The following is a 56,048-nucleotide window of genomic DNA, read 5'->3' as shown; positions in this document are numbered from 1 at the left end:
GAACAAGGGCCGGCTCGATGCTGAAACGGCAGCCCGCGTTGCGGCTGACGCCACGCTGACCACCAACCTGGCAGCTGAAGTCACCCGTGCAACGGCGGCTGAAGCCACGCTTCAGACCAACATCAACACTGAAGCCGCCACCCGCGCCGCTGCGGACACCACGCTGACGACGAACCTCAACGCCGAAGTCGCCAACCGCATCACGGCTGTGTCGAACGAGGCAACTGCCCGCATCGCTGCGGACAATGCCGAAGCGTCGGCCCGCGCCGCTGCGGATACCAACCTGCAGAACCAAATCACCGAGCTGGGGACCAACCTCAACGCGCTGGTCAACCGCTTGGGCGCCCTTGAAAACTACGCTGCGGCATCGACCGCACTGGCAGTCGCCAGGGCGGATCGCCGTTCCTGCCGGACAAGAAGGTTTCGATGACGGCAAACGTCGCCACTTATGATCGCGCCTATGCCGGTTCATTCCAGCTCAACGCTCTCGTGTCCGAAAACGTCGCGCTGAACGCCGCCGTTGCCACGGGCTTCAACAAGGGCGGCAAGACGGCAGACCGCGTTGGTCTGACTTTCGGCTTCTAAGTCAAATACAGTTCCACCGAGGGCGGGGGCAGCTTCGGCTGTTCCCCGTCTCTCGTTTGAGCACTGATGGGTTGATGGTGTTCACACAGAGACGCAGAGGACGAAGGGGAGTAGCGTCGGCGGCAAAGCCGCTCTATCCAACCAACGGCTCCACTGTCGGCTGCGGTCGATGAGAATTCTAAGCCTTCGGCTGGGCGCCATCCCTCTGCGCCGCCACTTTCTTCTGTGCGCCTCTGCGTGGACCCTCTTCTCCCCTCACCCCAAACGCAAAAAGGGCGAGTGACCAAGCCACCCGCCCCTCCGCACTCCCAAGTAAACCGCGCCCTTACCCCAGCAGCACTTCCGCAATCTGCACCGCGTTGAGCGCCGCGCCCTTGCGCAGGTTGTCGTTCGACAGGAACAGCGCCAAACCGTGCTCAACGGTGGGATCGCGGCGCACGCGGCCGACGAAGACCGGGTCCTTGCCGGTCGCCTCAAGCGGATTGGGCACTTCGGTCACCACCACGCCCGGCGCGCTTTCCAGCAGTTCGAGCGCGCGTTCGGGGCTGATCGGGCGATCGAACTCAGCATTAATTGACAGCGAGTGGCCGGTGAACACCGGCACGCGCACGCAGGTGCCCGACACCGGCAGGCCCGGCAGATTAAGGATCTTGCGGCTTTCGTCGCGCAGCTTGATCTCTTCCTCGGTATAGCCGTCCTCGGCATAGACATAGTTCAGCGGCACGACATTGTGCGCCATCGGCACGGCCCACTTTTCCGCCGCCGGCAGCATCGCCGCGGTGTCGCCCTGAGCCAGAGCCGCCGCCTTGTCGCCCACATGGGCAACTTGCCGCGCCAGCACATCGATGCCTTCCAGCCCGCCGCCCGAAACCGCCTGATAGGTCGAGCAGATCAGCCGCGACAGGCCGGCCTCGTCGTGCAGCACCTTGAGCACCGGCATAGCCGCCATCGTCGTGCAATTGGGGTTGGCAATGATGCCCTTGGGCAGATCGACAAGCGCCTCGGGGTTCACTTCGGCAACGACCAGCGGCACGTCCGAGTCCGAACGCCAGGCCGACGAATTGTCGATAACGATGGCACCAGCCGCCGCCGCCTTGGGCGCGAGTTCCTTCGAAGCGGAACCACCGGCAGAGAACAGCACGACATCAAGGCCGGCGAAATCGGCGGTCGCGGCGTCTTCCACCGTCACCCCGTCCAGCACCTTGCCCGCCGAGCGCGCCGAGGCAAACAAGCGCAGCGAGGCGAGCGGGAAATTGCGTTCGGCAAGGATTTCGCGGATCATCGAGCCGACCAACCCGGTCGCGCCGACAATGCCGACGTTGAGCTTCTGGCCGGGAGCGAACTTGGATACCATCATCACTTCTCCATATCTGGGAGCAGCGCGAGGGTTGGTATATCCGTGATTGGAAGCCCCGCCTGCTCTTGCGGGGCGGGTTGCCGTGAAAGCCTTACTTGGCCAGCACCAGGGCAACCGTTCCCGCATTGGCGGTCGGTTTGCTGGTAATGGTAATGATCGGCTTCACGAACATGGTGGGGCACCTAGCCAGACGTCCACGCAATGTAAATGCCTTTTGTTGCACTGCGGCAGATAGATTGTTTCAAGGGAAACTTGTCGGCGAGCTGAAAGCTCAGTCGCCCCCGCGCAGGCGGGGGTGCATCAGGTCAGGCGACCGTGCGCTTCGGTAGGTGGATGGATCCCCGCCTTCGCGGGGATGACGGTAATTAATTCGATGCCGCCGCCCGCAATCTGACCAGCGCCTCATCCCGCCCGATCAGCGGCAGCAGCGCTCCCATGTCAGGTCCGTGTTCGCGCCCGGTCAGCGCAAGCCGGAGCGGCAGGAACAGGGCCTTGCCCTTGCGCGCCGTCGCTTCCTTGAGTACCCCGGTCAGCGCCTGCCACGGGCTGTCACCCCAGTCCTGCGCGGCGAGTGTATCGGCGGCGACGGCAAGGAACGCACGATCCTCGGCCTCGAGCGGAGGCACGGCAATCGGCCCCTTGACCACGGCCCACCAGTCCGCCGCCTCGGCCACGGTCGGCAGATTGGGCTGTACCGCCTGCCAGCCAGCTTCATCCATGTCTGCCGGTAACCGGGCGGCCACCTGCGCATAGGGCAGCCGGTGGACGACCTGCGCGTTGAGCCGCGCCAGTTCCGCCTCGTCGAATCGCGCCGGTGCGCGGCCGAAGGTGTTGAGCTGGAACGTGGCGGCGAGCTGATCGCGGTCAAGCACCGGCTCGACCGGCTGCGACGTGCCTAGCCGCGCCAGCATGGAAAGCACGGCCTCCGGCTCGATGCCCTCAGCGCGCAGGTCCTCCATGCCGAGCGATCCCAGCCGCTTGGATAGCTTGCCCTCGCTGCCCACCAGCAGCGCCTCGTGCGCAAAGGCCGGCGGGTCGATACCGAAAGCGGCGAACATCTGCACCTGCGTCGCGGTGTTGGACACGTGATCCTCGCCGCGCAGCACATCCGTCACGCCCATGGCGATATCGTCGATCACGCTGGGGAGCATATAGAGCCACGAACCATCGGCGCGGCGGATCACCGGGTCGGACATCTGGCCGGCGTCGAAGTGCTGCCGCCCGCGAATGCCGTCGATCCATTCGATCGGCTGGTTGCGGTTCAGCAGAAAGCGCCAATGCGGTGCCTCTCCCGCTGCCGCTCTGGCTGCATGGTCGGCTTTGGTCAGGTCCAGCGCCGCGCGGTCATAGATCGGCGGCAGGCCGCGCCCGAGCAGGACCTTGCGCTTGAGGTCAAGCTCCTGCGCGGTTTCATAGCAGCGATAGACCAAGCCCGAGGCGACCAGCTTGGCAAACTCGGCCTCGTAAAGTTCGAACCGCGCGGACTGGCGCTCTTCGCCATCGGGGACGATGCCCAGCCAGGCCAGATCGGCGCGGATCGCCTCGACGTACTCCTCGCGGCTACGCGCCGCATCGGTATCGTCGATCCGCAGCAGGAACCGCCCACCCGCTTGCCGCGCCAGCAGCCAGTTGTGCAGCGCAGTGCGCACATTGCCGACATGGAGGCGCCCGGTCGGGCTGGGGGCGAAGCGGGTGACTACGGCGGACATGGCGCGCCTATAGACGCTAGTTCAGGCAAGGCAAAACACCCATTCTCGATGCAACAGTCAGCGCCGAGGGCTTGCTCCAGCCAGCCGGATTTCGGACATATTATGGAATTCCATAGGTAAAATTGCTCGAAAGCCGCGCCATGTGCAATCCGTCTCACTACCAACACGTCCTGACCCTTCTGTACGGTAGATGTTGTCGAGCATGGCGGCCAATATCCGGGAGGCCAAACCAGCATTTTCGCGACGAGCAGATTTTCCATGTCATCGCTGCAGTCGTGATTGTAATGAGCACTGCCGCCAGCCTTTCTCCGCCAGCAATTGATCCGGAATGGAAGACACCGTCCGAAGCCTATGATCTCGCGCTCGCGGGGCTTAATACGGTGGGCAAGATCGTCGGCGCAGCACATCAGCGCGCGCGCCGCCCCGGCACGACGGAAGCGGTCTACCAGCTTGAACAAGTTGTGCGTTACCGCTTCTACCACGGCTATTCGCGCTATGGCTTTAATGAGAACTGGCTGGCCTGGCGGGCAGCGCACGGTCCATCCGGATCTTGACGCTATTGTCATGCCGGAAGAAATCGCCCGCCACGGCGCCGCCGCCTGTAGCCAGCAGGCCATCGTCGTCCAGGCGGCGATGACCCGGATAAGGGTAACCTATGCCTCGGTCGAAGTGACCGACTATTTCATGACAGCCCCGTGGATCAACGGTGAATGGCATATTGTCGATCCGTGCGGCCCCAACGAGCGCAACCGATCGCGCCTGTTCAAGCTGGAAGAACTGATGGCCCTCGCCGGTCGCCAGGCGATGTTCCCCGGTGCCCACGCCAGTGCCAAGTGGGATCACTTGCGCTTTGCCGTGCCCCGACTGGTCAAGATCGAGGAATTTTCCGCCAGCCGGGCGCGGCTGTTCCACCAGGTCATCGGATGGCTGAGCCACTGGCTGTGGCTGCCGCTGCTGTCGTTGCTGCTCGCCCGCATCGCTTCGCGCCGCCGCCCGTCGCTGTGGCGGAGGCTACCGCAGGGTGGGGGAACTGCGCCCGCACCGGCCATTTGACCCTGACGCCTTAGCCCAACCGCCTTAGCCTGGCAGTCGCCGGCGCGCCCGGGCAATATCGTCGCGCATGTCGGCCAGCACCTGCGCATCGCTGGGCGCGCCGTGGGCCGTGACCCATGGCTCGCATTCGGCAATCTCGAGCAGCATCAGGTCCAGTTCCGCCGGCATCCGTTCGGCCATGTCCTGCGCGCATGTTGGTACCGGCTTGCCCGCTGCAATGGCCTTGAGCGCTGCCCCGACATAGCGCCAGCGGGCGCGGGCGGCGGTCATCGCCTTGTGCAGGTGCTGGCGCAGCAACTGGACCGCCAGCGCCGCCTCGCCCTGTGCCACCAACCCCTCGATCGCCATGCGGTTGCGCGGGGCCAGCCAGTCAAGCTCGGCAAAACCCGGACGGGCGCGCAGCCAGTCCGCCAACCGCGCGCAGGCACCTTGCGCGAGGTAACGCTCGGTCAGTGGCAAGGAGATAGCATGGCCGAGGTCGACGAACAGGTCGCTGGCATCCTGCCGCGTGATCTCACCGGCGACAAAGGCCGCGCTGGCGACCGAACCGACAGCTTCGAAATCGCGGCGGAACAGCTTGAAGGTCAGCTTTGTCCGCTCGACCATTTCCCGCCCCAGCGCATCAAGGTGCGGCGGCGGCGGAGATCGATCAAGGCCGTAAATGCGGCGCTCGACCGGGGACAGGTCGTCAGGATCGTCCGGCATTCCCAGCCCCAATCAGGCCGAACGGAAGGCATGCGTGATCGGATAACGCCGGTCGCGCCCGAAATTGCGGCTGCCCAGCTTGACGCCCGGAGGCGCCTGCCGCCGCTTGTATTCGGCCAAGTGGAGCAGCCGCTCGATCCGCACCACGACATCGCGGTCAAACCCTTCGACCACTAGTTGATCCACTGACTTTTCGTGCTCCACCAGACCCAGCAGGATGCCATCGAGCAACTTGTAGGGCGGCAGCGAATCCTCATCCTTCTGGTCGGGCCGCAGTTCGGCAGACGGCGGCCGGATGATGATACCTTCGGGCATGACCGGGCCGTCCGGGCCAAGGCCGATGGCTGGTTTGTTCTTATTGCGCCACTGACTGATGGCGAAGACAGTCATCTTGTAGGCGTCCTTCAGCGGGTTGTAGCCGCCCGCCATGTCGCCATAGATCGTCGCATAGCCGACGCTCATTTCGCTCTTGTTGCCGGTGGTCAGCAGCATCGGCCCGAACTTGTTCGACAGCGCCATCAGCGTTACCCCGCGGATGCGTGACTGGACGTTCTCCTCGGTGATGTCGACGTCCTTGTCGGCAAAGGTGCCCTCCAGCATGGTGTCAAAGGCATCGACGGCAGTGACAATGGGAATCGTGTCATAACGGCAGCCGATCATCCGCGCGCATTCAGTGGCAAGGTCAAGGCTGAGCTGACTGGTGAACCGGCTCGGCAGCATCACGCACCACACGCGGTCGGGGCCGAGCGCATCGGCGGCGATGGCGGCGCAGATCGCGCTGTCGATCCCGCCCGACAGGCCGAGCACGACGCCGGGGAAGCGGTTGCGGTCCACGTAATCGCGCAGGGCCAGCACCATCGCGCAATATATGTCCGCCGGATGATCGGCGAGCGCGGCGATTTCGCCCCTATCGCAGGTCCAGCCGCCCTCGCCGCGCCGCCAGGTGGTGTGGACCTCCTGCTCGACCCAGTCGGCCATCTGGATCGCCAGGCTGCCATCGCCGTTTATCACGAAGCTCGCACCGTCAAACACCAATTCGTCCTGCCCGCCGATGCGATTGAGGTAAGCGATCGGCAGGCCGGTATCGACCGCACGGCGCTTGGCTACGCCATCAATGCGCAGCGCGTCCTTGTCGATCTCGTAAGGGCTGCCGTTCGGGCAAAGCAGGATCTCCGCACCGAAATCGGCGAGGTGATCGCAGACATCGGGGTGCCAGATGTCCTCGCAGATCGGCACGCCGATCAGCACGCCGCGGAACGGAATTGGTTCGGGCAGCGGACCGGGCTGGAACAGGCGCACTTCATCGAAAGTGCCGTAATTGGGCAATTCGTGCTTGAGCCGGATCGCCGCGACCTTGCCTTCGTCAAGCAGCGCCACCCCGTTGTGCAGCGCGCCATCGACCACGAAGACCGAGCCGACCAGCATCGCCGGCCCACCATCGGCCGTGGCCAAAGCCAGCCGCTCCAGTTCCGCCGCCGCGCGGGTGATCAGCGCCGGCTTGAGCACCAGATCCTCGGGCGGATAACCGATCAGGTGCAGTTCGGGAAAAAGGATCAGGTCCGCACCGGCGGCTGCAGCGCGTTTCCGCACCCCCAGCATCTGCGCGGCATTGCCGGCAAGATCGCCGACAGACTGGTTGAGCTGGGCGAACGTGATCTTGAGGGTATCGGCCATGGGGCAGTCCTAAACTCCAAGCCCCTGCGCTGCAATCTACAGATTTTCAGCACGGGGCAAGCGGCGGCCTTGCGGGGGCAAGGCGGCGCACTATGGTCCGCCCGCGATGAACGAGCACGCCGACAAAATTCCTGCACCGACCGCTGCGCCCCCGGCGCGCCCAGCCAATGCCGTGGGCTTCCTGCGGCTCGTTCTCGCCTCGCTGGTGATTGTCAGCCACGTGCCGCAGATCATCGACGGCAATCCGTCACGCGATCCGCTCTATTGGCTGACCGGTACGATGGGGCTTGGCGGCGCGGCGGTGAGCGGGTTTTTCGTGATCAGCGGTTACTTGATCGCCGCGAGTTTCCAGAACCAGCCAACGATCCGCGCCTATCTCGCACGGCGGATTGCGCGAATATACCCCGCGTTCCTGATCGCCAGCCTGTTCTGCGTGGTGGTTGCCGCGCCCATCGGGGGCGTTTCATGGGCAGCGATTGCGGCAGCCGTGCCAGACCTGCTGGAGCGTGCGTTCTGGCTCAACGGGCCCGAGATTCGCGGTGCTTACGCCGGGACCCATTATGCCAGCATCAATGGATCAATGTGGACCATTGCGCACGAGTTCCGCTGCTATCTGCTGGTCATCGTGCTGGGGGTGATCGGTGCCTTTCGCTGGCGGGCAAGCGTGCCGCTGCTAGCGGTGCTGCTGTTTGCAGGCAATGCGATTCTGGCCGGCCACATCGCCTGGCCCGAGGCGCGGGCGTGGATCGTCTGGGCTGTGCCGGTTGCCGGGCCGGCGAATGCGCTGCGGCTGACTGCGGTGTTCCTCGTGGGCACCACTTTTTACCTCTACCGTGACCGGATCGCCTTCAAGCCATGGATCGCGCTGCTCGCTTTTGCCGTGCTGGTGCCCCAGCTGTGCCAGCCGGCTCTGGCCGATCCCGCCTTTGCCTTGCTGGGCGGCTATGTCCTGTTGACGATCGCCTTGTGCGTCCAGCATGGGCCGCTGACCCGGATCAACGCGAAGACCGACATTTCCTACGGCGTCTACCTCTATGCCTGGCCCGTGTCGAAGATACTGCTGGCAATCTGGCCGGCGATGCCTCTGGCGCTGTGCATCGCGCTCGATTTTGCCATCGCCTGCGCGCTAGGCTGGGTGAGCTGGCACCTGATCGAGAAGCGCGCGATGACTGTGTTTTCCCGCAAGCGCGCACCTGCCCCAACTGCCTGAGCGCCGCCTGAGCGCAGGCCGGCCAGCACCCCGCCCCGGTTTTCATTGCCAAAGCGCAGGTAATGGTCCATAGCGCGCGGGCTAACGTCGCCTGCGACGGAATATATCGGTCCTACGGCTCTTTGTTCCCTATCTCGCCTCTACGCTGCCCGCGGCACTCTGCCGGGGGTAAAAACTGGTTCGAGAAAGGAACTACCTATGCCTATCGGCACCGTAAAATTCTTCAATACTGAAAAAGGCTATGGCTTCATCGCTCCCGATGGCGGCGCTCCGGACAACTTCGTCCACATCAGCGCAGTCGAGCGTTCGGGCATGTCGACCCTGAACAAGGACCAGCGCGTCAAGTACGAGCTGGACACCGATCAGCGCGGCAAGACCTCTGCCGTGAATATCGAAGCAGCATAAGCTGATGGCCAAAGAGGAGCTACTGACCCTCGAAGGCCAGATCGATGAAATCTACCCCGATGGTCGTTTCGGCGTCATGCTTGAAAACAACCATCGGATCATCGCTTACACGGCCGGGAAGATGCGGAAATTCCGCATCCGCTCGGTCGTGGGCGATCGGGTTCGTGTCGAACTGACCCCTTACGACCTTGAAAAGGGCCGCATCGTGTTCCGTGACAAGGGTCCGGGCGGCGGCGGTATTCCGGGCGGACCAGCCGCACGCAAGCGTCGCTAGGCGCTGTGGTGCAACAGACCGTCTCGTTCTATCTCGAACAGGCCGCGCAGTGCGGCCGCGACGCCGTATCGGCCGCCTTGCCGCACCAGCGCGAGCGTGCCTTGCGATCGCAGGCTGCCTGGCAGAAGCTGGCTGACCAGCGCGGAGCCACGCAGGCCGAGCGCCTGCGCATTGAAAATGAAAAGGCCGAACGGGCCTGAAATCCCGGCATCGGTCCAGAAAAGGACTGCCAGACCATGAAGAAGGAAACTTCACACCCGTTCCTCATCGCCAAGGACGGCGAAGGCCACTATCGCCTGACCGTGCGTGAGACCCGCTACAATTCGCAGGGCTATCCGCTGATCAATTCGACGATGCAGACCGAACTGTTCCGCACCGCCAACGAAGCCCGCAGCTTTGCCCGCGCAAACTTCCGCGCCGAAGCCGGCCAGTTCACCACGAAGTAATTCTGACCAGGTAACTCTGGCGCTGGCGGCCCGGCCGCCGGTACGATGCACATCAAAAAGGCCCGCCGGATTGCTCCGGCGGGCCTTTTTGATGTTCCGGATCTGGTCCGGGGGCACGGGCCGGATTGCTCCGGCCAGTGAAGTGTCAGCGAGACTAGCGGGTCCCGGCTTTCGCCGGGACCCGCTGCTTATTATTCGCCAGCGGCTTCATCACCCTTGATCAGGTAATCGCCGGCATCCGCGTCGGTGCCGTGGGTTTCACCCTCGACTGCTGCAAGCGGATCGTCGCCGATTGCGGCTTCGGGGCCCTGGGCCAGCTCGGCGGCATGCTCTTCGGCTGCGGTATGCGGCGCGATGAGCGATTCCTGGAGCTTGCGGTACTGGGCACGAAGCGCTGCATCGCGGCTGCTGGCGGCAACGCGAAGCCGGTTCATGCCCGCACCCGTGCCGGCCGGGATCAGGCGGCCAACGATCACGTTTTCCTTCAGACCGATCAGCGAGTCCTTCTTTCCTTCAACCGCGGCCTGCGTGAGCACGCGGGTGGTTTCCTGGAACGAAGCGGCCGAGATGAACGAACGCGTCTGGAGCGAAGCCTTGGTGATCCCGAGCAGGATCGGCTTGCCCACGGCCGGCGTAAGACCCGGCGCCAGCTTGGCGTTGTATTCGTTCATTTCCTCGTAATCGAGCTGTTCGCCGGCGAGTAGGGTGGTGTCGCCGCCGTTGGTGATCTCAACCTTCTGCAGCATCTGGCGAACGATCACCTCGATGTGCTTGTCGTTGATCTTCACGCCCTGCAAGCGATAGACTTCCTGGATTTCCGCGCAGAGATATTCGGCCAGCGCTTCGACGCCGAGCACTTCGAGAATATCGTGCGGGTTGGGCGAGCCTGAAATCAGGTTGTCGCCCTTCTTGACCCAGTCGCCTTCCTGAACGTCGATGACCTTCGACTTCGGGATCAGGTATTCTACCGGTTCGCCTTCCTCAGGGATGATCGCAATCTTGCGCTTCGCCTTGTAGTCGCGGACGAATTCGATCCGGCCCGAGGTCTTGGCAATAACCGCATTGTCCTTGGGAATGCGGGCTTCGAACAGTTCGGCAACACGCGGCAGACCGCCGGTGATGTCGCGCGTCTTCGAAGCTTCGCGGCTGGCACGTGCAAGCACGTCACCGGCTTCAACCTTCTGGCCGTCCTCGACCGAAAGGGTCGTACCGGGAGCGAGCAGATAGCGGGCCGCTTCGCCCGACTGGTCGTCAAGCAGAGTCATGCGCGGACGCAGGTCATCCTTCTTGGACCGGCTGGTCGAACGGTTTTCGGTGACGATGCGGCTGCTCATGCCGGTCGCTTCGTCGCTCCGCTCTTCCATGGTGCGGCCTTCGATGAGGTCCTGGTACTTCACGATACCCGGCTTTTCCGTGATCACCGGCAGGGTGAACGGATCCCACTCGGCCAGACGATCGCCTTCCTTCACCTTGCCGCCATCCTTGTGCAGCAGGTGCGTACCGTAAGGCACGCGGTGGATCGCGCGTTCACGGCCATCGTTGTCGATGACAATGATCTCGCCGTTACGGGCAAGGCTGAGCAGGCGGCCACGCGAATCGACGATCGTCGGGATGTCACGGTACTGGACCGTGCCGTCGCTGATCGCTTCGAGGTGCGAGGTTTCGTTGACCTGCGCCGCGCCGCCGATGTGGAAGGTTCGCATGGTCAGCTGGGTGCCGGGTTCACCGATCGATTGGGCAGCGATAACGCCGACCGCTTCACCGATGTTCACCGGAGTACCACGGGCAAGGTCACGGCCATAGCAGGTCGCGCAGACGCCCTGTTCGGCCTCGCAGATCAGCGGGCTGCGGATCTTCACCGCCTGCACACCGGTCGCTTCGACCGCAGCTGTCGCCGATTCGTCCAGCAGCGTACCGCCGGGCATGATCACCGTACCGTCCTTTTCGACGATGTCTTCGGCCAGGGTACGGCCAAGGATACGCTCGCCAAGCGAGGCAATAACCGAGCCGCCCTGAACGATCGCGCGCATTTCAAGCGCCCGTTCGGTACCGCAATCGTCGATGACGACAACGCAGTCCTGCGACACGTCGACGAGACGGCGGGTCAGATAACCCGAGTTTGCGGTCTTCAACGCGGTATCCGCAAGGCCCTTACGAGCGCCGTGGGTCGAGTTGAAGTATTCAAGAACGGTCAGGCCTTCCTTGAAGTTCGAAATGATCGGCGTCTCGATGATTTCGCCCGACGGCTTGGCCATGAGGCCGCGCATACCGGCGAGCTGCTTCATCTGGGTTGGCGAACCACGCGCGCCCGAGTGGCTCATCATGTAGATCGAATTGATCGGCTTCTGGCGGCCCGTTTCCGGATCGATCGGCGAAGCGCGAATTTCGTCCATCATGGCGTTGGCCACCTGGTCGCCGCAACGGCTCCAGGCGTCGATCACCTTGTTGTACTTTTCCTGCTGGGTGATCAGGCCGTCCTGGTACTGCTGCTCGTAGTCGGCAACCAGTTCCTTGGTGCTGGCGATCAGTTCATCCTTGCTGTCAGGGATGATCATGTCGTCCTTGCCGAACGAGATGCCCGCCTTGAACGCGTGGCGGAAGCCCAGCGTCATGATGGCGTCGGCGAACAGCACCGTGTCCTTCTGGCCGGTGTGGCGATAGACCTGATCGATGACGTCGCCGATGTCCTTCTTGGTCAGCACCTTGTTGACCACGTCGAAGGGAACGGTGTGCGACTTCGGCAGGCATTCGCCGATGAGCATACGGCCCGGGGTGGTTTCATAGCGCACCATGCGCTCCACCTTGTCCTCGCCGGTCTGCGGCACGCGGGCGATGATCTTGGAGTGCAGCGTCACCGCCTTCACTTCCAGCGCCTGGTGCACTTCGGCCATGTCCGACAGCATCATGCCCTGGCCCGGCTCACCTTCGCGGTCGAGCGAGAGGTAGTACAGGCCGAGAACCATGTCCTGCGAAGGAACGATGATCGGCTTGCCGTTGGCGGGCGAGAGGATGTTGTTGGTCGACATCATCAGCACGCGCGCTTCAAGCTGGGCTTCCAGCGAGAGCGGCACGTGGACGGCCATCTGGTCACCGTCGAAGTCGGCGTTGAAGGCCGAGCAGACGAGCGGGTGCAGCTGGATTGCCTTGCCTTCGATCAGCACGGGCTCGAACGCCTGAATACCAAGACGGTGCAGCGTAGGCGCGCGGTTGAGCATCACCGGGTGTTCGCGGATCACTTCGTCAAGGATGTCCCAGACTTCCTTGCGTTCCTTTTCGACCCACTTCTTCGCCTGCTTCAGGGTCATCGACAGACCCTTGGCATCGAGACGTGCGTAGATGAACGGCTTGAACAGTTCGAGCGCCATCTTCTTGGGCAGGCCGCACTGGTGCAGCTTGAGTTCGGGCCCGGTCACGATGACCGAACGGCCCGAATAGTCGACGCGCTTGCCGAGCAGGTTCTGACGGAAGCGGCCCTGCTTGCCCTTGAGCATGTCGGACAGCGACTTCAGCGGGCGCTTGTTGGCACCGGTGATGACGCGGCCGCGACGGCCGTTGTCGAACAGGGCGTCAACGGCTTCCTGCAGCATGCGCTTTTCGTTGCGAACGATGATGTCCGGCGCGCGCAGCTCGATCAGGCGCTTCAGGCGGTTGTTGCGGTTGATCACGCGGCGATAGAGATCGTTGAGATCCGACGTCGCGAAGCGGCCACCGTCAAGCGGCACCAGCGGGCGCAGTTCGGGCGGAATGACCGGGATCACGTCAAGGATCATCCATTCGGGGCGGTTGCCCGAATCGATGAAGCTTTCGACGACCTTGAGCCGCTTGATGATCTTCTTGGGCTTCAGTTCGCTCTTGGTGACGGCGAGCTCGTCAAGCAGGTCCTGACGTTCCTGCACGAGGTCGAGGTCCATGAGCATGAACTTGACCGCTTCGGCGCCGATGCCGGCCGAGAAGGCATCTTCGCCGTACTCGTCCTGGTATTCGTACAGCTCGTCTTCGGTGATCAGCTGGAACTTCTCGAGCGGGGTCAGGCCTGGCTCGGTAACGATGTAGCTTTCGAAGTAGAGTACACGCTCAAGCTGCTTGAGCTGCATGTCGAGCAGCAGGCCGATGCGCGAAGGCAGCGACTTGAGGAACCAGATGTGCGCGACCGGCGCGGCCAGTTCGATGTGGCCCATGCGTTCGCGGCGGACCTTGGTCACGGTGACTTCGACACCGCACTTTTCGCAGACGACGCCCTTGTACTTCATGCGCTTGTACTTGCCGCACAGGCACTCGTAGTCCTTCACCGGGCCGAAGATGCGGGCGCAGAACAGGCCGTCGCGTTCGGGCTTGAAGGTACGATAGTTGATCGTTTCCGGCTTCTTGATTTCGCCGAACGACCACGAGCGGATACGCTCGGGGCTGGCGATGCCGATCTGGATCTGGTCGAAGGTTTCGGGCTTCGCCATCTGGTTCGTGAACTTGGTAAGATCGTTCATGGTTCTTTTCCCTTACGGGTGAAATTCTATGGGCGGTGCAAGGTTGGGGGCGGCGCGGTGGCCGCCCGTGTGCCTTATTCCGCTGCCTCCGCGAGCCCGTCGTCGTCTTCGCTTTCAGCCAGCGAGGACAGGTCCACGTTGAGACCCAGCGAGCGCATTTCCTTGACGAGAACGTTGAAGCTCTCGGGAATGCCCGCCTCGAAGGTATCGTCACCCTTGACGATGGCCTCATAGACCTTGGTGCGTCCGACAACGTCGTCCGACTTAACTGTGAGCATTTCCTGCAAGGTATAGGCGGCGCCATAGGCCTGGAGTGCCCAGACCTCCATTTCGCCGAAGCGCTGACCACCGAACTGCGCCTTGCCGCCCAGCGGCTGCTGGGTGACGAGCGAGTAGGGCCCGATCGAACGTGCGTGGATCTTGTCGTCAACAAGGTGGTGGAGCTTCAGCATGTAGATGTAGCCCACGGTCACCTTGCGGTCGAACGAGTCACCGGTGCGTCCGTCATACAGCGTGACCTGACCGGACGTATCGAGCCCTGCCATTTCCAGCATGGCGGAGACGTCGGCTTCGCGGGCACCGTCGAATACCGGGGTGCCCATCGGCACGCCGTTCTTCAGCAGCTGCGCCATGTCGACGATTTCGTCGACCGAACGTGCGTCGATCTGTTCGTGATAGGTCTCGCCGTAGATTTCCTTGAGCTTGTCGACCAGCGCGGTCGGCGGAGCCATGGCTTCCGGATCCGGGTTGGCATGGCGCCATGCGGCAAGCGCTTCGGTAACCTGCTGACCAAGACCGCGCGCGGCCCAGCCCAGATGGGTTTCGAAGATCTGTCCGACGTTCATGCGGCTCGGCACGCCCAGCGGGTTGAGCACGATGTCGACCGGGGTACCGTCTTCAAGGAAGGGCATGTCTTCCTGCGGCAGGATCCGCGAGATGACACCCTTGTTGCCGTGACGGCCGGCCATCTTGTCACCCGGCTGCAGCTTGCGCTTCACCGCGACGAAGACCTTGACCATCTTGAGCACGCCCGGGGCGAGTTCATCACCGCGTTCGAGCTTTTCCTTGCGGTCCTCGAACTTCTCCTGGATCGCCTTGACCGTCTCGTCGTACTGGGCCTTCACGGCTTCGAGCTGGCCCTGCACGCGGTCGTCAGCGACCGCGAACTTCCACCATTCGTGACGTTCCACTTCGGCGAGGTTTTCCTCGTCGATGGTGTCGCCCTTCTTGAAGCCCTTGGGCGCCGATGCGGCAACCTGGCCGATCAGCATGTCGCGCAGGCGGTTGTAGGTGGCACGGTTGAGAATGCCGCGTTCGTCCTCGCGGTCCTTGGCGAGGCGTTCAATTTCCTCGTTCTGGATCGCGCGGGTACGGTCATCGATCTCGATGCCGTGACGGTTGAACACGCGCACGTCGATGATCGTGCCCGAAACGCCCGGCGGCAGACGCAGCGAGGTGTCGCGCACGTCGCTGGCCTTTTCACCGAAGATGGCGCGCAGAAGCTTTTCTTCCGGCGTCATCGGGCTTTCGCCCTTCGGCGTGATCTTGCCGACGAGGATGTCACCCGGGTGCACTTCGGCGCCGATGTAGACGATGCCCGCTTCGTCGAGGTTGCGCAGGGCTTCCTCGCCGACGTTGGGAATGTCGCGGGTGATGTCTTCAGGCCCAAGCTTGGTGTCGCGGGCCATGACTTCGAAGTCATCGATGTGGATCGAGGTGAACACGTCGTCCTTGACGATGCGCTCGCTGATCAGGATCGAGTCTTCGTAGTTGTAGCCATTCCACGGCATGAAGGCGACGAGGCTGTTGCGGCCCAGTGCGAGTTCGCCCAGCTCGGTCGAGGGACCGTCAGCCAGAATGTCGCCGGCGTCGACCACATCGCCCACCTTCACAAGCGGGCGCTGGTTGATGCAGGTCGACTGGTTGGACCGTTCGAACTTCTGGAGGCGGTAGATGTCGACGCCGGACTGGCCGGGTTCGATATCGCCCGAGGCGCGGATGACGATACGCGTGGCGTCGACCTGATCGACGATGCCGCCGCGGAGCGCTGCGATGGCAGCGCCCGAATCGCGGGCCACGGTTTCTTCCATGCCGGTGCCGACAAACGGGGCTTCGGCCTGAACCAGCGGCACCGCCTGGCGCTGCATGTTCGAACCCATGAGCGCGCGGTTGGCGTCATCGTTTTCCAGGAACGGAATGAGCGAGGCGGCGACCGAAACCAGCTGCTTGGGGCTGACGTCCATCAGCGTCACATGCTCGCGCGGCGCCATGACGAATTCGCCGGCTTCACGGGCCGAGATCAGCTCGTCAACGAAGGAGCCGTCGGCGTTGAGTTCGGCCGAGGCCTGCGCGACGGTGTTCTTCTGCTCTTCCATCGCCGAAAGGTAGACGACTTCCGAGGTCACCTTGCCGTCGATGACCTTGCGGTACGGGGTTTCGATGAAGCCGTACTTGTTGACGCGGGCGAAGGTCGACAGCGAGTTGATCAGACCGATGTTCGGGCCTTCCGGCGTTTCAATCGGGCAGATGCGGCCATAGTGCGTCGGGTGAACGTCGCGGACTTCGAAGCCGGCGCGCTCACGGGTGAGACCACCCGGTCCGAGCGCCGAGACACGGCGCTTGTGGGTGACTTCCGACAGCGGGTTGGTCTGATCCATGAACTGCGAGAGCTGGCTGGAACCGAAGAACTCGCGCACGGCGGCCACGGCCGGCTTGGCGTTGATCAGGTCGTTCGGCATGACAGTCGACACGTCGACCGAGCTCATGCGTTCCTTGACAGCGCGTTCCATGCGCAGCAGGCCGACGCGGTACTGGTTTTCCAGCAGCTCGCCCACCGAACGGACACGGCGGTTGCCGAGGTTGTCGATATCGTCGACTTCGCCCTTGCCGTCCTTCAGGTTCACCAGTTCCTTGACCACGGCGAGGATGTCCTCGGTGCGCAGGGTGGTGACGGTGTCTTCGGCATCAAGCTGCAGACGCATGTTAAGCTTGACGCGGCCCACGGCCGAAAGGTCATAGCGCTCGCCGTCGAAGAACAGGCCTTCGAACAGGGCTTCGGCGGTTTCGCGCGTCGGCGGCTCACCGGGGCGCATGACGCGGTAGATGTCGGCCAGCGCGTGGTCACGGTCGGGCGACTTGTCGGCCAGCAGCGTGTTGCGGATCCACGGGCCGGTCGAAACATGGTCGATGTCGAGCAGTTCGAGGCGGTCAATGCCTGCATTGTCGAGCGCGTCGAGGTTCTCGGGCGAGACTTCCTCGCCGGCTTCGATCCAGATGCGGCCAGTCTTTTCGTCGATCAGGTCATGCGCGGCATAGCGGCCGAACACTTCCTCGGTCGGGATGAGCAGGGTGGCGAGGCCATCCTTTTCCGCCTTGTTGGCAGCGCGCGGGCTGATCTTGGTGCCGGCGGGGAAGATCACTTCGCCCGACTTGGCGTCGACGATGTCAAACTGCGGCTTGGTGCCGCGCCATTGTTCGGCAGAGAAAGGCACGCGCCAGCCGCCTTCGCCGCGCTCCCAGACGATCGTCTGGTAGAAGTGGCTGAGGATTTCCTCGTCGCCCAGGCCCAGCGCGTGGAGCAGCGCGGTGACCGGCAGCTTGCGCTTGCGGTCGATACGGACGTTGACGATGTCCTTGGCGTCGAATTCGAAATCGAGCCACGAACCGCGATACGGGATCACGCGGGCTGCAAACAGGTACTTGCCCGAGGAGTGCGTCTTGCCGCGGTCATGGTCGAACAGCACGCCCGGCGAACGGTGCATCTGCGAAACGATGACGCGTTCGGTACCATTGATGAAGAAGGTGCCGTTCTCCGTCATCAGGGGCATGTCACCCATGTAGACGTCCTGCTCCTTGATATCGAGGACCGAACGGGTTTCCGTTTCGGCGTCCACTTCGAACACGATCAGGCGCAGCGTGACCTTCATCGGCGCCGCATAGGTGATGCCGCGCTGGCGGCATTCGGTGACGTCGTACTTGGGGTCTTCGAGTTCGTAGTGAACGAAGTCCAGTTCGCTGGTGCCGGCGAAGTCGCGGATCGGGAAGACCGACCGCAGCGTCTTTTCCAGGCCCGAAACATAGCCGGTGGCCGGGTTCGAACGCAGGAACTGTTCATAGCTCTCGCGTTGGACCTCGATCAGGTTGGGCATTTGCACGACTTCGTGGATGTCACCGAAGATCTTGCGGATGCGCCGCTTGGACTGGCCGCGGGGTGCTGCGGACTGGGGCTTCTTCGCCATGAGGGTGTCTTGCCTCTTTGCTCTAGTGCTGCCGGAAAAGTCCGGCGGAAAAATCTGCCACACGCAGGTGATGGCACCATCTTTCCTGAATTCAGGCCCGATGCGAGCCCGATCAGAGACGACAAAAGGCCGCACGGCACACGGATTCCCGAATCGGGTATCCACGGCCTGCAGCCTGTCGCGTCAGATGGAAAACCCGCCGCTTCCTTTCTGTGGAGCCTCCCTGCGCATGGAAACTCCTTGCTCGAAGCGAACGAGCGAGGGGCGCGTATAGGCGCGGGGGTCCGCCAGTGTCAACCAAGGCCGGGAGGGCGAAGTGGCGGAAAGCGGCGGTTTCGAGCGCAATTTCGCAAAACGATAAGAAGAATATCGTTTTTCGATATTATCGATTGACAATATGCCCGAATCACCATATTGATTATCGATATTGACCATATCGGAGAACAACAATGACCCGCTTCCAGACCTCGCAAGCCCTTTCGATCCTCGCCTCGCTGGCCGTTGTCGCTGCCATGTGGCTGCCGACGATCCAGATCCCCGGCATCGCCTGACCTCAAGGTTTGAAGGGACAACCATCATGACCACAGAGACGCAAAGCGACCTGCTGCTCAAGTCGGCGCGTCTGCTGGTGATCCTGGGCCAGATCATCATCATGATCGCCAGCATCGGCATAGCCATCGGCATCGGCGCCCTGCTCACGGTAGGCCGCAATGAGGTTTATGAGCGGATCGCCCAGGTCGGTGCGCCCGATGTGGCTTTCCCGCTGACGGTCCTCGCCTTCGCGCTGATCATCGTGATGCTGCAGATCGGCTACCGCTTCCTCAAGAACCTTGGCGGCATCATTGCCACGGTCGGCCAGGGCGATCCCTTCGCCTTGCAGAACGCGGAGCGGCTGAGCCGCATGGGCTGGCTCACGGTGGCCGGTCATGTCCTCGGCATCGGCCTCGGAGCAATGGCGGCATGGTTCATGCCGTACCTCGTCAAGCTCGACGGCGCGAAAGGGCACCATGATTACGACTTGGGCTTCGGCGTCGGCCTTGGCGGCATCCTGCTCACGCTGATCCTGTTCATCCTTGCCCGCGTGTTCCGCGAAGGCGCGAAGATGCGCGAAGAGCTGGAAGGAACCGTGTGATGGCAGACGACACCCAGACGGAAAGGACCCGCATCGTGGTCAAGCTCGACGACCTGCTCCACGCCCGCCGCATGACGCTGACCGAACTGGCCGAACGCGTCGACATTACCCTCGCCAACCTGTCGATCCTCAAGACCGGCAAGGCCAAGGCCATCCGCTTCTCGACGCTGGAATCGATCTGCGAAGTGCTGGACTGCCAGCCGGGCGACCTGCTGGGCTTTGAGGCGGATTAATCGGAATACCGGCTGACCGGGCCATTGGTCCCCCGGCCCGGTCAGACGGAAAAGGGCGGTCCCCACCGGGGCCGCCCTTTTTTTCGTGCGCCTCACGGCGGTGCGGAAAGTCCATCCGTCCTTTCCTTGCGGCACCGGCAAAGACTCTCAGAACACCCCGGGAATCAGCCGCCACTTCACCTTGGTCATATACTCACTATAGGCTGGGTCCTGCGACAGGACGCGCTCTTCGGCCTTGATGCGCAGGATCTGGGCCCACCAGCCGATCGCGTAGATCAGCAGGTTGATCGGCATGAACATCAAAAGCAGCAGCGACACGTGAACGATGCCATAGCCGACGTACATCGGGTGGCGGACATATTTATAGGGGCCCGAAATCTTCACGCCGCGGTTGGCCGGGGCAACCCCGAACGAGCGGCGCAGCACAAGCTTGGCCCACAGCTGGAACAGGTTGCCGCCGATGAACAGCAGCACGCCCACGGTGACCAGCGATTCCGACAGGACATAACCCGGCACGATCAGCAGGCCGGCGCAGGTTGCGGTCATGGCCAGCATCCAGTCGCCAAGCCGCATCGACAGGCGCGTGGTTGGCCGGCGGATCAGCGTGAAGAAGGCAATGGTCGATTCCGAAAGGAGCAACAGCGGCGCCCACGGATTGTCCGAAAGGTCGACGCGCCAGGCCAGGAATGCCCAGAGAATAACGATCGCCACTTGCTCGGCGCGATCGGCAAAAGCGGGGCTCAGCCAGCTCCCGGGTTTGCTTTCTACTGCTGTGCTATCCATAGCGCCCGAATTCCTTGATTGCTGGCACAGGCGGATTTGGCATGACATGGTTAAGAATAGATTGCCGGACGTCGTATAAATACCGGGGAGGCGCGGACTCATGACAACCGAAATGACCTCCAACAAGACCGGCGATACAGCGACCTGGAACAGGCAGGATCACCCCGGAAAGCTGCTGCGTATCGGCGGTTCGCTGATCGACAACGGCCGCGGCGACAAGGCGCGCACCATGGCGATCGAGGCGCTGGGTGACCGGCCGGACGATCCGCTGCTCGCCGCCGTGGCCCGACGCATCTTCCAGTACGAAATGCCCGGCTTCCACCGTGACATGCTGCTCGACCGGGCGCGCAACGCCGCGTACCGCACCGCGATTGAGGCCAGCGCGCGCGGGCGCACCGTGCTCGACATCGGCACCGGATCGGGATTGCTGGCGATCATGGCGGCCAAGGCCGGCGCCGCCCATGTCTATGCCTGCGAGGCGAATGCCATGCTCGCCGCCACGGCGCGCACCATTGTCGAGGCCAACGGCCTGTCGGACCGGATCACGATCTTTACCACGCACTCCTCACGGCTGGACCGCAATCAGGATCTGGGCGGCGGGGTGGACCTCGTCGTCTCCGAAGTCTTTGCCGATGACCTACTTGGCGAATATGTCCTGCCGACGCTTGATCACGCGCGCGCCGAGCTTTGCGCGCCGGGCGCGATCATCCTGCCCGAAAGCGCCGAGATCATGGTCGCGTTGGCTGACTATCCGCAAAAGCCCGCCGACCTTTCCGACATCGAAGGCGTCGACCTCTCGCTGTTCACCCCGCACGCGCGGCTGCATCCCACGGTGCGGAATGGCGATCCCAGCTTCATCGTGCGCAGCGATCCCGCGTCGATGTTCCACTTCGATTTCTCGCAAGGCATAGCCAGCCAGCGCCAGTCGAGCGTCACTCTGCAATCGCACGGCGGCAGCGTGGGCGGCATAGCACAGTGGCTGCGGATTGGCTTCGGCGGCGGCGTGGCTTATGAAAACGCGCCCGGCGGCGACAGCGATGCCCATTGGGGCGTGTGCTGGACCCCGCTGACCGAAGTGCTTGAAACGCGGGCCGGCGAAAGCTTCGACGTGGGCGGCTGGCATGACGAGGTGGCCTTGGTCCTGTGGGACGAAGGCTGAAGTCCAACTCAGGGCCAGACTCACGCTTTCGTTGACTTCGCCGCCCGTGCTGCTATTGGCGCGCTCCTGACCGGCAGGCCAAGAGCAATCCGCACTTGCCGATCATCCGTCCGAGACAGTTGCTGAGGGTTCCCCTCTTAATTTGCAGCCTAGACGGGGAAAAGAGATTCTCCGGCCCTTCGCTCCATGGTGAGTGTGGTGCCAAATCCACGGTTTTCCGTGGCTCCTTCCCCCATCGACGGACTCGCCCGTGCCATTTTTGGCATGGACAAACGTAGCCGGCCGTTCGGGGCCAGTCCTTGTTTGGACAATTCCCGTACGGCCATGTGTGAAGGAGTAAGGCATGGATCGTTCGCAGAAAGCTGATTCGGTCGCTTCGCTCAACGCAACCTTCAACGAGGTCGGCGTGGTGGTCATCACCCGCAACCTTGGCATGACCGTGGCTCAGACCACGGCCCTGCGCGTGAAGATGCGTGAGTCGGGTGCATCGTTCAAGGTTTCCAAGAACTCTCTTGCCAAGCTTGCCATCGTAGACACGAACTATGCAGGGATCAGTGAGCTTCTCACCGGTCCCGTAGCCCTGGCGACTTCGGTCGATCCGGTTGCTGCAGCAAAGATCACGGTCGAATTCGCCAAGACCAACGACAAGTTGGAAATCGTTGGCGGCGCGATGGGTTCGATGATTCTGGATGCTGATGGTGTCAAGGCGCTCGCCTCGATGCCCTCGCTCGACGAACTTCGGGCAAAGCTTGTTGGCCTCGTTCAGGCACCGGCAACGAAGATCGCCCAGCTCGCAACCGCTCCGGCGGCCAAGCTGGCGCGCGTCTTTGGCGCCTACGCCACGAAAGAAGCCGCGTAAGACAGTGCAACGATTTTGCCGGGCAGCCCGCTCTGGGCACCCGGTCCCAACCAATTGGAGTGAAACATCATGGCTGACATCGCCAAGCTTGTAGAAGAACTTTCGAAGCTGACCGTCCTTGAGGCGGCTGACCTTGCCAAGGCACTGGAAGAAGCATGGGGCGTTTCCGCCGCTGCTGCGGTTGCCGTAGCCGGCCCTGCCGCTGCGCCTGCCGAAGCTGCTGAAGAGCAGACCGAATTCGACGTCATCCTGACCGGCGACGGCGGCAACAAGATCGCCGTCATCAAGGAAGTCCGTGCGATCACCGCTCTGGGCCTCACCGAAGCCAAGGCGCTGGTGGAAGCCGCTCCGAAGGCGATCAAGGAAGGCGTCAACAAGGCTGAAGCCGAAGAAATCAAGAACAAGATCGTTGCCGCTGGCGGCACGGTCGAAGTCAAGTAAGCTTCGCTTCTTGCATTCAGGAAAGGGCGGTCCCTCGGGGCCGCCCTTTTTTTGTCCGCCTTCCGGCGGTGCGTAAAAGCCGTCCGGCTTTCCTACTACAAAAATTTCGGACGGCTTTTCCGAACCGCCGTCGGGCCTGATGATCAGCAATGTCAGCTTCAGCCGGCCATTGGCGACCTTTTCGGTGCTCGCGATGATCGCACTGGCCGAGGATTCGCCCCGTCTCGCCCGGGCGCTGAGCGGCGCGCTGGCATCGCTGCGCGAACGCGAACGCAGCCGCCAGTTCACGCCGGTCGGAGTTTACCCGTGGCGCTTCCCCGAAGCGAACCAGGCCGCCGCGAGCAAAGCGCCGGGCCGCTTACTTCAGCGTCTTGAGGAACTCGATCACTTCCTTGCGCTTGGCCGCATCGGCCATGCCCGCATAGGTCATCTTGGTGCCCGGAACGTGCTTCATCGGCGCGGTCAGATAGCTGTCGAGCGTCGCATCATCCCAGGTCAGGCCCGAAGCCTTCATGGCTTCCGAATAGGCATAGGCCGGGCCGGTCGCGGCCTTGCGGCCATAGACGGCGAACAGGCTGGGTCCGACGGCGTTCACGCCGGGCTTGATCGCATGGCACGTGGCGCACTGGGCGAAGGCTGCCGGGGCCAAAGCGAGGCTGGGGCCGGTTGCAGCGGGAGGAGTCCCCGCTTCGGCCTGACCTGCGGGCTCAGCAGGCGCTTCGGTCTTTTCCGCACCGCCACCGCAGGCAGACAGCAGGAGCAGGAGGGCAGGGGCAAAAGTCTGGCGCATCGAAACGTTCCTTCATGGGCGGGACACCCGGCGCCATGCGATGCCAATCCGCCGCCGTCAACGCCCTGACGCGCGCAAAATCCGCCTGTCGGCTTTCCCTTTTTGCAATCAGGCTCTATCTGGGCCCGTCCGATGAGCGAGCCTGCCCCGCCTTCCCTCCTGCGCACCGAGATTGGCGCAACCCTGCGCCTTGCTGCGCCGCTGGCGCTTGCCAATCTGCTGCAGATGGCGGTCTATGCCAGCGATGTGATCTTCGTCGCGCGGCTGGGGCAGGATGCGCTCGCGGCATCCAGCCTTGCCGTGTCGATCTTTATGCTGATCAACTGGGGTCTGCTGGGCCTGACCGGCGCCGCCGCCCCGCTGATCGCAGCCGAACTGGGCCGCAAGCAGCATTCGGTGCGCGAAGTGCGCCGCACGATGCGCATGGCGCTGTGGCTGAGCCTGCTGTGTGCGGTGGTGGGCATGGTGGTCTGCCAGTTCGGCCTGACGGTCATGCTGGCGACCGGGCAGGACCCGAAGATCTCGGCCATGGCGCAGGAATTCCTGACGATCATGAGCCTGGCCCTGCCCTTCATGATCATGAGCAACGTGCTGCGCACCTTCGTTTCGACCATGGGCCGACCGATCTTTGCCACGATGATCACGGCGCTGGCGATTGGCGTCAACGTGCTCGGCAATTTCGCGCTGGTCTTCGGCAATTTCGGCTTCCCCGCGCTCGGCCTGCCGGGGTCAGCCCTGTCGAGCCTTGTCACTGCCATCGTGACCATGATCGCCTATATCGTTGTCATCCAGACCGACCGGCGGATGCGGCGCTGTTATATCTGGGGCCGCCTGTGGCGCCCCGAATGGAAGCGGCTGAAGACCATGGTGCGGCTGGGCATTCCGATCGCGCTGACCATCATGGCCGAAGGCGGGCTATTCGGTTCGGCGGCCTACCTGATGGGCAACATCGGCGCGGCTGAGCTCGCCGCGCACACCATCGCGCTGCAGATCGCCGCCGCCTTTTTCCAAATTCCCTATGGCATCGGCCAAGCTGCCACGATCCGCATCGGCTATCACTATGGCGCGGGCGATCGCCAAGGCGTGGCGCGCGCCGGGATCGCGGTGTTCAGCGTCTGCCTGATCGCGCAGGTCCTGGCCGTCGCGGCAATGGTCGGGGCGCCGCGCCTGATCATCTCGGCCTATGTCGATCCCGACCTGCCCCAGAACGCCGCCGTGGTCGCCTTCGCGCTGCAATTCCTCGTCATTGCTGCAGCCTTCCAGCTGGCCGACGGGATACAGACTGTCGCCTCTGGCGCCCTGCGCGGACTGCAGGACACCAAGTGGCCGATGATCATCGCGCTTTCCGGCTATTGGCTGGTCGGTTTCGTAGTCGCGGCTTGGCTGGGCCTGTGGACCCCGCTGGCCGGGATCGGCGTGTGGATCGGGCTGATGGCGGGCCTCGTCGTGGTGGCGATCCTGCTCACCTGGCGCTGGTGGCTGCGCGAAGCGCTGGGGCTGGTCCGGACCTGATCTCGCTTCACCGCGCGAGCAATTTTTTCAGCCGGAGTCACCTTGACGCTGGATGAACCCCGACCCATATGCGCCTCGCTGGCACTCTCCCATGGTGAGTGCCAAGCCCATGTGAATTTATTGAGAGGAACTCAAGCAATGGCATTCCGTCCCCTGCACGATCGCGTGCTGGTTCGCCGCGTCGAAGCCGAAGGAAAAACGGCTGGCGGCATCATCATCCCCGACGCCGCCAAGGAAAAGCCTGCTGAAGGCGAAGTCGTCTCGGTCGGTTCGGGCGCCCGCGCCGAAAATGGCACCATCACCCCGATGGACGTCAAGGCCGGCGATCGTGTGCTGTTCGGCAAGTGGTCCGGCACCGAGGTCAAGGTCGACGGTGAAGACCTGCTGATCATGAAGGAAAGCGATATCCTCGGCATCATCGGCTGAGCGACATCCACTCCATCCAAAACGAATTTCAAAGGAACTGAATAATGGCTGCCAAGGAAGTACGCTTTTCGCGCGATGCGCGTGAACGCATTCTCGCCGGTGTCGATATCCTCGCCAACGCGGTAAAGGTCACGCTGGGCCCCAAGGGTCGCAACGTTGTGATCGACAAGAGCTTCGGCGCTCCGCGCATCACCAAGGACGGCGTCACCGTCGCCAAGGAAATCGAACTCAAGGACAAGTTCGAGAACATGGGCGCCCAGATGCTGCGCGAAGTCGCCAGCAAGACCAACGACCAGGCCGGTGACGGCACCACCACCGCAACCGTGCTCGCTCAGGCAATCGTTCGCGAAGGCATGACCTGCGTTGCTGCCGGCATGAACCCGATGGACCTCAAGCGTGGCATCGATCAGGCCGTTACCGCCGTTGTTGCAGATCTGGTGAAGCGTTCGAAGCCGGTTTCGGGTTCGGCCGAAATCGCCCAGGTCGGCATCATCTCGGCCAATGGCGACCGTGAAGTCGGCGAGAAGATCGCCGAAGCCATGGAAAAGGTCGGCAAGGAAGGCGTGATCACCGTGGAAGAGGCCAAGGGCCTCGAATTCGAACTCGATGTCGTCGAAGGCATGCAGTTCGACCGTGGTTATCTGTCGCCCTACTTCGTGACCAACGCTGAAAAGATGCTGGTCGAGCTGGATAACCCGTACATCCTTATCCACGAAAAGAAGCTTTCGAACCTGCAGTCGATGCTGCCGATCCTCGAAGCTGTGGTGCAGTCGGGCCGTCCGCTCCTCATCATCGCTGAAGACATCGAAGGCGAAGCGCTTGCCACCCTCGTGGTCAACCGCCTGCGCGGCGGCCTCAAGGTCGCAGCCGTCAAGGCTCCGGGCTTCGGCGATCGTCGCAAGGCCATGCTGGGCGATATCGCCACGCTGACCGCCGGTGAAATGATCTCCGAAGACCTGGGCATCAAGCTGGAGAACGTCACGCTCGCCATGCTCGGCCAGGCCAAGAAGGTCACGATCGACAAGGACAACACGACCATCGTCGACGGCAATGGTTCGGCTGAAGAGATCAAGGCCCGCGTCGAACAGATCCGCGCCCAGATCGAAGTCACCACCAGCGACTACGACCGTGAAAAGCTGCAGGAACGTCTGGCCAAGCTGGCCGGCGGTGTTGCCGTGATCAAGGTTGGCGGCGCTTCGGAAGTCGAAGTGAAGGAACGCAAGGACCGCGTCGACGACGCTCTCCACGCTACCCGCGCTGCGGTTGAAGAAGGCATCGTCCCCGGCGGCGGCACGGCGCTGCTTTATGCCACCAAGGCTCTTGAGGGCATGAAGGGCGTAAACGACGACCAGACCAAGGGCATCGACATCGTCCGCCGGGCGATCCAGGCCCCGGTTCGCCAGATCGCCACCAACGCCGGTCATGACGGCGCCGTGGTTTCGGGCAACCTGCTGCGCGAGAACGATGAGACGCAGGGCTTCAACGCCTCGACCGACGTCTACGAAAACCTCGTGGCTGCCGGCGTGATCGATCCGACCAAGGTCGTTCGCACCGCCCTGCAGGACGCCGCTTCGGTGGCCGGCCTGCTGATCACCACGGAAGCTGCCATTGCGGACAAGCCGGACGACAAGCCGGCAATGCCCCCGATGGGTGGCGGCATGGGCGGTATGGGCGACATGGGCTTTTAAGTCCGTCGTCCCGGGCTTGACCCGGGACCGCTGGCCCAAAAAGCCAGACCAAGCCAAACAAAAGACGGGGCCGGGGGAGCAATCCTCCGGCTCCTCTTCTTCGTGCCGCGCCCGCGAGATTCGTCGGCTGAGGTCCCAAAACGGTCGAAAATTGCGCGTTTACGCATTTTCCCGCGCGTCAGGTGCAACTCGTCGCGCCGGCGTTGTGACAAAATGCGCGCCGCGTACAACATCTGTAAACCATGGCGGGGTTAGTTTAATTTCATGGCTGAGGGACTGGTTTCTCGATTTCTGACGCTCGGCGTCGCTGCGGCAGCACTGCTGGCGGTGCCCGCGCAGGCTGCATCGGGCAGCGCGTTAGCGAGCTCTCTCGAGGGCGAATTCGACACGATGTTCGGCGGCCCGAAGGCCAGGATCGAAACCCCGGCGTCACCCAGCAGTCAGTCCAGTGTTACCATCACACGCGGCCAGAAGGCGCAGTCGACTCAGACTGTCACCGTGCCGGTGCGCGCACCCGTTTCCCTTGCCGCTGTACCGCCAAGCCAGCCCTCCTACGCCTATTCCAGCCCGTTCGAAGCCTCGATCGCGGCCTTGGCAGAAGGCTCGCAGGGCCGCATCGGCGTGGCCGCACTCGATCTGGAAACCGGCCGCTCCGTGGCGATCCTTGGGGACCAGTCGTTTCCGATGGCATCGACCAGCAAGATTGCCATCGTCGCCACCTTCCTGGCGGGCGTCGATGAAGGCCGCTACAAGCTTTACGACCAGTACCCGCTGATCGTGCCGGTGCCGTCCAAGAAGTTCTCCAGCGCGCAGGCCCCGGTCCGGCAGGGCACGATGATGAGCGCGCTCAGCCTTATTGAGGCGACGATTACCCGCAGCGACAATCAGGCGACCGACGCACTGCTCGCCGCCGTTGGCGGTCCGCAAGTCGTGACCCGCTGGGTGCAGAGCCGGACGGGTATCACCGATTTCCGCATCGACCGCACGATCGCCACGCTGGTTCGCGATGATGGCGCGGTCAATCCGGCGACCGCGATCGACAAGCGCGACAGCGTGACCCCGATGGGCATGGTCCGCCTGCTGTCCGGCATCTATCGCCGCGAATGGCTGAGCCCGGCGTCGAACGACGTGCTGCTCGGCGCGATGAGCCGCACGGTCACCGGCAAGCACCGCATCCGCGGACTGCTACCCGAAGGCACGCAGGTTGCCCACAAGACCGGGACCCTGTTCAACACGGCAAGCGACGTCGGTTTCATCAAGACCCCCGATGGCCGCGAACTGGCCGTGGCAATCTATGTCACCGGACAGGGCAGCAAGCCGGCCCGCGATGCCCGCATCGCCGCCATCGCCCGCTCGCTTTACGATGGCTACCTGGCTGAAGCTGCCAGCAATCGCCGCACCGCGCTGCGCTGATCCCGCCCCGCTTTCACCTTCTGACATCAGCGGCACCGCGCCGGATCTGGCGCGCCGCAATGGCGCATGAAAAAAGACGCGCAGGACAGAGTCCCACGCGCCTTTCATAACATCCTCAGATGAGGTGCTTACTTGGCGCCTTCCGAGGCACCAGCCTTTGCACCTTCGACAGCACCGGCAGCTGCGCCAACGACGGCACCAGCAGCCTTGTCGGCGCCTTCCTTCATGGTCGCAGCAGCTTCCGAACCGGCAGCCTTCATATCGGCAGCAGCCTCAGAACCAGCAGCGGCCGCGTCGCCAGCGGCATCGCTCATGCTGGCAGCAGCGGCCGACGCATCGGCTTCAGCGCCTTCCTTGGTGTTCGAGCAGGCGCCGAGGGCGAGCACGGCACCGGCGGCAGCAGCCGCCAGAACGATTTTGCGCATGAATTACAATCCTTTGTAGCGAGTGGACCTGACCTCCGACCTGCCAGAGCGAGTCTTGGGCCGGCGCGAGGCTGCCGAGCGACACATGGAATGTCAATCACGCCCGCCTTCGTTTCGCCGCATTTCCCGCAAGTCCTGCAGGTATCTTCCGGACAAAGAAAAGGGCGCCCGGAGTTTCCCCTGAGCGCCCAAATTCTTCTTTGCCGTTTAGGCGAAGATTACATCTTCGGAGCTTCCGAAGCGTCAGCGGCCGGAGCCGATGCTTCAGCCGAAGCGTCAACAGCCGGAGCCGAAGCGTCAACGGTGGCTTCAGCCGAAGCTTCGGTGGTGGCTTCAGGAGCAGGAGCTTCCGACTTGCAAGCCGAGAGAGCGAAAACGCCAGCAACAGCGGCGACGAGAGCGATCTTGCGCATGTATATAAATCCTTGAGCGAGTGGACCCCGTTCGAACCCTTGGCCCAATGCCGCGGAGTCGCCCGGTAAAGCCAACCTATCCGGTAGACTTCACGGCGACAAATAATGCGAATGTTTGCTGGATGCAAGCGTTAGTCGCCAACCCGCTGGGGGCAGGAAGCGAATCTGGCGGATTACCGCCGATTTTTGTTTTATGGCAGGCAATTGTGGCAAGCTTATGGCCACAGGTTTTTGCCCCTCGCAGGTTCCATGCCCCGGCAATGATGCTAGAGAATCGTCCATGGAATCGCCGCAGCACCTCTATCTCGTCGATGGCTCGGCCTATATTTTCCGCGCCTATCACCGCCTTCCGCCGCTGACCAATCCGCAGGGCACCCCGGTGGGCGCGGTTTATGGCTATACGACCATGCTGTGGAAGCTGGCGGATGACCTGCACAAGGCCGATGGCCCGACCCATCTCGCCGTGATCCTCGACGCATCGAGCAAGAGCTTCCGCAACGAGATTTACGATCAGTACAAGGCCAACCGCCCGCCCCCGCCCGAAGATTTGGTACCCCAGTTCCCGTTGATCCGCGATGCCACCCGCGCCTTCAGCCTGCCCTGCATCGAGGTGCTGGGTTTCGAAGCGGACGACCTGATCGCCTCATATGCCCGCGCCGCGACCGAGCGCGGCTGGGACGTGACTATCGTTTCGTCCGACAAGGACTTGATGCAGCTGGTCGGCAAGTGCAGCGACAAGGCCGACGGTTCGGGTGGCGGCTGCATCGACATGCTCGACACGATGAAGAATGCGCGGATTGACGTGCCCGAAGTGATCGAGAAATTCGGCGTGCCCCCCGAACTGGTCGGCGATGTGCTCGCGCTGATGGGCGATTCGGTTGACAACGTGCCCGGCATTCGCGGCATCGGGCCGAAGACCGCGACCAAGTTGATCCAGGAACACGGCAGCCTCGAAGGCGCCCTTGCCGCCGCGCCGGAGATGAAGGCCGGAAAGCTGCGTGAAAGTCTGATCGAACAGGCCGACATGGCGCGGCTTTCGCGCGTGCTGGTGCAGCTCAAGGAAGACTGCCCGCTGCCTATGCCGCTGGACGATTTCAAGCTGGATCAGATCCCGCCCGATCCGCTTGCCGATTTCCTGAGCGAGCACGGCTTTCACAGCCTGCTCAAGCGGCTGGGCGAAGGGCGAGGTAGCCCTGAGCGGCGCAACGACCTTAATCCCGCCAAACCGGTCACCGCTGCTGCTGCCACCGCACCAGAGGGCAACCGCCAAGCCCTGCCGGTCATGCCGGCAGTCGATCGCAGCAGGTATGAATGCGTGCAGACGCGCGGGCGGTTAGAACACTGGATCGCGCGGGCCCATGCCGCGCGGCTGGTGGCGTTCGACACGGAAACCTCTTCGCTCGATTCGATGGTCGCCGAACTGGTCGGCGTCAGCCTGGCGCTGGGGCCGAACGATGCCTGTTACATTCCGCTGGGCCATGGCGGCACTGACATGTTCTCGGAAAAACCGCAGCAGGTGGACCGCGCCGAGGCGCTAGCGCTGCTGAAGCCGCTGCTCGAAAGCGATGCGGTGCTCAAGGTCGGCCAGAACGCCAAGTACGACATCACCTTGTTCGCCCGCGCCGGCATCAATGTGGCCCCGATCGATGACACGATGGTCATGTCCTTCGATCTCGACGCGGGGCGCTCGCTCGACGGGATTGGGGGAGGGCACGGCATGGACGAACTGTCGCAGCGCCACCTTGGCCACACCACCCTGACCTTCAAGGAGATCTGCGGCACCGGCAAGAAGGCGATCTCCTTTGGCGAAGTGCCATTGGACCGCGCCACCGAATATGCTGCCGAGGATGCTGACATCACCTGGCGCCTGCACCGCGTGCTGAAGCCACGCCTCAGCGAAGAAGGCGGCACCCGCGTTTATGAGCGCGTCGACCGGCCGCTGGTCTCTGTCGTCGCCCAGATGGAGCGCCACGGCATCAAGGTCGACCGCGAGCGGCTGGCCGGCCTCTCCGCCACTTTCGCCACCGAAATCGCCAAGCTGGAGGGCGAGGTCCACGGCATGGCGGGGCAGGAATTCACCATCGGCAGCCCCAAGCAGCTGGGCGAGATCCTGTTCGACAAGATGGGTTTCAAGGGCGGCAAAAAGGGCAAAACCGGTCAGTATTCGACCGACCAGTCCGTGCTGGAAAGCCTCGCCGGGGAAGGATCGGAGATCGCCGGCAAGGTGCTCGAATGGCGGCAGCTCAGCAAGCTGCGCTCGACCTATACCGAGGCGCTGCAAGCGGCAATCAACCCGCGTACGGGGCGCGTGCATACCAGTTACAGTCTGGTCGGCGCACAGACCGGGCGCTTGTCCTCGACCGAGCCGAACCTCCAGAACATCCCGATCCGAACCGAAATCGGCCGCCAGATCCGCGACGCTTTCGTGGCCGAACCCGGCAACGTCCTGCTCGCCGCCGACTACAGCCAGATCGAGCTGCGGCTCGCCGCGCATATGGCCGACGTGCCCGAACTCAAGGAAGCTTTCGCCGCCGGCGAGGACATTCACGCCCGCACCGCGCAGGAAATGTTCGGCACGGTCGACCGTGACACCCGTGCGCGGGCAAAGACTGTGAACTTCGCCATTCTTTATGGTATCAGCCGCTGGGGGCTAGCAGGCCGGTTGGGGATACCGGCGGACGAGGCACAAGCGGTGATCGACCTCTATTTCAAGCGGTTCCCGGGCATCCAGCGCTATATCCACGACACGCTGGAAAGCGTGCGCGGACGCGGTTATTCTGAGACGCTGTTCGGCCGCAAGACGTGGTTCCCGCGCATTTCCTCGTCCAACGGGGCCGAGCGGCAGGGCAGCGAGCGGGCCGCGATCAACGCGCCAATCCAGGGCACCAGCGCCGACATCATCAAACGCGCGATGGTGCGGATGACCCCCGCGCTGGTCGATGCCGGACTTCCGCAGGTCAATATGCTGCTGCAGGTCCACGACGAACTGGTGTTCGAACTGCCTGAGGGCGACGTCGCCGCCGCCAGCAAGGTGATCGAGCGGGTCATGGCCGATGCGGCGGAACCGGCGGTGAAACTCGACGTGCCGCTGGGTGTTGAAATCGGCACCGGGCTGAGCTGGGGGGCAGCGCACTGACCCCACGGGTCAATGCTGCGAATGCCATGGAAACCGGGCGTTATCCCAACTCTTCCAACCCGTACCGTCCCAAGGGGCAGGTGTTGCGCGATGCCAGGATGTGGTGGAATTCCACGCGCAACGACGGCTTCGGCGTGCTCATCGCGTTGGGGTTCCTGCTGCTGCTGGCGATGATCCTCGTCTGGGACACGGTCCGCGCCGAACAGCGCCAGCGCGTGCAGGCCGAACGCACCGACCACGTCATCACGCTCCTGCACGAGATCATCGAGCATACGACCAGCGCCGAATCCGGCCAGCGCGGCTATTTCATCACCACCGACCGCCGCTACCTCGCGCCCTATGAGACGGCGCGGAAGGCCTATCGTACAACGCTGGATCAGTTGAAAACCTTCACGGCCGACGATCCGCAAGCCATCAGCCAGGACCTTGTCGCGCAAATCGGCAAGTTGACCGAGACCAAGTTCGGGGAGCTTGAGGAATCTGTCACCCTGATCGCGCGCGGCGAAGCCGAAGTCGCACGGACCCGCATCCTGACGGGCAAGGGCCTGCAAACCATGGAGCAACTGCGCGCCGCCGTAACGCGCTTTGAGAACATTGAACGTGAGCAATTGCTCTATGCCAGCGAGCGGGCCGCATCGGCAGAGGCGCGTATCGTGCCCGGGCTGGTGCTGATGTTCCTGATGATCCTCGCCGTGCTGGCGCTGGGCATGTGGCAGGTGCGCCGCCTGATCGATGCCGAAGTCCGCGCTGCCCATGCCGATGAGCTGGCCGAAGCGCGCGACCGCGCCGACCTGCTCAGCCGCGAGCTCAACCACCGGATCAAGAACCTGTTCGCCGTGGTACTTGCCATTGTGCGCATGTCGGGCCGAGGCGATCCCGACGCCAAGCCCGCGCTTGACCGGGTGGCAACGCGCATTTCCGCGCTGCTCAACGCCCACGAACTGACCCAGAGCGGCGGGGCTGCGGCGGGCGCACACCTTGGAAAGCTGATCGAAACGGCCGTCGCGCCTTATCGTTCGGATGCGCACAAGTGCGACATCGCCGGACCCGAACTGATCCTGTCAGACGCGCACGCGCTTCCGCTGGGGCTGGTGCTGCACGAGCTGGCGACCAATGCCGTGAAATACGGCGCGTGGTCGCAGCCCGGCGGACTGGTCAAGGTGCAGTGGACCATCGCCGACGATCAAGAGGCCACGGTGACCTGGGAAGAGCATTGCAGCTTCACCCCGCCCGATCATCCGGCTGACGAGCGAGTGGGCTTCGGCACCAAGCTGGCGGAAAGCTCCGCCCGGCAATTGCAGGGTACGATAGAGCGCAGCTACGCCGCACACGGCCTCGTGCTGCGGCTGGTGTTCCCGGCCGGCCAACTGCCGGAGCCCGAAGCGGAAGACTGAATGCCCCCGCTTCGGGATAGGTGTCACCCGTGCTTCTTCGGGCGGATCGGTTCCACCATGCCCGGCGCGAGGAAGCCGATCTGCGGCACGGCCATGGCGCGCATCTTCAGTTCGCCCTTCATCTTGCCGTATTCCGCCTCCATTTCGGCAGTCACGGTCGCGCGGCTGTCCTTCAGCGCAGCGTCGAAGTCTTCCGCCGATACCACCTTCACCTTCGCGCCAGAGCGGCGGATGGCATTCAGGCCGGCGCGGCGGACCACGTCTTCCAGATCGGCACCGGTGAAGCGCTCGGTCTGGGCAGCAATCGCTTTCAGGTCGACATCCTTGGCCAGCGGCATTTTCGCCGTGTGAATGCCAAGGATCTGCACGCGGCCTGCCACGTTTGGCGTGCCGACATAGATCAGCTCGTCAAGCCGGCCGGGGCGCATGATCGCCGGATCGACAAGGCCGGGGCGGTTGGTCGCACCGATCAGGATGACCGACTGCAGTTCCTCCAGCCCATCCATTTCGGCCAGGATCGTGTTGACCACGCGGCCAGTCACTTGCGGCTCGTTCGCGCCTGATCCGCGTGCGGGCACAAGGCTGTCTATCTCGTCGATAAAGATGACGCAGGGCGCGACCTGACGGGCGCGCGCGAACAGTCGGCTGATCTGCTGCTCGCTCTCGCCGTACCATTTCGACAGCAGGTCGGACGACTTGATCGAGATGAAGTTCGCCTCGCTCTCCTTGGCGACCGCCTTGGCAAGCAGGGTCTTGCCCGTCCCCGGAGGGCCATAGAGCAGAAAGCCCTTGGCCGGACGGATGCCGAGCCGGTGGAAAGCATCGGCGTGCTTGAGCGGCAGTTCGATACCTTCGCGCAAGCGCTCCTCTGCCTCGGGCACGCCGCCGACATCGTCCCAGCCGATGTTCGGCACCTGTACCATGACTTCACGCATGGCGCTCGGCTGGACGCGCTTGAGCGCCTCGACAAAGTCATTTCGCGTGACCGAGAGGTTCTCGAGCACTTCGGGCGGGATCGTCTGCGCCTCAAGGTCAAGCTGCGGCATGATCCGGCGCACCGCCTCGATCGCCGCTTCGCGGGCCAGCGCGGCTAGATCGGCACCGACGAAGCCGTGGCTAGTGCGCGAAAGTTCATCGAGATCCACATCCTTTGCCAAAGGCATACCGCGGGTGTGAATGCCGATGATCTCGCGCCGGCCCTTCTCGTCGGGCACGCCGACGATGATTTCGCGGTCGAACCGGCCCGGGCGGCGCAGCGCTTCGTCGATCGCGTCTGGCCGGTTGGTGGCAGCGATAACGACTACATTGGAGCGCGCGTGGAGCCCGTCCATCAGCGTCAACAACTGGGCAACCAGCCGCTTTTCCGCTTCGCCCTGAACGTTCGAGCGCTTGGGCGCGATCGAATCGATCTCGTCGATGAAGATTATAGACGGCGCATTCGCGGCCGCGTCTTCAAACACCTCGCGCAGGCGGCGTTCGCTCTCACCATAGGCGGAGCCCATGATTTCCGGGCCATTGATCGTGATGAAGTGCGCGTCGCTTTCATTGGCAACCGCGCGCGCCAGCCGCGTCTTGCCGGTTCCCGGCGGGCCGTGCAGCAGAACGCCCTTCGGCGGGTCAACGCCAAGCCGGGTGAACAGTTCGGGGTAGCGCAGCGGCAGTTCCACCATCTCGCGCAGCTGGCGGATCGTATCGCCCATCCCGCCAACGTCATCGTAGTTGACGTCGGCGCGGCTGTCGCGCGCCTCTTCATATTCCTCGCGCAGTTCGACTTCGGTGTTCTCGTCGATGTGGACGATGCCCTTCGGCGTCGTGGCGACCACCATCAGGCGGATCTGGGTGAGCGCATAGGCCGGCGCATTGAACATGCGGGCGACCTGCGGCGGCATGTCGCGCACCTGCTGCTGGCCTGCAGTGGCGACGAGATCGCCGGCGAGCAGCGGGCGTTCGAAGAAATTGCGGCGCAGTGCCTCTGCCGGGCCTTGCAACCGCATTTCACGCTGGGCCGGGGCAAAGACTACGCGGGTGGCGGGACGCGATTCGACCGAACGGACCTCAACATGATCGCCCGATCCAACATCGGCATTGGCGCGCTGCAGGCCATCGAGGCGGATCACTTCCAGCCCTTCGTCTTCGGGATAGGCGAGCAGAACGCGCGCCGGGGTCGATCGCTTGCCGACGATCTCGATCACGTCGCCTTCGGTCACGCCGAGGCGGGCAAGCGTGGACTTCGGCACGCGGGCAATGCCGTGGCCGCTTTCCTCCTGCCGCGCCGCCGCAACCTGGAGCTTCACCGTGTTGTCCTGCTTGGCTTTCGCTTGCGCCATCAAATCGTCCCTCTGCAGTCCTGCCCCATCAACCGGGGAACGGCGAAGCTAGGAACTGGTTCCGGCTATTGCAAATGGTGCCTTGGTCAGTCGCGCCGGAAAGCGGGCCGAAAACGCCGGCCTGCCGGGGGCAATCTCAAGACAAAAAAAGGCCCGGTCGTTTCCGACCGGGCCCATGAAGTCTTTGGGAGAGGATGCCTGAAAGGCCTGATCGTTATTCCTCGACTCCATTTATTGTGCAAGTGCGAAATGCGCATTTTCGATTGCAAAGTTTGCAACTACCGCATTTCAGACGTGTGAATTAGCCATAATCGCAAGACAATTCACCCAAGCCTATCGGGTTTCGGATGAAACCACTCTGATTCTGCACAACTTTTTGTTGCGTTGCAGCAGGATCAGTGCGCCAGCAGCAATGCTGGCCCGTGGCGCATTTCCAGCATTGACCGGGTTACCCCGCCGAACAGATATTCGCGCACCCGGCTGTGTCCAAAGGCGCCCATGACCAGAAGTTCCGCCCCGCGCAGGGTGATTTCGCGCAGCAAGGTATCCTCGACAGAGCCGAGTCGCGGCAGCACCACCTGTTCCGCACTGATTCCATGGCGCGACAGATAGGCGAGGGCATCGGTGGCCGGCCATGCCGATGGGACATCCTCAACCGTGATAACCGTCACTTCCGCAGCACCGGTGAGCAATGGCACGGCAGCGCGCAGGGCGTTCGCCGCCTCGGCGCTGCCATCCCAGGCAATGCAGACCCGGTCGACCGGGAAAGTGACCGGCGCTTCGTCGCTGACCGCCAGCACCGGGCAACGCAGCGCCAGCGGCAGATCGCCGGCCAGCGGGTCCCCGCGCGATACAATGGCGAGATCAGCCAGTCGTCCGGCCTCGACCATGGCATCCAGCGCCTCGCTTTCAGCGCGCAGCACGGTGCAGGGCACGTCTTCATGGGCGAGGTGAGCGTCGATCGAGCGGGCATAAGCATCGTCATCGGCGACCGCTTCCTGCAGCGCTTCGGTCACCACGCTGGCGCCGCCCATGGCATCGACGGCAGTGAATCGCATGACCGGCGTATCGACCAGCAGGGTGACATGGCCGCCGGTCATGCGGGCAATCGAAAGACCGGCCTCGATCCGGTCCGTGGCAGCGGGGCTGCGATCGGCGAGAATGAGAAGGGAGCGCATCGGCGAAACTCCTTTAAGAGTGAATGACCCTGCTGAGTTTCCGACCATATCCGTGGCCTTTGCGCCATGATCCACGTCAAATCGGTCCATTCACGCAACAAATGGTACCCGGCGGCCCCTCGGCGCAATTGCCCGTCCCACAGCGTTCGGCTAGGCACAGCGCAAAGCGAACCCGGAGTGACAATGAACAAGCTCTATCCCGATGCAGCCTCCGCCCTTGATGGCCTGCTGCGCGATGGCCTGCTGATCGCCAGCGGCGGCTTTGGCCTTTGCGGCATCCCCGAACGGCTGATTGACGCCATTGCAGCTTCGGGCGTCAAGGACCTGACCTTTGCCAGCAACAATGCCGGGATTGACAACGAAGGTATCGGCAAGCTGCTGCGCACCCGGCAGGTGAAGAAGATGATCGCCTCCTACGTGGGCGAGAACAAGGAGTTCGAGCGCCAGTATCTCGCCGGAGAGCTTGAGGTCGAATTCTGCCCGCAAGGCACCCTGGCTGAGCGCATGCGCGCCGGCGGCGCGGGCATTCCCGGGTTCTACACTAAGACCGGCGTCGGCACCCTCGTGGCCGAAGGCAAGGAATCAAAGCACTTCGCCGATTCGAGCGGCACCGATCAGGAATACATCCTCGAACGCGGCATCTTTGCCGACCTTGCCATCGTCAAGGCGTGGAAGGCCGACACGACCGGCAATGTCGTGTTCCGCAAGACCGCGCGCAATTTCAACGTGCCTGCCGCCACCTGCGGCAAGATCACCGTGGTCGAGGTGGAAGAGATCGTCGAGGTCGGCACGCTTGATCCCGACGCGATCCACTTGCCCGGCGTTTACGTCCAGCGGCTGGTGCTCGGCGCGCCCTACGACAAGAAGATCGAGTTCCGCACGGTACGCGATCAGGAGATGGGTTGATGACCACAGCGGGGGCGCTGAAAGCAGGATTGACGCTGGGCGCGCTGCTGGCTTTGCAGGGCTGCGTGGCGGCCGCGATTCCGGTCCTCGCGGGTGCGACCATCGCCAAGAAGCAGAACGAAGGCCCGAAGGGTGGCAGCCGCCAGTCGGACGCATCCGCGCCGGCCAAGGAAGTGCGCAAGGCGGTCTTCGTGGGTGAGGAAGCTCCCAAGGCGACACTCGCGCCGACCGTGGTGACCGAAACCCTTGCCGTGCCCACAGGTCCGGCCCAGCCCCGGATGTACACCGTGGTTGACCTGCCCGCCTCTTCGCTGCCCGCGCCGCAACCGACTCTCGTCACCAAAGGCGCGCTCGCCGCCGCGCCGCAGCAGGCCGCTCCTGCTCTGGCCCCCGCTCCCGAACCCGCCGCGCTCGCACTTGCGCCGGTCGAAGCGAAGATCGAGCTGGCACGGGCACCTGCACCCGAGCCGCTTCCAGCCGCCGCGCCGCCCGCCGAACTCTTCGCCGCCCCTGCCCCGCGCCCGGCAGCCGGCGCGCGAATCGCCATGCCCGCCGCACCGATTCCGGTTGCGGCCCGCAGCGCGGGCTATCTTGGCCTCACGTCCTACGCCCTGTCGCGCGCCTCCTCGCCGCTGGCCGACGCCGTGCTTGACGTGATCGACCCCAACGACCCGCTCAGCGCCCCGCGCCGCGCCCAGTGCGGCAAGCTGCAGCCCGCCGTGCTGATCGACCTCGATCCCGAGCTTGAGGTATTCAACCCCGCCGCCGCCGCCCCGCAGCCCGGCCTCGCCGAAGCGCTTTCCGCGCTGCGCGCCGCCGGGATCACCGTGATGTGGACCAGCGCGCTGCAGGTCGAACAGGCCGAAAAGGTCGCCGCGGCCTTGGCGCGCACCGGTCTCGACCCTAGCAAGACCGACCGGCTGCTGCTGCTTAAGGGCCCCGGTGACCGCAAGCAGGCGCGCCGGCTTTCGGCAGCACGCAACTGGTGCGTCGTTGCCATGGCTGGCGACCGGCGCGGCGATTTTGACGAAGCCTTCGATTACCTCAAGGACCCGGACACCCAGATCCCAGCCGACCGCCTGTTCGGCAACGGCTGGTTCCTCGCCCCGGCTCCACTCCCATAGGACTATCTGACATGACCACTCACGACGGCCTGACCAAGGGCTGGACCCGCGACCAGATGGCTGCCCGCGCCGCGCAGGAATTGCAGGACGGCTATTACGTCAACCTCGGCATCGGCATCCCGACGCTGGTGGCGAATCACGTGCCGCAGGACATTACCGTCACGCTGCAGAGCGAGAACGGCATGCTCGGCATCGGGCCCTTCCCCCTTGCGGGCGAAGAAGACGCCGACCTGATCAACGCCGGCAAGCAGACGATCAGCGAACTGCCGCACTCGGCCTATTTCGATAGCGCGCAAAGCTTCGCGATGATCCGCGGCGGGCATATCGACCTCACCGTGCTCGGCGCGATGGAAGTGGCCGAGAACGGCGACATCGCCAATTGGATGATCCCGGGCAAGATGATCAAGGGCATGGGCGGCGCGATGGACCTCGTCGCCGGGGTCAAGAAGATCATCGTCGTCATGGAGCACTGCGCCAAGGATGGCAGCGCCAAGTTCATCCCGGCCTGCACCCTGCCGCTAACGGGGCGCAACGTGGTCGACATGATCGTCACCGACCTCGCCGTGTTCCAGCGCCCCGATCATGCATCGCCCTTCCGCCTGATCGAATGCGCCCCAGGCGTGACGCCGCAGGAAGTCCGCGAGAAGACCACCGCGCACTACATCGATTGAAGGAGCCAGCCTTGGGCTACACCCTGATCACCGCGAACCGCAATTATTCGAGCTGGTCGCTGCGGCCATGGGTGCTGCTCAAGGTGCTCGGCCTGCCGTTCGAGGACCGGATCGAGCCGTTCACAAAGCCGTCGAACTACGAGGAATTCCGCAGCTTTTCGCCGACAGGACAAGTCCCGGTGCTGATCGACGGCGAGCGGCGGGTGCACGATTCGCTGGGCATTACGCTCTATCTGGCGGACCGGCACGAAGGCGTCTGGCCCGCCGATCCCGATGCGCGGGCATGGGCGCAGGGCGTGGTCGCGGAAATGCACACGGGCTTTTCGGCGCTGCGCAACGACTGCACGATGAATGTCGGTGTGCGGGTTAAGCCAAAGCCGATGTCACCCGCCCTCACCGCCAATGTCGCGCGCATCGCCGAGATCTTCAGCGAAGGCCTGTCGCGCTTCGGCGGAGCGTGGCTGGCAGGCGCGGAGTTCACCGCCGCCGATGCCTTCTTCGCCCCTGTCGCTTTCCGCATCCGCACCTACGGTCTCGATGTTGGCGCGGGACTGTCCTGGGTCGACCAAGTCCTTGCCCACCCGGCCATGCGCGATTGGGAAGCCCAGGCGCTGGCCGAGACCTGGCGCGAGGCGAGCCATGAGGCGGAACTGGCCGAGGCCGGCGAAATCACCGCCGATTATCGCGCGCACGCGTGACATTCTCTTCCTGAGCTGCCGCTGGGCATTGCCCATCCCCGGACGGAAGACTACCTTCAGGCGGTAACGCGCACAGGAGGTGCCGCCCATGTCTCAGATTCAGGATATACCCCTTTCCCGCATCGACGGTTCGTACGACACGCTCGGCGATCATCGCGGCAAGGTGCTGCTGGTGGTCAACACCGCGTCGAAATGCGGCCTGACCCCGCAGTACGAAGGGCTTGAGGCGCTATATCAGCGCTTCAAGGATCAGGGCTTCGAAGTGCTCGGCTTCCCGGCGAATGATTTTGCCGGTCAGGAACCCGGAACCAATTCGGAAATCGCGGATTTCTGCTCTGTGAACTACAACGTCTCCTTCCCGATGTACGCCAAGGGCGATGTCACCGGGCCGGCCAAGCAGCCGCTCTATGCCGCGCTTACCGCCGAAATGCCGATGAAGCAGGGCAATGCCGATGAATGGCGCGAAAAGCTGCGCGGGCATGGCCTTAGCCCCACCGAAGACCCCGAAGTGCTGTGGAATTTCGAGAAATTCCTGATCGGCCGCGACGGCAATGTTGCCGCGCGATTCTCTCCCGCGGTCCCGCCGGAGGACATTTCGCTTGTCGGCGCGATCGAGGTGGAGCTGGCCAAGGCCGGTTGATCGGCATGGGCCAATCCAACCCCGCCAAATCGAGCTGGAGCTTTCGTGACCGCTATCTCGACGTCCTCGCCTCGGTGTACATCTACAACGAGCACCGGGGCTATACCGCGCTGGACCGCGTGCTCGAGGCCGTGCGGGCCTGCCACCCGGACGATCACGATTTCATCGCCCAGATCGAGAAGCACCGGGCGGACGAGCACAAGCATTATATGATGTTCAAGCGCTGGTTCGAGCGGCAGGGAAAGATGCCTCTCGCGCTCGATCGGCGGGTCGGCCACATCGACCGCTTCATCCTCAAGGCCTTTGGCTGCGAGATCGACGAGCTTGATACCGGCAGCATCATCGCCCGCAAGCAGGATTTCGAGAAGCTGTGCCGGGTGATCATCCTCACTGAACAGCGCGGGCTGCGGCAGGTCGAGATCCTGCTCGAAAACGCCCACGTCCTCGCCGATCCGGTCATGGCCCGTATCTTCCGCATCGTTCACAAGGACGAGCCCGACCACTTCGAACCCTATGCCCAATGGCTCGAACACACAGGCCGCGAAGGCCCGCGCTGGATCGAGAAATGGACCGACTTCTGGATCCACCGCGCGCTGCTGTTCGGCCACATCCCGGCGATCTTCCTCGATCCCGGCATGGCCCGGATGGACCACTGGCCGCACGATGCGAGCAATGAAGTTGCGGCGCGTGAGGCGCGGACGGGCGACGCCTGAACTGACAGGCAGAACTCGAATAAAGGGGGAAGCAATGCCCCCTTTTTCGTGCGCTCAGTAAACGCCGAAAAGCTTCGCGCTGGCCACCAGCAAGACCGCACCCAACGCGCGCACCACCCACGGGATCGACAGGCGGATGCCCAGTGTCGTTCCGGCAATTGCGCCCAGCAGTACGGCGCCGGCATAGAGCGGCAATTCCGCCGGCAGCGCCTTTACTTGGCTGAGGTTGCCGAGCAGGCCCGATGCGGAGTTGAACAGGATGAACAGGGCGGCAGCGGCGCTGGCGGGCTTGGGCAGCGACCATGCCATGAACAGCAGCAATGGCGAGAGGAAGATACCGCCGCCGGTGCCGGTAATGCCCGACAGCAGCCCGATACCTGCGCCGCACAAAATCGCCAGCCAGACGGGCGGATCGTGCCATTCCGCCTGCGCCGCGATCGGTTTTGGCCAGAGCAGGCGCAGCCCCGAATAGAGCAGCACCGCGCCCAGCAGCGGACGGTAATATTCGCCCGGAATCTTGAGCGCGCCGCCGATGAAGGCGAAGGGCAGCGACCCCAGCAGGAACGGCCAGAGCGTCCGCCAGCGCAGCAGTCCCGCGCGGGCGAAGCGGACCGAGCCGAGCCCGGCGACGATCAGGTTGAGCACCAGCGCCGTCGGCCGCATCGTCGCGGCCGGTACGCCAAACAGCGCCATGAGTGCGATATAGGCCGAGGCACCGCCGTGGCCGACGCTTGAATAAAGCGCCGCGCCAATCATCATGGCGAGAGCAAGAAGATAGTGGGTCTGGCTGTAATCCATTCCCACTCTCCTTCAGTCGACGACCAGGCCGGCCGGGTTCAGCCCAGCGCCGCCTTCAGGTCCTCGATCAGATCGGTGCGTTCCCACGGGAAAAGGTCGCCCTCGGCCTTCTGGCCGAAGTGGCCATAGGCGGCCGTCTTGCGGTAGATCGGCTTGTTGAGCCCAAGGTGCGTGCGGATGGCGCGCGGGGTCAGGCCGCCGAGCTTTTCGATGCCCATGATCGCGGCTTCGATCCGGTCGTCGCCGGCAGTACCGGTGTCGTGCGTGTCGACATAGAGCGATAGCGGCTTTGACACGCCGATGGCATAGGCCAGCTGGATCGTGCAGCGCGTGGCAAGGCCGGCAGCAACGATGTTCTTGGCGAGGTAGCGGGTGATGTAGGCGGCCGAACGGTCGACCTTCGTGGGGTCCTTGCCCGAAAATGCACCGCCGCCGTGCGGAGCCGCGCCGCCGTACGTATCGACGATGATCTTGCGGCCGGTCAGGCCGGCATCGCCGTCAGGTCCGCCGATTTCGAATGAGCCGGTCGGGTTGATGAAGTATTCGGTCTCACGCAGTAGCACCGGCGGGATCACATCGGCGATCACGCGCTTAACATAGGCGTGAAGCTCCGCTTCGTTGTCGCCCTGATCGTAGCCGGCGGCGTGCTGGGTCGATACGACCACGGCAGTCGCGGCGACCGGCAGGCTGCCTTCATAGCGCAGCGTGACCTGGCTCTTGGCGTCAGGTTCAAGGAACGGCGCTGCGCCAGAATGGCGATCATCTGCCATGCGCTGCAGGATCTTGTGGCTGTAATAGAGCGTGGCCGGCATCAGATCGGGCGTTTCGTCGGTCGCGTAACCGAACATGATGCCCTGGTCGCCCGCGCCTTCATCCTTGTTGGAGCCAGCATCGACGCCCTGCGCGATGTGTTCCGACTGGCCGTGAAGGCGGTTGATGAATTCGAACTTTTCCCAGTGGAAGCCGTCCTGTTCATAGCCGATCTCACGCACGGTCTTGCGCACCGTGGCTTCGATTTCTTCCTTGGCACCGGCAGCCCATTCGCCATTCTCGTAAACGCCCTTGCAGCGGATTTCGCCGGCGAGGACGACCAGCTGAGTCGTGGTCAGCGTTTCGCAGGCGATGCGCGCTTCGGGGTCCTTCGAGAGGAACAGATCGACGATCGAATCGCTGATCTGGTCGGAAACCTTGTCGGGATGGCCTTCGGAGACGGATTCGGAAGTGAACAAGTACGATGAGCGCATGGTCGATCCTGATATAAAGATATCGTTATATGACCCTCTCCCTAGCGGCGCGCGCGGCGCAAGACAAGCAGGGACAGGCCAAGAAGAATTGTCGCGAGCCCAAGCGGGAGCATATTGCCGAAACGCGCGAACAGCGTCGGCGCATGGGCGGGCGGGATCCTGCCGTCGAGCCGCGCAGAGACGAAGCGCGGGATCTGTGCGCGGACGATCCCGTCCGCGTCGATCACCGCGGATATCCCGCTGGTCGTCGAGCGCAGGACCGGCAGCCCTTCCTCGATGGCGCGCAGACGCGCCTGCGCCAGATGCTGCGGGGGGCCCCAGGCACCGAACCAGCCGTCGTTCGAGGGATTGAAAATATAGTCGGGGCGGTTGGCGCGGTCGACAACCTGGCCGGAAAAGACGATCTCGTAGCAGATCTGGAAGCCCGCCTTGCCATAGGGCCCGAAGTCCAGCGAGCGCGGCCCCGGTCCGGGCAGGAAGTCAAGACTGCCCGCCACCAGCCGCGACAGGCCCAGCGGTTGGAGCAGGCGGCGCATCGGCAGATATTCGCCATAAGGCACGAGGTGCGCTTTGGCATAGGAGCCGCGCAAAGCGCCGTCAGGCCCGAGCGCGGTTACCGTATTGCGTGCACCGAGCACGTCATCGCCCTGCATTTCGAGATCCACCGCGCCAGTCAGCAGCAACGCCCCCGGCCCGATCACCGCGCCGATCCGCCGCCGCGCGAGCACCGGATCGGCAGCATAGGTCGTGTCTTCGTAGTAATACCGCGGATAGCCTTCGCGCAGGTAATCCGGCAGGCCGCTTTCCGGCCACAGCACCAACCGCTGTTCGCCGCGCGTCCGTGGCAGCGTATTGCGCGCAAGACGCTGGAACTGGTCCTCATAGGTCGCGGGATTGTCGATATCCTGCTGGGCGATATTCGGCTGGACGAGGGTATAGGCGACCTTGCCCTGCGGCGCAGGAATCAGCCCGGTGAGCCCCATCGGCACCAGCACCGCGACCAACACCAAAGCAGCGAACATTCCGCGCCGGCCACGCCCGATGGCGAGCAGCAGGCCGGCGATCAGCACGAGTACGCCTGACAGGCCATAGGTGCCGATCCCGCGCGTCAGCGGGGCGAGGCCTTGTCCATCGAACGGACCGAGCAGCGCCGCGCCCAGCGGATTCCACGCGAAACCGGTGAACACCCAGCTGCGGAGCCATTCGGTGACGATCCATGCCCCGGCAAAGGCGAGCACCAGCGCCAGCGGCCGGCGCCGCACGTGCCAGGCGGCCAGTGTCGCCAGCGCGGGATAGACCGCGATGTAGACTGACACGAAGAAGACCCCGACGAAGCCCAGCCACGCCGGCATTTCCGCCTGATAGGTGAACGAAGTCGCGATCCAGAAATTGCCGGTGCAGAAATGCCCGAGCGCCCAGAGCCAGCCGGTAAGGAAGGCACGCTTGCGACTTGCGGCTGTCGCCATGGCCACGGTCAGCCAGGCAATGCCCAGCAGCGTCAGCGGCCAGAGGTGAAGCGGTTCAAAGCCCAGCGCCGCTAGTGCACCGATCGCGGGAGCGAGCAGCAGCGGGCGGGCAAGCAGACGTTCAGCGATACGGGTCAGCGCAGCCATGGTCGCCGCTTGTGGCGGGCTTGCTGGCCTGAGGCAAGGTACCGGCCCCCGCTATGCGCAGGAGCCGGACGTCACTTGCAATTATTCGGCAGCTTCCTCGGCGGCTTCCGCCTTGGGCTTGCGGGGAGCGCGCTTGCGCGGGGCCGGAGCTTCCTCGGCAGCAGGGGCTTCCTGTGCAGGTTCATCGCGCGAGAGATTGATCGCCGGGGGCAGGATCGACGCGTCGAGGCCCGAGGGGGCGTCGCCGTCAGCATCATCACGGCCCCCTTCACTGTCACGACGGGGACGACGATCGTCACGGCGCGGGCGAAGGCCACGCGTTCCGCGATTTTCGCGCACGAAGGGGTTTTCCGCCGGCTCGTAAACCTGGCCGGCCTGTTCGTCCGAAGTGCCGGCAGCAGTTGCCTGATCGTCAGTTTCGGGAGCGGTTTCCTGCGCAGCGACACGCGGCTCGCGGTCTTCGCGGGGTCGATCCTGACGGGGAGCACGCTCTGCCCGCTGGGGACGATCTTCACGCTGCGGGCGATCTTCACGCGAGGCGCGTTCCTCACGAGGAGCACGCTCTTCGCGGGGGCGATCTTCGCGGGGAGCACGCTCCTCACGGGGGCGATCTTCACGGCGGTTGTAGACCGGCTGATCGAAGGCCGGGAAATCGCTGACCGGAGCGTAATCGCCCGTATCCTCGGTATTTTCCTCGCCACCTTCCTGCCAGCGTTCCTGGCGGGGCGCGCGCTGTTCTTCCTGACGGACCCGCTGGTCAGCGATCACGCGGAAATAGTGGTCGGCGAATTGCAGGAAGTATTCCGCCTGCACCCGGTCGCCGTTAAGGTGGGCATCCGACGCCAGCTTGCGATACTTTTCCAGCATCTGCGGCGCATTGCCGCGCGCCCGGCTGTCAATCCGGTTGAGCTGCTGGCCACCGCCACCACCGCCACCGTTGTTCGGGCGATTGCCGCGGCCGCGCCGGCGGTTATTGTTGTTCCCACGAGTATTGTTCAAGGGTGAGTTCCTTCACCGGTTCCCGCCGTGTCTATGCCCGGCAGGGAATCGCATTGGTTGCACCACGTGCCCCTCCGACAGGCGTGGTGTCCCGACATCTGCCCTGTGCGAGGCCTTATTGCCTTGCCTTTGCAAATGCTGGAGTTTGGGCCTGCGGGACGGAAACCTGTTTCCATCTGACCGCTGACCTGCACCGGGTCTAGGCCTGCGCGCCCGCCTTGCCAAGTGAAATCGTCTCGCAATGCACCATTTCCAGCACGCGCGGTCGCCCGGCCAGATCGCGGTGCAGCGTGACGGAGAGCCCGGCGGCCTGCGCAATGGCGCTGACGGGCTCGGCCTGTTGGTGGCCGATCTCGACCAGAGCGGCCCCTCCGGGCACGAGAAGTCCGGGCAATTGCGGCACCAAAACGCGGTAATCGTCGAGCCCTTCAGGACCGGAAAACAGCGCACTGGCAGGCTCATAATCGCGCACCGATGCGTCCAGTTCCGCCGTTTCCTCAACGTAGGGCGGGTTGGCCAAGATCAGGTCGAACTGGCCCAATTCAGCCGCCCAGCCCGGCTGGTGCCAGTCGGCAAGCGTCATGGTCACGCGGCCGGCCGATCCCAGCGCATCAGCATTGCCTTGTGCCACGGCCAGTGCTCCGGGCGAACTGTCGATGCCCACGCCTTCCGCCCCCGGCAGGTCCGCAAGCACGGCAAGCAGCAGGGCGCCCGATCCGGTGCCGCAATCGAGCACGCGGCGGGCGGCCGGGCGGGCCGCCAGCGCCGCGACGACCAGCGCCTCGCTGTCCCCGCGCGGGATCAGCACATCGGGCGTAACCCGCAGGGTGTGGCCGAAGAAGTCCTGTGTCCCGATGATATAGGCCACCGGCTCACCGCGCATCCGGCGCACGATCAGCCGGGCATAGCCCTCGCTGACCTCGTCGAGCATGTGGCGCATCAGCAGGTCTGAACGCGAGACGCCCAGCAAGTGCGCCATCAGCAGTTCGGCGTCGAGCCGGGCAGTGTCCGACTTGCCATCAAGCGCCTCGGCTGCCTCGCGGATGGCGAGCCCGACGCTCAATTATTCCCCCAACGCCGCAAGCCGAGCGGCCTGATCCTCGGCGATCAATGCGTCGATCAGTTCGCCCAGCCCCGGTCCTTCGAGGATTTCGGGCAAGCGGTGCAGCGTCAGGTTGATGCGGTGATCGGTGACGCGGCCTTGCGGGAAATTGTAGGTGCGGATGCGTTCCGAGCGGTCGCCTGAGCCGACCATCGCCTTGCGCGCCTCGGCCTCTTCGCCCTGCGCGGCATCGCGCTGTGCTTCGAACAGGCGGGCGCGCAGGACCTGCATCGCCTTTTCCTTGTTCTTGTGCTGGCTGCGCCCGTCCTGGCAGGTGACGACCACGCCGGTCGGCAAGTGGGTGATGCGCACGGCCGAATCAGTAGTGTTGACGTGCTGACCACCGGCGCCAGATGCGCGGTAAACGTCGATCTTGAGGTCCTTGTCCTCGATCGTCACGTCGACTTCGTCGGGTTCGGGCAGGACCGCGACCGTCGCGGCAGAGGTGTGGATGCGCCCGCCGCTTTCGGTCACCGGCACGCGCTGCACGCGGTGGACGCCAGATTCGAACTTCAGTTTGGCGAACACGCCATTGCCGGTAATGTTCGCCACGACTTCCTTATAGCCGCCGATGTCGCTCACGTTGGCCGAGACGACCTCGACCCTCCAGCCCTGTTCGGCGGCATAGCGTTCGTACATGCGGAACAGGTCGGCAGCGAACAGCGCGGCCTCGTCGCCGCCGGTGCCGCCGCGGATTTCGAGCATGGCCGGGCGGCTGTCCGCCGAATCACGCGGTAGCATGGCGACCGAAAGGTTGTGTTCGGCATCGGGCAGCTCTGCCTTGATCCGGGCGAGTTCCTCCTCTGCCAGTTCGCGCATTTCGGGATCGTCCAACTGGGCGAGGGATTCGAGTTCACCGCGCATTGATGCGACTTCGGCGGCGGCCTTGGCGACCGGCTCAAGCTCGGCATAGTCGCGGCTGGCGGCGATGAAGTCCTTGCCCTCCAGCGTGCCAGAAGCCAGCCGCGCTTCCAGTTCAGAGAAGCGGGCAGCGATCTGGCGAAGGCGGGCGTCGGTTACGGACATCGCTTTTATGCGTCGTCCGTGGGAATGCCGGAATCCCGCAACCACTGCGCATTTTGCGCCTGCGACATGGCATCGGCGAGGCCGTCGAGCGACACGCGCACCTGTTCGCCGCCGTGCAGGTCCTTCACTGTCACATCACCGCTTGCCAGTTCGTCCTCACCGATGATGATCGCCAGCAGGGCCCCACCTTCGTTGGCGCGGCTGAGCCGCTTCTTGAACTTGCCCGTGGCGAAGATCTCGACGCTGTTCCACTGGTCGCGCAGCAGGCGCGCGGCACGGTTGGCCAGTGGCAGGCCGGCCTCGTCCATCGGAATGATCGCCGCATCGAAGCGAGCGGCCTGCGCCGTACCCGCATCGGCGACCAGCATCGCCAGCCGCTCGATCCCCGCCGCCCAGCCGACCGCGGGCGTCGGCGCGCCGCCGAGGCTTTCCATCAGGCCGTCATAGCGCCCGCCGCCCAGCACAGTGCCTTGCGCACCCAGCCGGTCGGTAACGAATTCAAACGCGGTGTGGCGATAGTAATCGAGTCCGCGCACCAGTGACGGCGCGCGGGTCCATTCCACGCCAGCCGCGTCCAGCCCGCTGGTCACCTTGCCGAAGAAATCCTGTGCCTCGGTGGAAAGGAAATCATCGATCTTCGGCGCATCGCCGACGAAGGCCTTGTCGCGCGGGTCCTTGGAATCGAGGATGCGCAGCGGGTTCTTTTCGAGCCGCTCCTGCGAATCCTCGCTCAGTTGATCTTTCACCGCGCGGAAGTACTCGACCAGCGCCGCGCGCCATGCCTCGCGACTTTCGCCGTCGCCGAGAGTGTTGAGCATCAGCGTCACGCCATCGGAAATGCCCAGTTCTTTCAGTAGCTGATCGGCCATGACCAGCAGTTCGACGTCTGCTTGTGGTTCCCCTGCACCGATGATCTCGGCGTCGATCTGGTGGAACTGGCGGTAGCGGCCCTTCTGCGGGCGCTCATAACGGAACAGCGGCCCGTGCGTGGCGACCTTCAGCGGCGCGTGCTGCTGCCAACCGTTGGTCAGGAAGGCCCGGGCAATGCCGGCGGTGAATTCCGGCCGCAGGGTGAGCGAATCCCCGCCGCGATCCTCAAAACTGTACATTTCCTTGGACACGACATCGGTCGTCTCGCCGATCGAGCGGCTGAACACCTCGGTCTTTTCGAAGACCGGCATCTCCACCCGGCGGAACCGGTAGAGCTTGCGCACGCGCTCGAAGGTTTCGACGACATGGGCGAAAGCCTCGGCCTCGGCGCCGAAAATGTCCTGGGTGCCGCGGATGGCTTGCGGGGTCTTGGTGCTCATCGGCGGGCGCTTATACTTTTTTGTGCTTGCGTGGAAGCGGGGCCGCACGGCAAACAGTTCCGCATGAAACCAACCTTCGCTATCGCCCCGCTTACAGCCCTGCTGCTCTCCACCGTTCTTGCCTCCCCCCTTGCCGCGCAGACCATGCAAAGGTCCGCGCCGGTGGCCGTGCCGATCAGCCCGAGCGTGCCAGATGCCCGCGATGTGCCCTATCCCGGTGGGACCATGCTGCTCGACATCGACGCGAGCGATACTGTGCGCGCCGCCTATCGCGTGACGCAGACGATCCCGGTTGCGCCGGGCACCACGCGCCTCACCCTGCTGTTCCCGCAGTGGCTGCCCGGCACCCACGGCACGCGCGGGCCGCTGGCAGAGTTGGTCGACGTCAAGTTCTTTGCCGGCTCTACCCCTCTGAAATGGAAGCGCGATCCGGTCGAGGTCTTTGCATTCCATGTCGACATTCCCGCCGGCGCGAGCGCCGTGACCGCCAAGTTCATCCACACCAGCCCGCTGCAGGCCAGCGAGGGCCGCATCACCGTGACGCAGGAAATGCTCAACCTGCAGTGGGAGAAGATGAGCCTCTATCCCGCTGGGCATTACGTGCGCCAGATCCGCGTGAAGCCCAGCGTCACCTTCCCCGCCGGCTGGTCCGTCGCCACCGCGCTTGACAGCATGAGCGCAGCGGGCAACCGCGTGACATGGGCGGAAACCGACTACGAAACGCTGGTCGATTCGCCGATATTCGCGGGCAAGTATTACAAATCCTATGACCTAGGCCAGAAGGTCACGCTCCACGTCGTTGCCGACAAGCCCGAGCAGATCGCGGCGAAGCCCGAACAGATTGCGCTGCATCGCAACCTGGTCACCGAGGCGCGGTTGGCCTTTGGCGCGAACCATTTCAACCACTACGAAATGCTGCTGGCGCTGACCGACCGCATGGGCAGCATCGGGCTGGAGCATCACCGCTCGTCCGAAAACCAGCTTGAGCCCAATGCCTTCACCGAGTGGGACAAGAACGAGCACGACCGCAACCTGCTGCCGCACGAATACAGCCATTCGTGGTCGGGCAAGTTCCGCCGTCCGGCGCGGCTGTGGACGCCCGATTATCGCCAGCCGATGCAAGGCGACCTGCTGTGGGCCTATGAAGGGCAGGACCAATTCTGGGGCACCGTGCTCGCCGCGCGGTCGGGCCTGCAGGGCAAGGCGGTAATCCTTGGCATGCTGGCCAACTGGGCGGGCGGCTATACCGACTATCCGGGCCGCGAATGGCGTTCGGTCGAGGATACCGGGCTCGATCCGGTATTCGGCGCGCGCAAGCCCAAGCCGTTTGCCAGCCTGGCGCGCGGCGAGGACTATTACCGCGAAGGCGCGCTGGTCTGGCTGGAAGCGGACCAGATCATCCGCGCCGGCACCGACGGGCGCAAGTCGATCGACGATTTCGCGCGGTCCTTCTTCGGTATGCGCGACGGCGACTGGGGGCAGCTGCCCTTCGAGGTCGACGAGATCATCACCCGGCTGAACGCGGTCCATCCTTACGACTGGAAGACATTCTTCGACACCCGGATCAACCAGCCGGGCCAGCCAGCGCCCTTGGGCGGTATCGAAAAGGGCGGATACAAGCTTGTCTGGAAGGACGAGCCAAACCCCTATGACAAGGGCCTGATGACCGAGGCGAAGAACCTCAGCCTCACCCATTCGCTGGGCATTGTCATCGACAAGGACGGCAAGGTCACCTCTACCCGGTGGGACAGCCCGGCCTTCAACGCCGGGATCGTCAGCGGCTCGAAAATCGTCGCGGTGGGCGGCAATGCCTATGACGCTGACGGGATGAAGGCGGCGATCAAGGCGGCGAAAAATGGCACGCCGATCGACCTGCTGGTCCAGCGCGGCAGTCGTTTCCAGACGATCAGTGTCGACTGGAAGGGCGGCCTGCGCTGGCCGTGGCTTGAACGCACGGTGCCCGAAGGGACAGCGCGGCTTGATCAGTTGATGATGCCGCTGCGCCCGATGCCGAAAGCTGTTCCGGCGAAGAAGAAGTAAGCCTCTGGTGAGAACGCTCGGAAACCGCATCGCGCCGCCGCGCTTCATCGGTTTTCTGGTGCTTCTTGTGCTGAGCGGGCTTGGTTGGCACTGGCTGGCCCCGGATCCGACGTGGCAAGACAGCGTGGTGATGGGCTTCGACCTTGCCGCGCTGCTGTTTCTACTGTCGCTGATCCCGCTGCTGAAAAGCAGCAGCGCCGCCGTGATGCGCCGCCATGCGGAGGAAAACGACGCCAACCGGGTGATGGTGCTGGTCCTCTCCACGCTCGTAGGGCTGGCGGTGATGGCGGCGATCACTGGCGAACTTGGGCCGGCCAAGAACGGCGAGCCATGGGCCATGACCAAGCTGGTCGGTACGCTCGCGCTGATCTGGCTGTTCGCCAATTCGGTTTATGCGCTGCACTATGCCCATGCCTTCTACCTGTCGGACAAGGACACCGGCAAGGACGCCGCCGGGATCGACTTTCCCGGCACAAAGACGCCCGGTTATTGGGATTTCGCCTATTTCGCCTTCACGCTGGGCATGACCTTCCAGACGTCCGACGTTGCCGCGCGCGCGCCGGGGGTTCGGCGGATCATGCTGGTCCACAGCCTTGCCGCCTTCGTCTTCAACATCGGCGTCATCGCCTTCGTGATCAACGCGCTCGGCTGATCCGAATTTCGCGAGTTTTTCAACGCAAACCGTGTTGCAGTGCAGCACGGATCGCCCTAGAGGCGCGGGCTATGAACATCGATCTCATCCCCGTCGGCGATAATCCGCCCGAAAGCCTCAACGTCATCATCGAAGTGCCTGTCGGCGGCGAACCGGTGAAGTACGAATTCGACAAGAAGTCAGGCGCGCTGTTCGTCGACCGCATCCTGCACACGCCGATGCGCTATCCGGCGAACTACGGCTTCGTGCCGCACACCCTGTCTGACGATGGCGATCCGATCGATGCGCTCGTCGTGGCGCGCTCCCCCTTCGTCCCGGGCTGCGTTGTCCGGGCCCGCCCGATTGGCGTGCTCCACCTTGAGGACGAGCATGGCGGCGATGAAAAGCTGATCTGCGTTCCGGTCGATTCGACCTTCCCGTACTATTCCGACATCGGCGAGCAGAAGGACCTGCCTTCGATCGTGCTGCAGCAGATCGAGCACTTCTTCACCCACTACAAGGACCTTGAGGCCGAGAAGTGGGTCCGCGTCGGCAAGTGGGGCGATGCCGAAGAGGCGCGCCGCCTGATTGTGGAAGCCATCGCGCGCCACGACGCCGCGCCAAAGGACTGATCGTGCCTTAGCCCTTCGCCGGCCGGCGGGGGCGCTGCACTTCAGAAATAGCCTTGATCACCAGCGCGCCTTTGCGCGCTGGATCATGTTTCACGTCCGCTGCGTCAAGCGCCCGGTCGATCAAGTCACGCACTGACGGCAGGTCAAGGTCATCAGCGCTGCCCAGCACGATGTGGCGCACCGCCGGTCCATCGCCTTTGAGCAAGTGATCGGGATCTTCCAGCCGCGCACCGTGCAGGAAAAACAGGCTCACCCAGCGCGGATAAAGCGCGATCGAGACAATGCCTGACCGGGTGGTGCCGTCGGGGGAAAAGCTTACCGCCAGCGCGTTGTAATTGTCATAGACCAGCGCATTGCAGCCCGGCAGCCGTGCACGCATACGCTTGATCGCAGCACGGCCCGTTCCGGCCACTCCGGGCAGGTAACGGGCCATGAAGGTTTCGAGCTGGGCTTCGGCCGAGTCCATGATCGCAAAGCTGCGCGCTGAGCCAGCGAATCGCAATTGCCCGACAAGGCCTTCGTCGCTTTCGTACCCCGGCCTGGCTTGTTAGCCTGCGCCGATGCCTGCCGCCTTGCCTTTTCCCGCCGCTTCCCCGCGCGCGAAAGGCGCGCCGGACATTTCCTTCAGTACTGTGTCCGGTGTGTCCACCCGACAAGGATTTCTGCGGGGCTTGGTGTCACCTTTTGGCGAATCAGTCCCCGGCGATCATCATCCCGTCAATGCGGAGCGTCGGTGCATTGACCGCGCGGTACATCTCGAGATCGTTCGCCGGGACCAGCGACGCGAACATGGCGATGAGGTTGCCCGCCACGGTGAATTCCGCGACCGGTCCGGCGATCTCGCCATTCACGATGCGATATCCCGACGCGCCCCGGCTGTAATCGCCGGTGACCGGATTGACGCCCTGCCCGATCAGCTCGGTCACCAGAACACCTTCGCGAATGTCGGCGATCAGCTCGGCGGGCGAGAGCGTCCCCGCCGCCATGTGGACATTGCTCGCCGAAACACCCGGCGCGCCGCTGGCCCCGCGCGAGGCGTGGCCGGTGGGCTCCTTGCCAAGCTGCCGGGCCGAGGCGCTGTCCATCAGCCAGCCGGTCAGCCGCCCGCCCTCAACCAGCGCGCGCGGTGCGGTGGGCAGGCCTTCGCCGTCAAAGGGCCGCGAACGCAGCGCACGGGGGCGAAGCGGATCGTCGTGGATCGAGATCACGGGATCGAACAATTGCTCGTCTTCCTTGCCAAGCAGGAAGCTGGAGCGCCGCGCGATCGAGCTGCCGGCAATCGCGCCGAGCAGGTGGCCGATCAGCGTGCCGCTGACGCGCGGATCGAACACCACCGGCATCGATCCGCTGCCAAGCTTGCCGGGGTTCAGCCGCGTAACGGCGCGCTCCCCGGCCAGCGTGCCGATCTCTTCGGGCGAAAGCAGGTCCGAAAGGTGCCGCGCCGAGCGCCAGGCATAGTCGCGTTGCATGTCGGCACCTTCGCCGGCGATGACGCTGGCGGACAGGCCGTGGCTTGTCGTCTCGTAACCGCCGGAAAAACCGTGGCTGGTGGTCAGCGCAAAGACCCCGCGCCCGCTGCTTGCGCCGCCGCCTTCGCTGTTGGTCACGCCGGCAACGGCGCGCGCCGCATCTTCGGCGGCCAGCGCCATGGCGCGCAGGGTAACGGGATCGGGCTCGCCGTCATCGACAAGATCGAGGTTTTCAGGGACCGCGCGGGCCAGCCGGTCTTCGGGTGCGAGACCGGCATATTGATCGTCCGGCGCGGCGCGGGCCATGGCGACGGCGCGGGCGGCGAGTTCATCGAGCGCGGCATCGGCAAGGTCGCTCGATCCGATCGAGGCCGAGCCCTTGCCGACGAAAACCCGCAGGCCGATGTGTTCGTTTTCGCTGCGCTCGACATCCTCGAGCTTGCCCAGCCGCACTGAAATGCTTGTCGAGCCATCGCCGACATAGACGGCATCGGCGGCATCGGCGCCGGCCTTGCGGGCGCGGTCGATCAGGGCGGAGGCGCGTTCCTGCGCTGCGGTAACGGAAAGCATGGGCGCGGCTTAGCCGGGCATGGGCCTACGATCAATCACGGCTTGGGCAATCGCAGCGTCTGCGAAGTATCAGCCGGTGACGAAGCGGGTCAGCCCCATGAAAAGCGCGGTCAGCGCGAAGGGCAAGCCGATGGCCAGCGCCCACAGCCACAGGCGGTCACGGCGATAGGCGGGGCCATAGGAGGGATCGGCGGCCTGCTCATTGGTCAGGCGGTTCCAGCGGCGTTCGAAGCGGCGGCAGGCCGGGATGATCGCGACGACGAGAATCACCAGCGCGAAATAGGGGATGATCGAGCTCTTCTGCCCCTTGAGCGCGCCAAGGGTCACGAAGATCTGCAGGCCGGTGTAAACCAGCAAGGCATAAGCGATATTGTCGCTCATGCTCTTGCGCCAGTCCAGCACTCGCTCCGTAGCTA

General features: G+C 63.9%; 52 protein-coding genes (2 of these 52 cut by a window edge). 29 read left to right on the top strand and 23 right to left on the bottom strand.

What is annotated here, in order from left to right; genetic code table 11:
- Together WG900_RS15325 and WG900_RS15320 are read left to right on the top strand one after the other, a co-directional pair.
- On the top strand, window positions 1-430 hold the 3' portion of the coding sequence (locus WG900_RS15325; protein ID WP_339968372.1) for a hypothetical protein. The gene continues 134 nt to the left of window position 1, outside the view; the window shows 430 of its 564 coding nt (coding positions 135-564); its start codon lies beyond the left edge, outside the window; it ends in the stop codon at window positions 428-430.
- Window positions 427-585: a hypothetical protein gene (locus WG900_RS15320; protein WP_339968370.1), complete on the top strand. Its 159-nt coding sequence runs from the start codon at window positions 427-429 to the stop codon at window positions 583-585. The genes WG900_RS15325 and WG900_RS15320 overlap by 4 nt, the downstream gene beginning before the upstream one ends.
- Window positions 586-910: 325 nt before the next feature.
- Here the strand turns inward: WG900_RS15320 and WG900_RS15315 are convergent, their stop codons facing one another.
- Window positions 911-1,939: an aspartate-semialdehyde dehydrogenase gene (locus WG900_RS15315; protein ID WP_339968619.1), complete on the bottom strand. Its 1,029-nt coding sequence runs from the start codon at window positions 1,937-1,939 to the stop codon at window positions 911-913.
- A 368-nt stretch (window positions 1,940-2,307) separates the two neighbouring features.
- On the bottom strand, window positions 2,308-3,651 hold the full coding sequence (gene gltX, locus WG900_RS15310; protein WP_339968367.1) for a glutamate--tRNA ligase: 1,344 nt from the start codon (window positions 3,649-3,651) through the stop codon (window positions 2,308-2,310).
- Window positions 3,652-3,935: 284 nt separating this feature from the next.
- Here gltX and WG900_RS15305 point away from each other — a divergent pair, with 284 nt between their 5' ends.
- Both WG900_RS15305 and WG900_RS15300 read left to right on the top strand, forming a co-directional pair.
- Entirely contained in the window at window positions 3,936-4,205 is a 270-nt protein-coding gene (locus tag WG900_RS15305; protein ID WP_339968366.1) for a hypothetical protein, read from the top strand.
- 10 nt (window positions 4,206-4,215) lie between these two features.
- The gene (locus tag WG900_RS15300; protein WP_339968364.1) at window positions 4,216-4,704 is read left to right on the top strand and encodes a hypothetical protein; all 489 of its coding nucleotides are present in this window, start codon (window positions 4,216-4,218) and stop codon (window positions 4,702-4,704) included.
- 24 nt (window positions 4,705-4,728) lie between these two features.
- On the opposite strand, the gene WG900_RS15295 is transcribed toward WG900_RS15300, so the two are convergent.
- Together WG900_RS15295 and WG900_RS15290 are read right to left on the bottom strand one after the other, a co-directional pair.
- Window positions 4,729-5,409 (bottom strand): hypothetical protein, encoded by a 681-nt coding sequence (locus tag WG900_RS15295; protein ID WP_339968362.1) that lies wholly within the window; start codon window positions 5,407-5,409, stop codon window positions 4,729-4,731.
- A 12-nt stretch (window positions 5,410-5,421) separates the two neighbouring features.
- On the bottom strand, window positions 5,422-7,083 hold the full coding sequence (locus WG900_RS15290) for an NAD+ synthase (protein ID WP_339968359.1): 1,662 nt from the start codon (window positions 7,081-7,083) through the stop codon (window positions 5,422-5,424).
- Window positions 7,084-7,189: 106 nt separating this feature from the next.
- Here WG900_RS15290 and WG900_RS15285 point away from each other — a divergent pair, with 106 nt between their 5' ends.
- The 5 genes from WG900_RS15285 to WG900_RS15265 all read left to right on the top strand — a co-directional run bounded on the left by WG900_RS15285 (window position 7,190) and on the right by WG900_RS15265 (window position 9,418).
- Window positions 7,190-8,293, top strand: coding sequence for an acyltransferase family protein (locus WG900_RS15285; RefSeq protein ID WP_339968357.1), 1,104 nt, complete (start codon window positions 7,190-7,192; stop codon window positions 8,291-8,293).
- A 198-nt stretch (window positions 8,294-8,491) separates the two neighbouring features.
- The gene (locus WG900_RS15280) at window positions 8,492-8,698 is read left to right on the top strand and encodes a cold-shock protein (protein WP_339968354.1); all 207 of its coding nucleotides are present in this window, start codon (window positions 8,492-8,494) and stop codon (window positions 8,696-8,698) included.
- Between the two features lie 4 nt (window positions 8,699-8,702).
- Entirely contained in the window at window positions 8,703-8,972 is a 270-nt protein-coding gene (gene infA, locus WG900_RS15275) for a translation initiation factor IF-1 (RefSeq protein ID WP_339968351.1), read from the top strand.
- Between the two features lie 8 nt (window positions 8,973-8,980).
- Window positions 8,981-9,172, top strand: coding sequence for a hypothetical protein (locus WG900_RS15270; protein WP_339968349.1), 192 nt, complete (start codon window positions 8,981-8,983; stop codon window positions 9,170-9,172).
- 36 nt (window positions 9,173-9,208) lie between these two features.
- A complete protein-coding gene (locus WG900_RS15265; RefSeq protein ID WP_339968347.1) occupies window positions 9,209-9,418 on the top strand; it encodes a hypothetical protein in 210 nt (69 codons plus the stop codon).
- 191 nt (window positions 9,419-9,609) lie between these two features.
- On the opposite strand, the gene rpoC is transcribed toward WG900_RS15265, so the two are convergent.
- The 3 genes from rpoC to WG900_RS15250 all read right to left on the bottom strand — a co-directional run bounded on the left by rpoC (window position 9,610) and on the right by WG900_RS15250 (window position 18,572).
- Window positions 9,610-13,899 carry a DNA-directed RNA polymerase subunit beta' gene (gene rpoC / locus WG900_RS15260; RefSeq protein WP_339968345.1) on the bottom strand — a complete coding sequence of 1,430 codons (4,290 nt, stop codon included), beginning with the start codon at window positions 13,897-13,899 and terminating at the stop codon, window positions 9,610-9,612.
- Between the two features lie 74 nt (window positions 13,900-13,973).
- Window positions 13,974-18,137: a DNA-directed RNA polymerase subunit beta gene (gene rpoB, locus WG900_RS15255; RefSeq protein WP_339968343.1), complete on the bottom strand. Its 4,164-nt coding sequence runs from the start codon at window positions 18,135-18,137 to the stop codon at window positions 13,974-13,976.
- Window positions 18,138-18,320: 183 nt separating this feature from the next.
- Window positions 18,321-18,572 (bottom strand): hypothetical protein, encoded by a 252-nt coding sequence (locus tag WG900_RS15250; protein ID WP_339968341.1) that lies wholly within the window; start codon window positions 18,570-18,572, stop codon window positions 18,321-18,323.
- Window positions 18,573-18,714: 142 nt separating this feature from the next.
- On the opposite strand from WG900_RS15250, the gene WG900_RS15245 reads away from it, so the two are divergent.
- Both WG900_RS15245 and WG900_RS15240 read left to right on the top strand, forming a co-directional pair.
- On the top strand, window positions 18,715-19,269 hold the full coding sequence (locus WG900_RS15245) for a DUF2975 domain-containing protein (RefSeq protein ID WP_339968339.1): 555 nt from the start codon (window positions 18,715-18,717) through the stop codon (window positions 19,267-19,269).
- On the top strand, window positions 19,269-19,502 hold the full coding sequence (locus WG900_RS15240) for a helix-turn-helix domain-containing protein (protein WP_339968337.1): 234 nt from the start codon (window positions 19,269-19,271) through the stop codon (window positions 19,500-19,502). Before WG900_RS15245 ends, WG900_RS15240 begins: the two co-directional genes overlap by 1 nt.
- 147 nt (window positions 19,503-19,649) lie before the next feature.
- On the opposite strand, the gene WG900_RS15235 is transcribed toward WG900_RS15240, so the two are convergent.
- The gene (locus tag WG900_RS15235; RefSeq protein ID WP_339968335.1) at window positions 19,650-20,285 is read right to left on the bottom strand and encodes a methyltransferase family protein; all 636 of its coding nucleotides are present in this window, start codon (window positions 20,283-20,285) and stop codon (window positions 19,650-19,652) included.
- A gap of 100 nt (window positions 20,286-20,385) precedes the next feature.
- Here WG900_RS15235 and WG900_RS15230 point away from each other — a divergent pair, with 100 nt between their 5' ends.
- From WG900_RS15230 to rplL, 3 genes are all read left to right on the top strand, one after another.
- A complete protein-coding gene (locus WG900_RS15230; protein ID WP_339968333.1) occupies window positions 20,386-21,444 on the top strand; it encodes a 50S ribosomal protein L11 methyltransferase in 1,059 nt (352 codons plus the stop codon).
- A 343-nt stretch (window positions 21,445-21,787) separates the two neighbouring features.
- Window positions 21,788-22,303, top strand: a complete 516-nt coding sequence (rplJ, locus tag WG900_RS15225) for a 50S ribosomal protein L10 (RefSeq protein ID WP_339968331.1) — start codon at window positions 21,788-21,790, stop codon at window positions 22,301-22,303.
- Window positions 22,304-22,372: 69 nt separating this feature from the next.
- Window positions 22,373-22,744, top strand: coding sequence for a 50S ribosomal protein L7/L12 (gene rplL / locus WG900_RS15220; protein ID WP_339968328.1), 372 nt, complete (start codon window positions 22,373-22,375; stop codon window positions 22,742-22,744).
- Window positions 22,745-23,102: 358 nt separating this feature from the next.
- Here the strand turns inward: rplL and WG900_RS15215 are convergent, their stop codons facing one another.
- Window positions 23,103-23,534 carry a c-type cytochrome gene (locus WG900_RS15215; RefSeq protein WP_339968326.1) on the bottom strand — a complete coding sequence of 144 codons (432 nt, stop codon included), beginning with the start codon at window positions 23,532-23,534 and terminating at the stop codon, window positions 23,103-23,105.
- 132 nt (window positions 23,535-23,666) lie between these two features.
- Between WG900_RS15215 and WG900_RS15210 the strand changes: the two genes are divergently transcribed.
- The 4 genes from WG900_RS15210 to WG900_RS15195 all read left to right on the top strand — a co-directional run bounded on the left by WG900_RS15210 (window position 23,667) and on the right by WG900_RS15195 (window position 28,573).
- A complete protein-coding gene (locus tag WG900_RS15210) occupies window positions 23,667-25,046 on the top strand; it encodes an MATE family efflux transporter (protein ID WP_339968324.1) in 1,380 nt (459 codons plus the stop codon).
- A gap of 138 nt (window positions 25,047-25,184) precedes the next feature.
- Window positions 25,185-25,472, top strand: a complete 288-nt coding sequence (gene groES, locus WG900_RS15205) for a co-chaperone GroES (protein ID WP_339968321.1) — start codon at window positions 25,185-25,187, stop codon at window positions 25,470-25,472.
- Between the two features lie 44 nt (window positions 25,473-25,516).
- Window positions 25,517-27,160, top strand: a complete 1,644-nt coding sequence (gene groL / locus WG900_RS15200) for a chaperonin GroEL (protein WP_339968319.1) — start codon at window positions 25,517-25,519, stop codon at window positions 27,158-27,160.
- 264 nt (window positions 27,161-27,424) lie between these two features.
- On the top strand, window positions 27,425-28,573 hold the full coding sequence (locus WG900_RS15195) for a serine hydrolase (protein ID WP_339968317.1): 1,149 nt from the start codon (window positions 27,425-27,427) through the stop codon (window positions 28,571-28,573).
- 128 nt (window positions 28,574-28,701) lie between these two features.
- Here WG900_RS15195 and WG900_RS15190 read toward each other — a convergent pair whose 3' ends face one another.
- Together WG900_RS15190 and WG900_RS15185 are read right to left on the bottom strand one after the other, a co-directional pair.
- Window positions 28,702-28,998, bottom strand: a complete 297-nt coding sequence (locus tag WG900_RS15190) for a hypothetical protein (protein ID WP_339968315.1) — start codon at window positions 28,996-28,998, stop codon at window positions 28,702-28,704.
- A 218-nt stretch (window positions 28,999-29,216) separates the two neighbouring features.
- On the bottom strand, window positions 29,217-29,411 hold the full coding sequence (locus WG900_RS15185; RefSeq protein WP_339968313.1) for a hypothetical protein: 195 nt from the start codon (window positions 29,409-29,411) through the stop codon (window positions 29,217-29,219).
- A gap of 280 nt (window positions 29,412-29,691) precedes the next feature.
- On the opposite strand from WG900_RS15185, the gene polA reads away from it, so the two are divergent.
- Both polA and WG900_RS15175 read left to right on the top strand, forming a co-directional pair.
- Window positions 29,692-32,547 (top strand): DNA polymerase I, encoded by a 2,856-nt coding sequence (gene polA / locus WG900_RS15180; RefSeq protein ID WP_339968311.1) that lies wholly within the window; start codon window positions 29,692-29,694, stop codon window positions 32,545-32,547.
- 26 nt (window positions 32,548-32,573) lie between these two features.
- Complete coding sequence (locus WG900_RS15175; protein ID WP_339968309.1) at window positions 32,574-33,941, top strand: sensor histidine kinase; 1,368 nt, start codon at window positions 32,574-32,576, stop codon at window positions 33,939-33,941.
- A gap of 23 nt (window positions 33,942-33,964) precedes the next feature.
- Here WG900_RS15175 and WG900_RS15170 read toward each other — a convergent pair whose 3' ends face one another.
- Both WG900_RS15170 and WG900_RS15165 read right to left on the bottom strand, forming a co-directional pair.
- A complete protein-coding gene (locus WG900_RS15170; RefSeq protein ID WP_339968306.1) occupies window positions 33,965-36,268 on the bottom strand; it encodes a CDC48 family AAA ATPase in 2,304 nt (767 codons plus the stop codon).
- Between the two features lie 395 nt (window positions 36,269-36,663).
- Window positions 36,664-37,446, bottom strand: coding sequence for a universal stress protein (locus WG900_RS15165; RefSeq protein ID WP_339968305.1), 783 nt, complete (start codon window positions 37,444-37,446; stop codon window positions 36,664-36,666).
- Between the two features lie 183 nt (window positions 37,447-37,629).
- Here WG900_RS15165 and WG900_RS15160 point away from each other — a divergent pair, with 183 nt between their 5' ends.
- From WG900_RS15160 to WG900_RS15135, 6 genes are all read left to right on the top strand, one after another.
- Window positions 37,630-38,352, top strand: coding sequence for a CoA transferase subunit A (locus WG900_RS15160; RefSeq protein ID WP_339968303.1), 723 nt, complete (start codon window positions 37,630-37,632; stop codon window positions 38,350-38,352).
- Window positions 38,352-39,476: a hypothetical protein gene (locus WG900_RS15155; protein ID WP_339968300.1), complete on the top strand. Its 1,125-nt coding sequence runs from the start codon at window positions 38,352-38,354 to the stop codon at window positions 39,474-39,476. Before WG900_RS15160 ends, WG900_RS15155 begins: the two co-directional genes overlap by 1 nt.
- Window positions 39,477-39,487: 11 nt before the next feature.
- The gene (locus WG900_RS15150; RefSeq protein ID WP_339968298.1) at window positions 39,488-40,147 is read left to right on the top strand and encodes a CoA transferase subunit B; all 660 of its coding nucleotides are present in this window, start codon (window positions 39,488-39,490) and stop codon (window positions 40,145-40,147) included.
- 11 nt (window positions 40,148-40,158) lie between these two features.
- A complete protein-coding gene (locus WG900_RS15145; RefSeq protein ID WP_339968296.1) occupies window positions 40,159-40,845 on the top strand; it encodes a glutathione S-transferase family protein in 687 nt (228 codons plus the stop codon).
- An 88-nt stretch (window positions 40,846-40,933) separates the two neighbouring features.
- Window positions 40,934-41,485, top strand: a complete 552-nt coding sequence (locus WG900_RS15140; protein ID WP_339968294.1) for a glutathione peroxidase — start codon at window positions 40,934-40,936, stop codon at window positions 41,483-41,485.
- A 5-nt stretch (window positions 41,486-41,490) separates the two neighbouring features.
- Window positions 41,491-42,198 (top strand): ferritin-like domain-containing protein, encoded by a 708-nt coding sequence (locus tag WG900_RS15135; protein ID WP_339968291.1) that lies wholly within the window; start codon window positions 41,491-41,493, stop codon window positions 42,196-42,198.
- 54 nt (window positions 42,199-42,252) lie between these two features.
- Here the strand turns inward: WG900_RS15135 and WG900_RS15130 are convergent, their stop codons facing one another.
- The 7 genes from WG900_RS15130 to hisS all read right to left on the bottom strand — a co-directional run bounded on the left by WG900_RS15130 (window position 42,253) and on the right by hisS (window position 50,290).
- Window positions 42,253-42,996 (bottom strand): sulfite exporter TauE/SafE family protein, encoded by a 744-nt coding sequence (locus WG900_RS15130; protein WP_339968288.1) that lies wholly within the window; start codon window positions 42,994-42,996, stop codon window positions 42,253-42,255.
- 38 nt (window positions 42,997-43,034) lie between these two features.
- Window positions 43,035-44,240: a methionine adenosyltransferase gene (metK, locus tag WG900_RS15125; RefSeq protein ID WP_339968286.1), complete on the bottom strand. Its 1,206-nt coding sequence runs from the start codon at window positions 44,238-44,240 to the stop codon at window positions 43,035-43,037.
- A gap of 41 nt (window positions 44,241-44,281) precedes the next feature.
- Entirely contained in the window at window positions 44,282-45,853 is a 1,572-nt protein-coding gene (lnt, locus tag WG900_RS15120) for an apolipoprotein N-acyltransferase (RefSeq protein WP_339968284.1), read from the bottom strand.
- 81 nt (window positions 45,854-45,934) lie between these two features.
- Entirely contained in the window at window positions 45,935-46,852 is a 918-nt protein-coding gene (locus WG900_RS15115; RefSeq protein ID WP_339968281.1) for a DUF4167 domain-containing protein, read from the bottom strand.
- A gap of 199 nt (window positions 46,853-47,051) precedes the next feature.
- On the bottom strand, window positions 47,052-47,915 hold the full coding sequence (gene prmC / locus WG900_RS15110; protein ID WP_339968279.1) for a peptide chain release factor N(5)-glutamine methyltransferase: 864 nt from the start codon (window positions 47,913-47,915) through the stop codon (window positions 47,052-47,054).
- Complete coding sequence (prfA, locus tag WG900_RS15105; RefSeq protein WP_339968277.1) at window positions 47,916-48,980, bottom strand: peptide chain release factor 1; 1,065 nt, start codon at window positions 48,978-48,980, stop codon at window positions 47,916-47,918.
- A 5-nt stretch (window positions 48,981-48,985) separates the two neighbouring features.
- The gene (gene hisS, locus WG900_RS15100) at window positions 48,986-50,290 is read right to left on the bottom strand and encodes a histidine--tRNA ligase (RefSeq protein WP_339968275.1); all 1,305 of its coding nucleotides are present in this window, start codon (window positions 50,288-50,290) and stop codon (window positions 48,986-48,988) included.
- 63 nt (window positions 50,291-50,353) lie between these two features.
- Between hisS and WG900_RS15095 the strand changes: the two genes are divergently transcribed.
- The 3 genes from WG900_RS15095 to ppa all read left to right on the top strand — a co-directional run bounded on the left by WG900_RS15095 (window position 50,354) and on the right by ppa (window position 53,593).
- Window positions 50,354-52,330, top strand: coding sequence for a M61 family metallopeptidase (locus tag WG900_RS15095; protein WP_339968274.1), 1,977 nt, complete (start codon window positions 50,354-50,356; stop codon window positions 52,328-52,330).
- A gap of 7 nt (window positions 52,331-52,337) precedes the next feature.
- Complete coding sequence (locus WG900_RS15090) at window positions 52,338-52,982, top strand: DUF1345 domain-containing protein (RefSeq protein ID WP_339968272.1); 645 nt, start codon at window positions 52,338-52,340, stop codon at window positions 52,980-52,982.
- 71 nt (window positions 52,983-53,053) lie between these two features.
- Entirely contained in the window at window positions 53,054-53,593 is a 540-nt protein-coding gene (gene ppa / locus WG900_RS15085) for an inorganic diphosphatase (protein WP_310534933.1), read from the top strand.
- Window positions 53,594-53,600: 7 nt separating this feature from the next.
- Here ppa and WG900_RS15080 read toward each other — a convergent pair whose 3' ends face one another.
- The 3 genes from WG900_RS15080 to WG900_RS15070 all read right to left on the bottom strand — a co-directional run.
- The gene (locus tag WG900_RS15080; protein ID WP_339968269.1) at window positions 53,601-54,059 is read right to left on the bottom strand and encodes a DUF1801 domain-containing protein; all 459 of its coding nucleotides are present in this window, start codon (window positions 54,057-54,059) and stop codon (window positions 53,601-53,603) included.
- A gap of 226 nt (window positions 54,060-54,285) precedes the next feature.
- Window positions 54,286-55,632: a TldD/PmbA family protein gene (locus WG900_RS15075; RefSeq protein ID WP_339968267.1), complete on the bottom strand. Its 1,347-nt coding sequence runs from the start codon at window positions 55,630-55,632 to the stop codon at window positions 54,286-54,288.
- Between the two features lie 69 nt (window positions 55,633-55,701).
- Window positions 55,702-56,048: the 3' portion of a hypothetical protein gene (locus WG900_RS15070; RefSeq protein ID WP_339968265.1), read on the bottom strand. It continues 28 nt past the right edge of the window; 347 of the gene's 375 nt are visible here — the last part of the coding sequence; the start codon falls outside the window, past its right edge — the gene reads right to left on this strand; the stop codon is at window positions 55,702-55,704.

Origin of the sequence: Novosphingobium aquae (genome assembly GCF_037572715.1) — a bacterium.
In the GTDB taxonomy this organism is placed as follows: domain Bacteria; phylum Pseudomonadota; class Alphaproteobacteria; order Sphingomonadales; family Sphingomonadaceae; genus Novosphingobium; species Novosphingobium aquae.
This window is presented reverse-complemented; position numbering and strand designations above follow the sequence as displayed.

What these genes read in the sequence shown, in the direction of transcription:
- WG900_RS15155 (WP_339968300.1), top strand. Translation starts at nt 38,352, where the DNA reads ATGACCACAGCGGGGGCGCTGAAAGCAGGATTGACGCTGGGCGCGCTG.
- WG900_RS15135 (WP_339968291.1), top strand. Translation starts at nt 41,491, where the DNA reads ATGGGCCAATCCAACCCCGCCAAATCGAGCTGGAGCTTTCGTGACCGC.
- WG900_RS15095 (WP_339968274.1), top strand. Translation starts at nt 50,354, where the DNA reads ATGAAACCAACCTTCGCTATCGCCCCGCTTACAGCCCTGCTGCTCTCC.
- WG900_RS15075 (WP_339968267.1), bottom strand. Translation starts at nt 55,632, where the DNA reads ATGCTTTCCGTTACCGCAGCGCAGGAACGCGCCTCCGCCCTGATCGAC.
- WG900_RS15265 (WP_339968347.1), top strand. Translation starts at nt 9,209, where the DNA reads ATGAAGAAGGAAACTTCACACCCGTTCCTCATCGCCAAGGACGGCGAA.
- WG900_RS15300 (WP_339968364.1), top strand. Translation starts at nt 4,216, where the DNA reads ATGCCGGAAGAAATCGCCCGCCACGGCGCCGCCGCCTGTAGCCAGCAG.
- metK (WP_339968286.1), bottom strand. Translation starts at nt 44,240, where the DNA reads ATGCGCTCATCGTACTTGTTCACTTCCGAATCCGTCTCCGAAGGCCAT.
- WG900_RS15130 (WP_339968288.1), bottom strand. Translation starts at nt 42,996, where the DNA reads ATGGATTACAGCCAGACCCACTATCTTCTTGCTCTCGCCATGATGATT.
- rpoB (WP_339968343.1), bottom strand. Translation starts at nt 18,137, where the DNA reads ATGGCGAAGAAGCCCCAGTCCGCAGCACCCCGCGGCCAGTCCAAGCGG.
- rpoC (WP_339968345.1), bottom strand. Translation starts at nt 13,899, where the DNA reads ATGAACGATCTTACCAAGTTCACGAACCAGATGGCGAAGCCCGAAACC.
- ppa (WP_310534933.1), top strand. Translation starts at nt 53,054, where the DNA reads ATGAACATCGATCTCATCCCCGTCGGCGATAATCCGCCCGAAAGCCTC.
- infA (WP_339968351.1), top strand. Translation starts at nt 8,703, where the DNA reads ATGGCCAAAGAGGAGCTACTGACCCTCGAAGGCCAGATCGATGAAATC.
- rplJ (WP_339968331.1), top strand. Translation starts at nt 21,788, where the DNA reads ATGGATCGTTCGCAGAAAGCTGATTCGGTCGCTTCGCTCAACGCAACC.
- WG900_RS15215 (WP_339968326.1), bottom strand. Translation starts at nt 23,534, where the DNA reads ATGCGCCAGACTTTTGCCCCTGCCCTCCTGCTCCTGCTGTCTGCCTGC.
- groES (WP_339968321.1), top strand. Translation starts at nt 25,185, where the DNA reads ATGGCATTCCGTCCCCTGCACGATCGCGTGCTGGTTCGCCGCGTCGAA.
- hisS (WP_339968275.1), bottom strand. Translation starts at nt 50,290, where the DNA reads ATGAGCACCAAGACCCCGCAAGCCATCCGCGGCACCCAGGACATTTTC.
- prfA (WP_339968277.1), bottom strand. Translation starts at nt 48,980, where the DNA reads ATGTCCGTAACCGACGCCCGCCTTCGCCAGATCGCTGCCCGCTTCTCT.
- lnt (WP_339968284.1), bottom strand. Translation starts at nt 45,853, where the DNA reads ATGGCTGCGCTGACCCGTATCGCTGAACGTCTGCTTGCCCGCCCGCTG.
- WG900_RS15190 (WP_339968315.1), bottom strand. Translation starts at nt 28,998, where the DNA reads ATGCGCAAAATCGTTCTGGCGGCTGCTGCCGCCGGTGCCGTGCTCGCC.
- WG900_RS15240 (WP_339968337.1), top strand. Translation starts at nt 19,269, where the DNA reads ATGGCAGACGACACCCAGACGGAAAGGACCCGCATCGTGGTCAAGCTC.
- WG900_RS15320 (WP_339968370.1), top strand. Translation starts at nt 427, where the DNA reads ATGACGGCAAACGTCGCCACTTATGATCGCGCCTATGCCGGTTCATTC.
- WG900_RS15230 (WP_339968333.1), top strand. Translation starts at nt 20,386, where the DNA reads ATGACAACCGAAATGACCTCCAACAAGACCGGCGATACAGCGACCTGG.
- WG900_RS15165 (WP_339968305.1), bottom strand. Translation starts at nt 37,446, where the DNA reads ATGCGCTCCCTTCTCATTCTCGCCGATCGCAGCCCCGCTGCCACGGAC.
- WG900_RS15210 (WP_339968324.1), top strand. Translation starts at nt 23,667, where the DNA reads ATGAGCGAGCCTGCCCCGCCTTCCCTCCTGCGCACCGAGATTGGCGCA.
- WG900_RS15195 (WP_339968317.1), top strand. Translation starts at nt 27,425, where the DNA reads ATGGCTGAGGGACTGGTTTCTCGATTTCTGACGCTCGGCGTCGCTGCG.
- polA (WP_339968311.1), top strand. Translation starts at nt 29,692, where the DNA reads ATGGAATCGCCGCAGCACCTCTATCTCGTCGATGGCTCGGCCTATATT.
- WG900_RS15150 (WP_339968298.1), top strand. Translation starts at nt 39,488, where the DNA reads ATGACCACTCACGACGGCCTGACCAAGGGCTGGACCCGCGACCAGATG.
- WG900_RS15315 (WP_339968619.1), bottom strand. Translation starts at nt 1,939, where the DNA reads ATGGTATCCAAGTTCGCTCCCGGCCAGAAGCTCAACGTCGGCATTGTC.
- WG900_RS15295 (WP_339968362.1), bottom strand. Translation starts at nt 5,409, where the DNA reads ATGCCGGACGATCCTGACGACCTGTCCCCGGTCGAGCGCCGCATTTAC.
- WG900_RS15080 (WP_339968269.1), bottom strand. Translation starts at nt 54,059, where the DNA reads ATGGACTCGGCCGAAGCCCAGCTCGAAACCTTCATGGCCCGTTACCTG.
- WG900_RS15290 (WP_339968359.1), bottom strand. Translation starts at nt 7,083, where the DNA reads ATGGCCGATACCCTCAAGATCACGTTCGCCCAGCTCAACCAGTCTGTC.
- WG900_RS15235 (WP_339968335.1), bottom strand. Translation starts at nt 20,285, where the DNA reads ATGGATAGCACAGCAGTAGAAAGCAAACCCGGGAGCTGGCTGAGCCCC.
- WG900_RS15170 (WP_339968306.1), bottom strand. Translation starts at nt 36,268, where the DNA reads ATGGCGCAAGCGAAAGCCAAGCAGGACAACACGGTGAAGCTCCAGGTT.
- WG900_RS15160 (WP_339968303.1), top strand. Translation starts at nt 37,630, where the DNA reads ATGAACAAGCTCTATCCCGATGCAGCCTCCGCCCTTGATGGCCTGCTG.
- groL (WP_339968319.1), top strand. Translation starts at nt 25,517, where the DNA reads ATGGCTGCCAAGGAAGTACGCTTTTCGCGCGATGCGCGTGAACGCATT.
- WG900_RS15305 (WP_339968366.1), top strand. Translation starts at nt 3,936, where the DNA reads ATGAGCACTGCCGCCAGCCTTTCTCCGCCAGCAATTGATCCGGAATGG.
- WG900_RS15185 (WP_339968313.1), bottom strand. Translation starts at nt 29,411, where the DNA reads ATGCGCAAGATCGCTCTCGTCGCCGCTGTTGCTGGCGTTTTCGCTCTC.
- WG900_RS15280 (WP_339968354.1), top strand. Translation starts at nt 8,492, where the DNA reads ATGCCTATCGGCACCGTAAAATTCTTCAATACTGAAAAAGGCTATGGC.
- WG900_RS15285 (WP_339968357.1), top strand. Translation starts at nt 7,190, where the DNA reads ATGAACGAGCACGCCGACAAAATTCCTGCACCGACCGCTGCGCCCCCG.
- WG900_RS15250 (WP_339968341.1), bottom strand. Translation starts at nt 18,572, where the DNA reads ATGGTCAATATCGATAATCAATATGGTGATTCGGGCATATTGTCAATC.
- gltX (WP_339968367.1), bottom strand. Translation starts at nt 3,651, where the DNA reads ATGTCCGCCGTAGTCACCCGCTTCGCCCCCAGCCCGACCGGGCGCCTC.
- rplL (WP_339968328.1), top strand. Translation starts at nt 22,373, where the DNA reads ATGGCTGACATCGCCAAGCTTGTAGAAGAACTTTCGAAGCTGACCGTC.
- WG900_RS15175 (WP_339968309.1), top strand. Translation starts at nt 32,574, where the DNA reads ATGGAAACCGGGCGTTATCCCAACTCTTCCAACCCGTACCGTCCCAAG.
- WG900_RS15245 (WP_339968339.1), top strand. Translation starts at nt 18,715, where the DNA reads ATGACCACAGAGACGCAAAGCGACCTGCTGCTCAAGTCGGCGCGTCTG.
- WG900_RS15140 (WP_339968294.1), top strand. Translation starts at nt 40,934, where the DNA reads ATGTCTCAGATTCAGGATATACCCCTTTCCCGCATCGACGGTTCGTAC.